28 protein-coding genes and 1 riboswitch (2 of these 29 running past the window's edge) are annotated in these 57,671 nt (G+C 64.2%); of the genes, 8 read left to right on the forward strand and 20 right to left on the reverse strand.

The window, feature by feature from the left end; translation table 11 throughout:
• The 4 genes in view from AAGA68_08115 to AAGA68_08130 are tightly spaced (at most 32 nt apart) and all read right to left on the reverse strand, a layout consistent with a single transcriptional unit that may run on beyond the window.
• A protein-coding gene (locus AAGA68_08115) for an amino acid adenylation domain-containing protein (protein ID MEM9385014.1) crosses the window boundary here: on the reverse strand, positions 1 to 6,379 show its 5' portion. The gene continues 3,137 nt to the left of window position 1, outside the view; only the first 6,379 of its 9,516 coding nucleotides appear in the window; its start codon is at positions 6,377 to 6,379; its stop codon lies off the left edge, out of view.
• Between the two features lie 17 nt (positions 6,380 to 6,396).
• Entirely contained in the window at positions 6,397 to 7,461 is a 1,065-nt protein-coding gene (locus AAGA68_08120; protein ID MEM9385015.1) for a MupA/Atu3671 family FMN-dependent luciferase-like monooxygenase, read from the reverse strand.
• Between the two features lie 21 nt (positions 7,462 to 7,482).
• Positions 7,483 to 12,162, reverse strand: a complete 4,680-nt coding sequence (locus AAGA68_08125) for an SDR family oxidoreductase (GenBank protein MEM9385016.1) — start codon at positions 12,160 to 12,162, stop codon at positions 7,483 to 7,485.
• Positions 12,163 to 12,194: 32 nt separating this feature from the next.
• The gene (locus AAGA68_08130) at positions 12,195 to 13,028 is read right to left on the reverse strand and encodes an alpha/beta fold hydrolase (protein ID MEM9385017.1); all 834 of its coding nucleotides are present in this window, start codon (positions 13,026 to 13,028) and stop codon (positions 12,195 to 12,197) included.
• Between the two features lie 467 nt (positions 13,029 to 13,495).
• On the opposite strand from AAGA68_08130, the gene AAGA68_08135 reads away from it, so the two are divergent.
• Both AAGA68_08135 and AAGA68_08140 read left to right on the forward strand, forming a co-directional pair.
• Positions 13,496 to 17,764, forward strand: a complete 4,269-nt coding sequence (locus tag AAGA68_08135) for a putative Ig domain-containing protein (GenBank protein ID MEM9385018.1) — start codon at positions 13,496 to 13,498, stop codon at positions 17,762 to 17,764.
• Between the two features lie 23 nt (positions 17,765 to 17,787).
• Entirely contained in the window at positions 17,788 to 20,172 is a 2,385-nt protein-coding gene (locus AAGA68_08140) for a TonB-dependent receptor (GenBank protein ID MEM9385019.1), read from the forward strand.
• A gap of 899 nt (positions 20,173 to 21,071) precedes the next feature.
• Here the strand turns inward: AAGA68_08140 and AAGA68_08145 are convergent.
• Positions 21,072 to 27,608 (reverse strand): FG-GAP-like repeat-containing protein, encoded by a 6,537-nt coding sequence (locus tag AAGA68_08145; protein MEM9385020.1) that lies wholly within the window; start codon positions 27,606 to 27,608, stop codon positions 21,072 to 21,074.
• 1,590 nt (positions 27,609 to 29,198) lie between these two features.
• Here AAGA68_08145 and AAGA68_08150 point away from each other — a divergent pair.
• Complete coding sequence (locus AAGA68_08150) at positions 29,199 to 30,656, forward strand: NHL repeat-containing protein (GenBank protein ID MEM9385021.1); 1,458 nt, start codon at positions 29,199 to 29,201, stop codon at positions 30,654 to 30,656.
• A 49-nt stretch (positions 30,657 to 30,705) separates the two neighbouring features.
• On the opposite strand, the gene AAGA68_08155 is transcribed toward AAGA68_08150, so the two are convergent.
• From AAGA68_08155 to AAGA68_08210, 12 genes are all read right to left on the reverse strand, one after another.
• A complete protein-coding gene (locus AAGA68_08155; protein MEM9385022.1) occupies positions 30,706 to 31,260 on the reverse strand; it encodes a GNAT family N-acetyltransferase in 555 nt (184 codons plus the stop codon).
• A 91-nt stretch (positions 31,261 to 31,351) separates the two neighbouring features.
• The gene (thrS, locus tag AAGA68_08160) at positions 31,352 to 33,271 is read right to left on the reverse strand and encodes a threonine--tRNA ligase (GenBank protein MEM9385023.1); all 1,920 of its coding nucleotides are present in this window, start codon (positions 33,269 to 33,271) and stop codon (positions 31,352 to 31,354) included.
• Positions 33,272 to 33,715: 444 nt separating this feature from the next.
• Positions 33,716 to 34,126 carry a thioesterase family protein gene (locus AAGA68_08165; GenBank protein MEM9385024.1) on the reverse strand — a complete coding sequence of 137 codons (411 nt, stop codon included), beginning with the start codon at positions 34,124 to 34,126 and terminating at the stop codon, positions 33,716 to 33,718.
• Positions 34,123 to 35,040, reverse strand: a complete 918-nt coding sequence (locus AAGA68_08170) for a 3-keto-5-aminohexanoate cleavage protein (GenBank protein MEM9385025.1) — start codon at positions 35,038 to 35,040, stop codon at positions 34,123 to 34,125. Before AAGA68_08170 ends, AAGA68_08165 begins: the two co-directional genes overlap by 4 nt.
• 343 nt (positions 35,041 to 35,383) lie before the next feature.
• The gene (locus AAGA68_08175) at positions 35,384 to 35,833 is read right to left on the reverse strand and encodes a DUF126 domain-containing protein (GenBank protein MEM9385026.1); all 450 of its coding nucleotides are present in this window, start codon (positions 35,831 to 35,833) and stop codon (positions 35,384 to 35,386) included.
• Positions 35,811 to 37,106, reverse strand: coding sequence for an aconitase X (locus AAGA68_08180; GenBank protein MEM9385027.1), 1,296 nt, complete (start codon positions 37,104 to 37,106; stop codon positions 35,811 to 35,813). Before AAGA68_08180 ends, AAGA68_08175 begins: the two co-directional genes overlap by 23 nt.
• Positions 37,078 to 38,604, reverse strand: a complete 1,527-nt coding sequence (locus AAGA68_08185; protein MEM9385028.1) for a BCCT family transporter — start codon at positions 38,602 to 38,604, stop codon at positions 37,078 to 37,080. Before AAGA68_08185 ends, AAGA68_08180 begins: the two co-directional genes overlap by 29 nt.
• 9 nt (positions 38,605 to 38,613) lie before the next feature.
• The gene (locus AAGA68_08190) at positions 38,614 to 40,176 is read right to left on the reverse strand and encodes a carboxylesterase family protein (protein ID MEM9385029.1); all 1,563 of its coding nucleotides are present in this window, start codon (positions 40,174 to 40,176) and stop codon (positions 38,614 to 38,616) included.
• Between the two features lie 19 nt (positions 40,177 to 40,195).
• Entirely contained in the window at positions 40,196 to 41,182 is a 987-nt protein-coding gene (locus AAGA68_08195; GenBank protein MEM9385030.1) for an NADPH:quinone reductase, read from the reverse strand.
• 25 nt (positions 41,183 to 41,207) lie between these two features.
• Positions 41,208 to 41,987, reverse strand: coding sequence for an SDR family oxidoreductase (locus tag AAGA68_08200; GenBank protein ID MEM9385031.1), 780 nt, complete (start codon positions 41,985 to 41,987; stop codon positions 41,208 to 41,210).
• A gap of 12 nt (positions 41,988 to 41,999) precedes the next feature.
• Positions 42,000 to 44,408, reverse strand: coding sequence for a TonB-dependent receptor (locus tag AAGA68_08205; protein ID MEM9385032.1), 2,409 nt, complete (start codon positions 44,406 to 44,408; stop codon positions 42,000 to 42,002).
• 119 nt (positions 44,409 to 44,527) lie between these two features.
• Positions 44,528 to 46,531, reverse strand: a complete 2,004-nt coding sequence (locus AAGA68_08210; protein ID MEM9385033.1) for a sulfotransferase — start codon at positions 46,529 to 46,531, stop codon at positions 44,528 to 44,530.
• Between the two features lie 80 nt (positions 46,532 to 46,611).
• Here AAGA68_08210 and AAGA68_08215 point away from each other — a divergent pair, with 80 nt between their 5' ends.
• On the forward strand, positions 46,612 to 47,550 hold the full coding sequence (locus tag AAGA68_08215) for a LysR substrate-binding domain-containing protein (GenBank protein MEM9385034.1): 939 nt from the start codon (positions 46,612 to 46,614) through the stop codon (positions 47,548 to 47,550).
• A gap of 60 nt (positions 47,551 to 47,610) precedes the next feature.
• On the opposite strand, the gene AAGA68_08220 is transcribed toward AAGA68_08215, so the two are convergent.
• Positions 47,611 to 48,678 carry a hypothetical protein gene (locus AAGA68_08220; GenBank protein ID MEM9385035.1) on the reverse strand — a complete coding sequence of 356 codons (1,068 nt, stop codon included), beginning with the start codon at positions 48,676 to 48,678 and terminating at the stop codon, positions 47,611 to 47,613.
• Between the two features lie 386 nt (positions 48,679 to 49,064).
• Between AAGA68_08220 and AAGA68_08225 the strand changes: the two genes are divergently transcribed.
• Positions 49,065 to 50,861, forward strand: coding sequence for a hypothetical protein (locus AAGA68_08225; protein ID MEM9385036.1), 1,797 nt, complete (start codon positions 49,065 to 49,067; stop codon positions 50,859 to 50,861).
• 105 nt (positions 50,862 to 50,966) lie between these two features.
• A complete protein-coding gene (locus tag AAGA68_08230) occupies positions 50,967 to 51,518 on the forward strand; it encodes a hypothetical protein (GenBank protein MEM9385037.1) in 552 nt (183 codons plus the stop codon).
• Positions 51,519 to 52,353: 835 nt separating this feature from the next.
• Here the strand turns inward: AAGA68_08230 and AAGA68_08235 are convergent.
• Positions 52,354 to 53,007 (reverse strand): magnesium chelatase, encoded by a 654-nt coding sequence (locus tag AAGA68_08235; protein ID MEM9385038.1) that lies wholly within the window; start codon positions 53,005 to 53,007, stop codon positions 52,354 to 52,356.
• Positions 53,008 to 53,030: 23 nt separating this feature from the next.
• Positions 53,031 to 54,332 (reverse strand): AAA family ATPase, encoded by a 1,302-nt coding sequence (locus AAGA68_08240; GenBank protein ID MEM9385039.1) that lies wholly within the window; start codon positions 54,330 to 54,332, stop codon positions 53,031 to 53,033.
• Positions 54,333 to 54,873: 541 nt separating this feature from the next.
• A riboswitch (cobalamin riboswitch) is annotated at positions 54,874 to 55,074 on the forward strand.
• Between the two features lie 146 nt (positions 55,075 to 55,220).
• On the opposite strand from AAGA68_08240, the gene AAGA68_08245 reads away from it, so the two are divergent.
• Positions 55,221 to 57,098, forward strand: coding sequence for a TonB-dependent receptor (locus AAGA68_08245; protein ID MEM9385040.1), 1,878 nt, complete (start codon positions 55,221 to 55,223; stop codon positions 57,096 to 57,098).
• A 53-nt stretch (positions 57,099 to 57,151) separates the two neighbouring features.
• Positions 57,152 to 57,671: the 5' portion of an ABC transporter substrate-binding protein gene (locus tag AAGA68_08250; protein MEM9385041.1), read on the forward strand. 356 nt of this gene lie beyond the right edge of the window; 520 of the gene's 876 nt are visible here — the first part of the coding sequence; it begins with the start codon at positions 57,152 to 57,154; the stop codon falls past the right edge of the window.

The raw sequence follows: 57,671 nt of genomic DNA on the forward strand, positions 1-57,671 counted from the left end.
TGATCACCAGCTGCGGCACCCCGTCGCGCTCGACCACCGCGGATCGCATCGCGTCGCTGGCCCTGACCAGCGCCCCCAGCGCGCGTTCGAAGCGCGCCTCGTCGAGCACTTGCTCCACGTCGACGGTGATCGCCAGCAGATACAACGGACGGGTGGGATCGAGGCGCTGCCCGGTCCACACGAGCAGCTGGTTGTCGCTGAGGTTCGATGCCTCACGGTCCGCGCCCAGCACGGGCGACTGGGGTGCCGCAGGGTAAGGGGCGATCGCCCCCGTGGGCAGCGCCAGACAAGCGCCCAGCGCCGCGACGGTCTGCGTGGGGTCCGCGGTCGCCGCCGCCACCGTCTCCTCGAAGGCACGCGCGATCGCCTGCGCAGTGCGGCGTTCGAACAGATCGCTGGAAAACTCCAGCATGCCGGTCATGCCGGCGCGCCCTTGCTCACCTAACACTGACGATGGGTCGTCCAAAAGCAATGAGAGGTCGGTCTTCGCGGTGCCCGTGTCCAGCGGCTCGACGGCGATCTCCAGGTCTTCGACCTGCAGCACGCCGCCCGGCGTGTTCTGCAGAGCGAAGGCCACCTGGGCGAAGGGCGCGGCCTGCAGGTCGCGATCGCGACGGGCTGCGTCCACGATGACCTCGAAGGGCAGCTCCGCGTTCTCGAAGGCCGCCAGACTGGTGGTGCGGGTGGCGGCGAGCAGTGCCTCGAAGGTGGCGTCCTCGCTCACCTGCGTTCGCAAGGGGATGGAGTTCACAAAGAACCCGACCAGGCCGTGGGTCTCGGCCCGCCGCCGCCCCGCCAGGGGGGAGACGATCACGAGATCCTGCTCACCGCACAGCCGCTGCAGCACCACCTGCCAGGCTGCCAAGGCCACCATGAAGCGCGTCGCGCGGCAGCGGCGCGCCAGGGCGTCGAGCGCGCTGAGCGCGGCTGCATCGAGTGACACGGGCACCCGCTCACCGCGGAAGCTCGGTACCGGCGGGCGCACGTGGTCCGTGGGTAGCGAGAGCCGGGCGGGTGCGCCGGCGAGTGTCTCGCGCCACCAGCTCACATCGGCCTCGTTGTGCGCGTGACGCCGTTGCCACAGAGCGTAATCAGCGTAAGTGATGGGTAACGGTGCGAGCCTCGCCTGAGCGGCGTCGCCGTACGCCTGGGAGTCGGCGTAGGCGATCCCTAGTTCGCGCAGCATGATGCCGACCGACCAGCCGTCAGCAGCGGCGTGGTGCAGCGTGACGATCAATTCGTGGCACTGCTCGCTCAGTCGCAGCAGGAGGGCGCGGGCGAGGGGCGGCGTGGCCAGGTCGAACGGCTGCGCTGCGGCCGCGGCCGCGAGCGCCTGCGCTCGGGCCTTGCGGCCCTGCTCGGGAACGTCCCTCAGGTCGACGAGCTCGAAGGGCATGGCCATCGGCGGGGCCACCACTTGGACGACGTCGAGTGCCGGAGCGCTGCTGGCGGACCCCACCGCATGGCCTTGCGTGGGCGCGGCGTCGCCCTCCTCTCCTGCTGCATCGGCACTGCTGCGCGGCACGAGCCCAGCGCGCAGCGGCGCGTGACGCGCCAAGAGCGCATCGAGCGCTGCGCGCAGGCGTGCCACGTCCAAGTGTCCGCGGAGGATCGCGCGAGCGGGCATGTGGTAGACCGCCGTGCCCGGCAGCAGCTGCTCCATCAGCCACAGGCGCCGTTGCCCGTAGGAAGCAGGTACCGGCGCGTCACCAAGGTCGTGGCGCGGGATCGGTAGCACGCGCGGCGCGTTGGCGCCATCGGCACTCGCTTCGGGAAACGCCGGGCCAACATCACTCGCAGACTCACCTAGCACCTTCGCCAGGTCCGCCACGGTCGTCGCCTGAAACAGCGTGCGCAGTTCGATCGTAAACCCGAGCTTCTCCTCCAGGTCGGCGATCACGCGGGTGGCAAGCAGGGAGTGGCCACCCAGGTCGAAGAAGTCGTCGGCAATCCCCACCCGGTCGACGGACAGCACTTGGGCGAAGGACGCGGCGACGAGCGCCTCTAGGGCGTTGCGGGGGGCCACGTAGTGCGTCTCGCGGCTGCCACGCCCTGGATCGAGCGCGAGCAGGCGACGGCGATCGAGCTTGCCGCGCGATGTCGTCGGCATCGTGGTGACGGCCACGAAGCGCTCCGGCACCATGTAGCGTGGCAGGCGAGCCTCCAGGTAATCCCGCAGCGCGCCCGCCAGCTCACCGGCCGACGTGTCCTCAGCCGGTGCGCGTCCGTACACCGCCAGGTCCACATCGGCCGCCACGGCACTCGAGGGCGCAGCGCCCGTGGCGCCGAGATGCAACTCCAGGCAGCCGTCGCCCGTCGCACTCAGGCGCACGTCGACGGTCGCGCAGTAGCGTTCGCCCAGCGACCACAGGTCGTCGGGATCGATCGCCGGGCCGACGGTGGCCGCCATCCGCCGGGCGAGCGACGCGGCATCCGCCGGCCGGCCATCGCTGGCGATCGGCGCGAACAGCTCCTCGCCCGCCAGCGCGGCAGCGGCAACGCGGGCATTAGGTATCGCCTCGATCACGACCGCCTGCGCACCCCGCCCCGCGGTAAGCCAGGTCTCTAGCGCCTGGAGATCGGCGAACTCCTCGAAGCGCCGGCGCTGAGGGGCTTGCGCGGACCCTGGGCACGGCTCGTCGAGTTCGAGGACGACGTCATAGCGGAACTGTGCGAGTTCATTCGCTGCCGCGAAGCGCTTCGGCCGTACGCGCACCCCGCGGATGCGCGGCTGGCGCGCGGCGAGAGCGTGGAAGAACGCGGGCGCGACCAGCAACTCGTCTTCGCGCGCCGCCGCCTCTTCGGCGCGCAAGGCCACCTGGGTGACCGACTCATCCTCGCCGGCGCGCGCCAGAGCGACGTTGGCGTAGAAGGCGCGGTCGAGATCGGCAGAGCGCAGGTCACCGACGAAGATGCGACCGCCGGGCGCGACGCGAGTGACGGCCGCCTCGAGGACCGTCTCCAGGTAGGCGACGCTCGGGAAGTACTGCGCGACGGAGTTGACCACCACCGTGTCCACGGAGCCCTCGTCGACGAGCGTCGCCGCCCGGTCCGCGCTCGCCACGTGCACCTGCACGCCCTCGATGTGACCGCCGGGCCGTGCCAGCTCTGCGCGCACGCCGTTCACGGCCTGCTCTGAGAAGTCCAAGCCAACGTAGCGCGCCACCTCGGGCGCCAGGCGATACAGGATAAGTCCGGTGCCGATGCCGATCTCGAGCACCTGGCGCGGTGCGAGCGCGCGGATGCGGCCCACGGTCTCCTCCACCCACGCGCGCATCTCCTCGCGGGCGATGGGCTCGCCGTCGTAGCTGCTGTGCCAGCCGACGAGATCGAAGCGTGCGTCTTGAGCGTCTTCGGCGTCGCGCTGGCCGCCGTAGGCCGTGTCGTAGAGGCGTCGCCAGTCGTCCACGTGGGTCGCCTCGCGGCGCTCGCGGTCGCTCGTCGTGCGCGCGCGCTCGGGCACGAAGAAGGCGACCAGGGCCCGCTGACCGTCGCGGTCCACGGGCAGCACGCTCGTCTCGCGCACCTCCTCGTGGGTCAGCAAGGTCGCTTCGATCTCCCCGGGCTCGAGGCGCGCGCCGCGGATCTTCACCTGGTAGTCGGTGCGGCCGAGGAATTCGAGCTGACCGTCGGCGAGGTAGCGCACCCGATCCCCCGTGCGGTAGAGGCGCTCGCCAGGCGTGGCGGCCAGCGGGTCGGGCACGAAGCGCAAGGCGGTCAGGGCCGCACGGCCACGGTAGCCGCGGGCGAGGCCACGGCCTCCCAGACACAGTTCCCCCGGTGCACCCACCGGCACCGGGCGTAAAGACGCGTCGAGAACGCGGGCGACCACGCCAGGCAGGGGGTGCCCTATCGGCGGCGCCTCGGCGACGTCCTGCGTCTGCGGCGACACCTGTTGGCTGGTGGACACCACCGCGTTTTCGGCCGGTCCATAGCAGTTCACATAGGCGAAGGGCAACGATGGGTGGGGTCGGCGCGTGAGCTTATCGCCGCCCACGAGCAGCGCGCGCAGCGCCTGCGAGCCCTGCAGCGCCGGCTCGCCCAGCAGTCGCTCCGCCACCGGTGTAGGGGCGAAGAGCACGTTGATCTGCTGTCGGGCCAACCATTGAGCGAGCGCCGGTGGGTCCAAGCGCAACTCGTCCGCCGGCAGCACCAGCGTGCCGCCCGTGGCGAGGGTCATCCACAGCTCCCACACGATGGCATCGAAGGCAAGCCCCGCGAGCGACGTGCCACGATCGCCAGGTCCGATCCGCCAGGCTGCTTCCTGCCACGCCACCAGGTGCGTCAGCGCCGCGTGCGACACGCCGACGCCCTTCGGCACGCCGGTGGAGCCGGACGTGTACACGACGTAGGCCAACTGCTCCGCGCACACCTCGACGGGCGGCGTCTCGGGGGCATGCGTCGATGCGGGCGGGTCGCAATAGGCATCCACGTCGACGACGGCCACGGGATCTCGCTCGGCGCTCAGGCCGGCAAAATCCGCCAGGTGTCGGCCGACGGTCAGCACCACGTGGGCACCGGCATCGAGCACGGTGGCGCGGCGGCGACGCACGGGATCGGCAGGATCCAACGGCAGGTAGGCAGCGCCCGCCATGAGCACCGCGAGCGGAGCCAGTGCGATCGCGGTCCCTCGCGGCACGCAAACGGCGACCACATCCTCAGCGCCCACGCCGGTAGCGCCCAAGGCCGCCGCCAACGCCTGGGCCTGTGTGACGAGCTGCGCGAAGCTCCAGGTCACGCCGTCAGCGTCGACCACGGCGGGCGCTTGCGGTCGAGCCTCAGCGTGGTCGAACACGCGCTGATGCACCGGCGCGCTGAGCGGTGTCTGCTCCGCTGCGCGCAGCGACTGGCAGGCGAGCGTGTCCGCCCGATCGAGGTCGTCACCGTCGAGCCAGGCGAGCGCGGGCAGCGGCGCCTGTGGCCGCGCCATGGCGTCTTCCAACAGGGTGGTGAACTGGCGCATCAAGCCCTCGATGCGCGGCCCGTCCCACAGCGCGGTGGAGTACTCGACCAGCACCCCGAGGCCTTCGTCGATCTCGCCCATGTTGACGCTCAGATCGAACAGCGCCGTGCCCGTGTCGACCGCGAGTCGCTCGATGGTGAGGCCCGGAAAGTCGTGCTGGGGCGTGAGGGAATTCTGTCGACCGTAGCTGCCGTCCTGGTACTGGAAGGTGACCTGGAAGAGCGGATTGCGGCCGAGTACGCGATCCGGGCGCAGACGCTCGACCACGCGCTCGAAGGGTACGTTGCGGTGCTCGAAGGCGCCGAGGGTCGTCTGTCGAATACGGTGCAAGAGGTAGCTGAAAGACGGCTCACCGGCGAGATCCGTCCGCATCACGAGGGAGTTGACGAAAAAGCCCACCAGCGGCTCCGTGGCGGGCCAGTTGCGGTTCGCCGTCGGCACCCCCACGACCACGTCGTCCTCGCCGCACAGGCGCTGCAGCAGCACCTTGAACACGGCTAACAGGGTCATGAACGGCGTCACCCGCGCTTGGGCGGAGAATTGCTTGACCCGCTCGAGCAGCTCGGGCCGGTGCACGAGCAGCAGCTTGGCGCCCTGGTGCACGGTATCGGGTCGGCGCGGGCGGTCCGTGGGCAGGCGCAGCTCGCGCACGCCCGCCAGGCGCTCCTCCCAGAAGCGCATCTCACGCTCGAAGCGCTCCCCGCTGAGCCACTGGCGCTGCCAGACGGCGAAGTCACCGTACTGGATCTCGAGCGCCGGCAGGGGCGACGGCCGGCCGGCGACAAACGCGCCGTAGAGCTGCTCCAGCTCGCCCATGATCACCCCACGCGACCAGCCATCGCCCACGATGTGGTGGATCGACAGCAGCAGACCGTGATCATCGTCAGCGAAGCGCACGATCGTGAGCCGCACGAGGGGCCCGGCGGCGAGGTCGAAGGAGCGACTGGCGTGCTCGCGCGTGACCTCGTCCATGCGCTGCGCCCGCTGCTCCGATGCCACGTGGGCGTCGTCGATCAGTTCGAAGGCGGGGACGAGTGCGTCGTGCACCACCTGGCGGGGCACACCGCCCTCGGCGCTGAAGGTGGTGCGCAGCGCTTCGTGGCGCTCAACGATCTCACCCACGGCGCGACGCATGGCCTCGACATCGAGGCGACCCCGCAGGCGCAGGGCCATGGGGATGTTGTAGAAGGCGCTGTCGCGCTCGAGGTGGTTCAGGAACCACAGGCGTTCCTGGGCGTGCGACAGGGGCAGCACCGCGTTCGCGGCGCGGCACGGGATCTCCGTCTCGCCAGTGTCTTCGGCCGCTTCGGGGCGATCACCGTCGAGGTCTACCTCACGGCCCCGTTCGGCGAGGCGTCGGCGCAGCAGTTCGCGCTGCTGCGGCGATAGGGCGGCGAGTCTGTCGGCCAGGGACATGGGCGGGCGCCTCGGCGTCAGGCCGACACGCGAGCGGTGAGGCCGAAGCACTCGTCCTTCAGCGCGCTCAAGTGCTCGAGACTTCCCATGACCTCGTCGTAGCCCGGGTGGAAGTCGATCAGGCAGGCCAGCTCGTCGATGCCCGCACGCGCGAACGCCTCGATGTGCTGACGCAGGTCGCTCACGCCGCCGATCAGGGAGCGGCCGTCGAGGAAACCCTCGAAGCCGAAGCGCAGGAGCGTCTCCAGGTCGGCGCTGGTGAGGTCGTCCATGCCCACGCCAAGCCCGAGGCTCTGCGCGAGCCCGTCGAGCAGGTGGTAGTGCGACTTCAGGTACTCGTGGAACGGCGCCTCGATCTGCTCGCGAACGGTGGCGAGGTCCGGCCCCACGAAGGTGTGCACCATCATCGCCACGCGGCGGCTGGCGGGATCGAAGCCGTGTTCGGCGAGCGCCTCGCGATAGCGAGCCACGTTCGCGGCCACCGCCTCCACGGTGGTGTTCAGGAGCGAGGTCAGCACGGGGGCGCCGATCGAGGCGGCGCGCAGGAAACCGGGCTCGGAAGACGCGGTGATCCAGAGCGGCAGCTCGCGCTGCAAGGGGCGCGGCAAGGTGCTGATGCTGACCGGCTCACCGCCGTCGCCGGGCAACTCCACGGTCTCGCCGGCCCACAGGCGGCGTACCACGTCCACCCGATTCCACAGCGCGTCGTAGCGCGCCGCATGGCCCTCGGGTGAGAGCAGGAACTCGGTCACCGTCCATCCCGGCGCGAAGGCCATGGCGACCCGACCACCGGAGAGGTTGTCGACGACGGCCCAGTCCTCCGCCAGACGTACGGGATGGTGAAGCGGCGCCACCACGCTCCCGGCACGGATCTGCACCCGCTGGGTTACCGAGGCGAGGGCTGCGCTGGTGACGACGGGGTTGGGATAGAGACCGCCAAAGGCATGGAAGTGACGCTCGGGCGTCCAGACCGCCGTGTAGCCGTGCTCGTCCGCATAACGCGCGGAATCGAGCAACAAGCGGTACTGGTTGGGCCGGCGCACGGCGCCGTCGCCGTCGAAGTAAAACAGTCCGAAGTCCATTTCAGGGCCGTCTCGTTGCGGTTAATTTATGTCTTTGGTGACGATGGCGGCTTGCGCCTCGTCGTCGCTCAGTTGCTCGACGGCGGAAAGAAGCGCCTCGAGCTCGGGATCCGCGGCGACGTCCGCCGACGCGAGCGACTCCACGGAGTCACCGTGGGTGGCGTGCCTTGTGCCATCCGATGCGGCCGCGTCGCGCGTGGCCAGCTGCTGGCGAACCCCCTCCGCCACCGTCGCCACCGTGGGCTCGCTGCCGAGCAACGCCTCTAGCGGCAGGTCGACGGCAAACTCCGTCTTGATCTGCGTCATGATCCGCACGGCGGCCAGCGAGGTGCCACCGAGGGCGAAGAAGTCGTCGTCGACGCCGATCGCCCCGCCGGGCAAGAACTCCTCCCAGATAGCGATGATCGCGCGCTCGACGTCGTCGCGCGCCGCCCGTATCGGGCGCTCTAACGCGTCGGCCGTGATCGTGCCACTGGGCCGTGGCGCCGGAGCAAACGCACGGGCGATGCGCTCCGGCGCTGGGGTCGGCATCACGAGCATCGATCGTTCGCCCTGCGGCACCACCGTGTCCGCGCCATCCACGGGAATCAGGCGGCTGAAGGCAGCCTGCAACTCCTCCTCCGTCAGCGCGGACTGGCGCAGCAGCTCGCCCTCCTCAAGGCGCGCTACCTCGTCGCCCAGCTCGTCCGCCAAGGCCTCGAAGCCGACGCTGAACCAGGGAGCACCGGTGTTAGCCGCATGCTGGCGCACGTAACTCTCGGCATAGGCGTTGGCGGCCGCATAGTCTGCAAAGCCCACGCCACCGACGTGGGCGGACAGGGACGTGATGACCAGCACGTACGCGGGTGAACGCCCCTCCAGGGCGTGGGCCAGCGCCGGCATGCCGTCGATCCGTTCGCGCAGCACCCGATGGGTCGCGACCTGGGGTGCCTGCATCAGCAGCCGAGCGATCTCCGGGCGACCGGTGGCGCCGGCGTGGATCACCGCCTGCAGCCGACCGTGAGCATGCTCGGCCGCGTCGATTGCTTGGCGCAGCTGAGTGCGGTCGCCAACATCGGCGCTCAAGCTAACGATGCGGTCAGGGTCACCGGCGAGTTGGCGAAGCCGTTCGACCGCCTGCGCTTGGCCATCGTTGACCGCTCGCGCGTCGGCTTCGTTGGCGGATCCGGAAGCCTCACTCGAAGGGCCGATCAGGACCACGCGTTGCACACCGCAAACCACCAGGAAGCGGGCGATCCGCTCGCCTAGGCCGGTGGTCAAGGCCCCGACCACAGCCACCGCCCTCGCGGGGGCGGCCGCAACGGGCGGCGCACCCGAGGCGCCGTCAGCCTGCAGCCAGCGCCCATCGAGGGGCGCTGGCACGTGCGTCAAGGCCCACCGGTGGGGTCCGCGGAAGGCCACCGCCCGTGGTGCCTCGCTCCCCGCATCCTCGGCCGCGATGGGCCGCAGCGCGTACGCCAGCGGCTGCGCCTGCGGCACGACGCCCGCATCGAGGTCAACAATCCTGATCGGTATGTCGAACTCTTGGCCCAGCACGGCCGCGGCAGCCGCCGCCGCGGCGGCGGTCGGGTCCAGGCGCTCGAGGCCAGTCACCTCGTAGGCGCCCGCCGTCAGCAGCGTGAGCGTCACGGCCCGCGGCGACCCGGCGAGGACTTGCGCCACCTGCGCCGCCCACTGCCGGTCATCGTCGGCGGGAGGCGCGACCACCAGGTGCGTCGTGCCCGTGCCCTCTTCCGCTGCCAGCAACGCTTCGAGCGACGCGAACGTGCAACGCTTGGCTGGCTGTTTCGCTAGGTCCAGAAGCTCGAGCACGGACTCTGTCCGTTCGCCCTCGAGCACGAGGAGCAGATCACTCGATGGCGTCATCCAGGGTGCGGGGGGCAAGCGGCGGAACGACGGCGTCCACCCCCACTCGGTCACGGGGGGCCGCGACGACTCGCGGTCAGGGCCGGTCGTCGCAGGCGCTGCCTGAGCGGCCGGTACGGGCTCCGGCCAGAACCGCGTTCGCTGCAGGGGCGTCCGCGGGGCGTCCGCGCTACGGGGGCCCTCGCCTAACCAGGGTGACAGGTCGCGGTCGGCGCGGCGTACGCTGAGCGCAGCCACCGCATCCAGCACGCTCACGGCCTCGCCGCGGCGCTTGGACGCCGCGGACACAGCGAGCACCTGGGCATCGTCGCTCAAGATCTCGCCGACCAGCCCCGTCAGGGCGGAGCCGGGCCCGATCTCCACAAACTCCTGGGTGCCCGCCATCCAAAGCGCGTCCACCGCGTCGGTGAAGCGCACCGGCTCCAGCAGCTGGCGCACCCAGTGTTCGGGTTGCCCCACTTCCGATCCGGCCAACTGTCCCGTGCGACTGGACACGAGCGGCGTGCGCGGTGGACGGAACTTGATCGAGGCCACGGCCTCCCGCAGCGCGTCGGCGGCAGGCGCCATGAGGGGGCTGTGGAAGGCGTGGGAGACGGCGAGCGTGCGCGTATCCTCGCACCCGAGCACGGCGAGCACGCGGTCCACGTCATCGTCGGCGCCGGAGATCACCACCTGGCGGGGCCCGTTGTACACGGCCACGGCCACCGTGCCGCCCACCTGGCGCACCGCCGCTTCCACCGCGCGCGGGTCCTGCACGACCGCTACCATCTTGCCGCCCGCCGGCAACGCCGACAGCTGATCGGCCCGCACGAGGACCAGGCGCGCTGCATCCTCCAGGTCTAGTACATCCGCGGCCCAGGCGGCCGTCAGCTCCCCCACGCTGTGGCCGAGGACGAAGTCCGGCACCACCCCGCGCGAGCGGAACAATTCGGTCATCGCCACTTGGAACGCGAACAGCGCTGGTTGCAGGGCGCCCGTGTCGATCGGCGTGTCTTCGCCGATGGCGCTCGGATCGAGCACCGCACGGCGGCCCAACACCGCCTCGCATCGCGCCAGGGCGTCTCGAAACGCCGGTTCGTGTTCGCGCAGGTGAAGGCCCATGCCCGCCCAAGCCGTGCCTTGACCGGGGTACAAGAAAGCCAGCTTGCCCGCGCCGGTGCCCGTGCGCACGCGGCCGCGCCAGGCGCCGCTGGTGCGCGTCCCCGCGACGGCGGCACGCAGCGCTGCGGCCAGTTCGGCACCATCGTGGGCCGTCGCAGCGATCCGCTCTACGCCGCGGTCGCGACCCGTCCAGGCCGTGCGTGCCAGCGTGGCGAGTTGATCGGGCCTCGCGCCTTCGAAGGCATCCGCCCATCTCGACGCCAGCGCATCGACGCGGCCCTTGTCACGGCCGCCGAGCACCACGAGCGCAGGGCCCTCCCCGCGCGTCTCGACCGGCTGCAGGTCGGGCGCCGCCTCGAGCACGACGTGGGCGTTGGTGCCGCTGAAGCCGAAGGAACTCACGGCCGCGAGCCAGCGGCCGTCCCGCGCTTGCAGCGGCGCCGGCTCACGCGCCACCTCTAGGCCGGAATCGTCCCAGTCAATGTGCTTGCTCGGTGAGTTGAAGTTGAGCTGGGTGAACACCTCGCGGTGTCGCAAAGTGAGCACGGCCCGTATCAGGCCCGCGACGCCGGCGGCACTCTCCAGGTGGCCGACGTTGGCTTTGACCGTGCCCAAGCGTAGGCGTTGGCCCGCCCCTTGAGCCCTGCCGTACACCTCGGCCAGGGCGCCGAGCTCGATCGGGTCGCCCAAGGCCGTGCCGGTACCGTGACCTTCCACGTAGGCGAGCTGTCGCGCTTCCACGCCCGCTGCTTCCAAGGCGGCGCGCAACACGGCGCGCTGGGCCGTGCCGTTCGGCGCCGTCAGTCCACTCGACGGCCCGTCCTGGTTGACGGCGGAGCCGCGCAGCACGGCCCACACGTCGTCACCGTCGGCGATCGCATCTGATAGGCGCTTGAGTGCTACCACGCCGCAGCCCTCGCCGCGCACGAAGCCGTCTGCCGCGGCATCGTAGGCTTTCACGCGCCCGTCGGGCGCGAGCATGCGCGCTTTCGCAAAGTCGATGGTGGACTCAGGCCTCAACAGCAGGTTCACGCCGCCGGCCAGCGCCATCCGGCACTCGCGCAGCTGCAGGCTCTGCATCGCGAGGTGCACGGCCACCAGCGAAGACGAACAGGCCGTGTCGACCGCCAGGCTCGGGCCCTTCAGGCCCAGGGCGTAGGAGATGCGCCCGGCGGCCACGCTGAAGGCATTGCCGGTCGACACGTAGCCGTTGATGTCGCTCAGGGCGGTGCGATCGCGCAGCAGCGCCGCGTAGTCGGCGCTACTCACCCCCACGAACACACCCACCGCCTCCTCGTACAGCGATTCGGGGGCGATGGCGGCGTGTTCCAGGGCGTGCAGGGACACCTCGAGCAGGAGTCGCTGCTGGGGGTCCATAGTCTGCGCCTCGGCGCGGGAGATACCGAACTGGGCCGCGTCGAAGCCGGTCACGTCGTCGAGGTAACCCCCGCGGGTGACGTAGGTCTTGCCGGGCGCCTCGGGATCGGCATCGAAGTGCTGCGCCTTCGACCAGCGCGACGGCGGCAACTCGCCGATCGCCTCTCGCCCCTCACGAAGCAAGGCGAGAAACGCCTCGGGCCCGTCGGCGCCGGGAAAGCGGCAGCCGATGCCGACGATGGCGACGGGCTCGCAGCGCACCCACGGGACCGCCGAGGGCACGCGTTCCCGGCAGGCGAGCGCCAGGCGGGCGGCCGACAGCGTGTGGCGTGCCGTTTGTTGCGTCGTGTCAGTCATGCGGTGGATCTAACTGAGAATGAGTATCGTTGTCAATTAGAAATCGGTGCCACCGAGGGCGGCGCAGGTGCGGCCTGCTGGCGATGCAGGTCATGGTCGATCGCGGCGAGGACAGCACTCGCGTGGTCTCGCACGAAGAAGTGGTCACCGGGCAACTCGTGGAAGACAAAATTTCGCCGCGTAGCATCCGCCCACTCCCGCATCTGGGGCGGGGGTGCCAGCGTGTCCCGGGTGCCGGCGAAGGCGACGATTGGCACGTCGACTCGGTCCGCCGCCAGGTCGTGCCAGGCCTCGGATAGGCGGATGTCGGCCCGTAAGGCGGGTTCGATCAAGGCCAGGAAGGCCGGCTCTTCGAGCGCCTCCGGCGGCATGCCGCCGAGTTCGCCGAGCCGGCTGAAGAAGGCTGGCTTCGGCATCTCGCCCAAGCCCGGCTGGAAGAATCCGCGGTGGCGCGGTGAGCATCCGGATAACGCCAAGAGCTGTAGCTGGCTGTTGGGCATTCCTTGAACGTGCTCAGCGAGCTGGAACGCCAGGCGCGCGCCAAAGCTGTGGCCGTAGAGGGCGAACGGTCGATCGAGGGACGGCGCGAGGGCGGATGCGACGCGCTCGACCAGCTCGTCCCAATCCTCGATCGCAACCTCGCCAAAGCGGCTGTCGCGCGCAGGCAGGCGCACTCCCATGAATTCGACGTCCGGCGCCAGGAATCGGTCCCACCCCTGGAACACGCGAGGGCCGCCGCCAGCGAACGGGAAGCAGATCAGGCGGAATCGCGCGTCTTGGCGGGGACGGGGACGCCAGAGCCATCGGCTGGCATCGTACGGCGCGCGCGAGGCATGACGAATCGGATCCCCGTTCGGGACTGACACTGCGTTTCTTCCCTGTGGTGCCGTTGCTTGTTATCAGCGGCCCGCGGGGCTCCGTGCTGGCCGCGATCCGACGTTATGCGCCTAAGCGTAAACGAATCTCGTTCAGAGTTTCGCGCTGAGGCCCACGAAAGTTGCCGACCCGCTCCGCCTAGACTGCTCCCAGTCGACGACCGCCGGCGATCGGCTGCCGACAAGTCGTTGAAGCCAAACCGGTCACCCGCAACGCACCCGCCTGAGATAGCCAACGCGAATAACTTTCACTACTATTCACGCCGCCTGGATGCCGGGCAGATACATCTCGAATCGGCGCCCGGCTCGCGCGCTTCAAGAGAACATGTGCCACATGCGTCCCGCGGTTGGACGCACCACTTATGACAAGCGGTCACTCAGCGCTGCTCAGCGCGCTCTCCGTGGTGACACGAAACATAGAACGGACATCTCCCGTCGGGACCGTTCAAGGTAGGGCATTGAACACCTTCAGGTGCCTCGTACTCAGACTCGCCTTCGTCCTCGGGATCGCCGCCGGGCTCTCCGCCTGCAGCGACGGCGTGGGCGGACTGCAGGGCCTGGTGCCCGCGCGGGAGACCGTGGTGGATGAGCCACCGGCGAACGCAGCACCGGAGATCGCTGGCAATCCCACTGCCGAGGTCATCGCCGGAGATCCCTATCTATTCGAGCCCGTCGCGTCCGACCCCGATGGCGACGCCCTCAGCTTCACCGTCGATGGCCTGCCGATCTGGGCGAGCTTCGACACCTTCTCCGGCACCCTATCCGGCACGCCGAGCGACGCGGATGCGGGCGAGTACCTAGGTATCGTCATCGCCGTCAGCGACGGGGAACTCGCCGAGTCCTTGGGGCCGTTCTCGATTACCGTCGAGGTGGCGCCCGAGCAAGAGCCGCCGCCGCCAACGAACGGACCACCGATGATCGCCAATAGTCCGCCCATGCAGGTGATCGCCGGCGACCTCTACCTGTTCGAACCGCTGGCGACCGATCCTGACGGTGACCGGCTCAGCTTCAGCATCGACGCCCTTCCCCCATGGGCAGCTTTCAACACGAACAACGGTATCCTGTCGGGCACGCCGAGCGACGCAGACCAAGGGGAGTACCCGGGCATTGTTATCACCGCGAGCGACGGCCAGCTCAGCGATACACTCGGGCCGTTCTCCATCACGGTCGAGCCACGTCCCGTCGAAGAGCCCCCGCCTCCGGAACCACCGCCGAACGAGCCGCCGATGATCGATGGGACACCTCGCGCGGAGGTCTTCTCGGGAGATCTCTACGCGTTCACGCCTACCGCGTCCGATCCCAACGGCGATCTGCTGACCTTCAGCATCGTCAACCCGCCACCCTGGGCGGCCTTCGACAGCGCCACGGGTACGCTATCGGGGGCCCCAAGCGCAGCGGATCAGGGCGTTTTTTCCAACATCCTCATCATCGTTAGCGACGGCGAGTTTACCGACTCACTGGGACCGTTCTCTGTCACCGTCGAGGCACTACCGAACGACCCACCGGAGATTTCGGGGGATCCACCGGCGCGGGTGGTCGCCGGTGAGCTGTATCGGTTCGAACCTGAAGCGATCGATCCGGACGGCGACGACCTCAATTTCAGCGTGACCAACCGGCCTGCATGGGCAAGTTTCGACACCGCTTCCGGTGCGCTCGCTGGCACGCCGAGCGAGGCGGACCAGGGCGCTTTTCCCGGCATATTGATCACCGTTAGCGACGGCGAGGCGACTGCCTCCCTCGGGCCCTTCTCCATCACCGTCGAGGCGCCACCGAACGCACCGCCAAGTATCGCTGGAACTCCAGACTCCCAGGTCATTGCAGGCGAGTCATACGTGTTCGAACCGTCAGCGTCCGACCCCGATGGCGACGAGCTAACCTTCAGCATCACCAACCGGCCCAACTGGGCGGATTTCGATGCGGTCACCGGTGTGCTCGCTGGCGCACCGAGCGAAGCCGACCAGGGCCCCTTTCCCGCCATCGTAATCACGGTCAGTGACGGGGAGCTTGCTGACTCCCTAGGTCCGTTCACCATTACCGTCGAGGCGCCGCCGAACGAGCCTCCGCAGATCAGCGGAACGCCGCCTTCCCAGGTGGTCGTCGCAGAGCCCTATCGATTCGAGCCGACGGCGTCCGACCCCGATGGCGACGAGCTGACCTTCACGATCGCCAGCCCGCCGTCGTGGGCCACCTTCGACACCGCCACTGGCGTGCTCTCAGGCACGCCGAGCGAGACGGACCAGGGCGTGGACGCCGGCATCGTCATCATCGTCAGCGACGGCGAGCTCACCGACACCTTGGGACCGTTCTCGATCACCGTCGAGCCAACGGAAGAGGATGAGGAGGAGCCGCCGCCGAACGAGCCGCCAGAGATCGCCGGACACCCGCCCCTTCAGGTCATCGCCGGTGAGCGCTATCTGTTCGAACCGACGGCGACCGACCCTGATGGCGACGAGCTGACTTTCAGCATCGTCAACCGGCCCGACTGGGCCGTGTTCGACACGGTCACGGGCAATCTCTCCGGCACGCCCAGCGAGGCCGACCAGGGTGTGGACAGCGGCATCGTTATCAGCGTCAGTGACGGCGAGCTGAGCGCATCGCTTTCCGCCTTCTCCATTACCGTCGCGCAACAGCCCAACGAACCCCCGCAGATCAGCGGCAGTCCGCAGACGCGAGTGGTCGCCAACGAGCCCTACCGGTTCGAACCGATGGCCTCGGATCCCGACGGCGATAACCTCACCTTCAGTGTCGTCAACCGTCCCCTCTGGGCATCCTTCGATGTCGATGCCGGGACGCTGTCGGGCATGCCGACTGAAGCGGATGAGGGGATCTACTCCGGCATTGACATCATCGTCAGCGATGGAGAACTGACCGATTCGTTGGGTGCCTTCTCCATCACCGTGGAGCCGCCGCCAAACGACCCGCCGCAAATCATGGGGACGCCGCCCTTGCGAGTCGTGGTCGGCGAGCTGTACCGGTTCGCGCCCGACGCCTTGGACCCAAACGGGGACGACCTGACCTTTAGCATCGTCAACCCGCCATCCTGGGCGGCTTTCGACACGGAAACCGGCATGCTGTCGGGCACGCCGAGCGACGCGGACGAGGGCGAGTTCACCGGCATCGACATCATCGTCAGCGACGGCGACTTGGTCGATGCGCTGGGCGCATTTTCCATTACCGTCGAACCTCCCCCGAACGATCCGCCGCAGATCACCGGGGATCCGCCGTTGCAGGTCATCGCCGGTGAGCAGTACCGGTTCCAGCCAGAGGCAACTGACCCTGACGACGACGAGCTGAGTTTCAGCATCACCAACCCGCCGTCCTGGGCGACCTTCGATACCGACTCCGGGGAGCTCTCTGGGACCCCGAGCGAGGCGGACACGGGCCCCTATCCCGCGATCGTCATTACCGTGAGCGACGGCGACCTGACCGACTCGCTCGGTCCGTTCACCATCACCGTCGAGCCGCCGCCGAACCAGGCGCCCGAGATAAGCGGTGATCCGGACTTGCAGGTGGTGGCGGGCGACGTCTACCTGTTCGAGCCCGCGGCCTCTGATCCCGATGGCGATGAGCTGACCTTCAGCATCGAGAATCGCCCCGCTTGGGCAAGCTTCGACCCGAACACGGGCGCCCTCTCGGGCACCCCCGACGAGGCGGACGAGGGCGCCTACCCTGACATTGTCATCACCGTCAGCGACGGCGACCTGACTGACGCACTCGCCCCCTTCTCGATCACCGTCGAGCCGCCGCCGAATCGACCGCCCGAGATCAGCGGCACGCCGCCTGCCGATGTCGTCGCCGGTGAGGCCTACCTGTTCGAACCGGTCGCGACGGACCCCGACGGGGACCCGCTGACCTTCACCATCGAGGCACAGCCCGCCTGGGCGAGCTTCGATACCGATACAGGCGCACTGTCCGGCACGCCGAGCTCGGCGGACGAAGGCGAGTACACGGGCATCGTCATCACGGCCAGCGACGGCGACCTGACCGACGCCTTGGGGTCCTTCTCGATTACCGTCGAACTACCGCCTACCCGAATCGATGACCTCACGCTGGAAATCGAGGCGGCCGAAAGCAGCGTAGACTTGATGTTAGCCGCGGTGTTTGGCGCCGACGTCATCTCGACTTTCGGGACGGGAACTTTCCCCCTCAGCGGCACCCTAGAGGTACAGGTCGAGTCGGCCGGCGAGGAGGTGCTTTCGGTGAGCTTCGAATCCCTGACCTTGGACTACGTGGTCGATCCGGATAACCCGACGTCGATCTTTATCGATGTGGATGACAACGGCATGCTCGTCACCGTGGAAGCTCGCTTCCCGTACGACGAATCGATCAACCCCGGTAATCCGGTCGACGCGTTCGATCCTCAGCTGTGGGTGCGTGCGGACGGCGGCGGCGACAGCGACATCGGCACGCAGACCGGCACCGGCGGTCAGCTCACTCTCGAAGCGCCGAGGTACGCGTTCGTAGGCACCGCCAACACCTTCAATAGCCCGGCCGCCCCAGATGGTTTCCCCCTACAACTCAACCCCTATAACCGCTTCTCCCGCGACTCCTTCGACGGCGCGCCTACCGACCCCCGGTTCCTGGATGGCCTGGTGACCGTCGAGGGCTGCCGGGTGCTCTTCCACGGATCGTTCCTCGGCTACGCGGTGGCCGGTGTAGGGCTGGTGCAGTCCGCACTGATCCATTCCGGCTTCTTCCGGGCAGGCGCTGACCTGCCGGATTGCTGATGAGGGGACCAGGCGTCGGCGTGATGCACCAGGCAACGGATCCGCTCAAGCTTCTCCTCAGGAGCGCCTGCCTCACGCTTCTCACGATGGGCGTGCTGCCCGTCGCGGTGGTGCTCACCTCGCCCGTGGCCATCGCTCAGGAATCCGCACGCTCGACATCGCCAAGCGACATCGACCCTGATGGCGAGGTCACCGCGGCTGACGAGCGTAGCGAAGAAACACGAGCGAACGACGAGGTCACCGAAGAGCTCGTGGTCACGGGCTTCCGACGGGACTATCGCAGCGACGCCGCCAATAGCGCCATCGGCCTGGCCTTCTCCCTGAAGGAGACGCCGGCGGCGATCAGCGTGGTGACGCAGGACATCCTCCAGGACCAACAGGTCAACGACGTCGACGACGCCCTGCGCAACGTGGCCGGCGTGACGAAGTTCAAGACGGGCAACGGCGGCGAGGAGCGCTTCGCCATCCGCGGCTTCGATGCCTCGCAGTCCATTTACAAGGACGGCGCACGCATCAACAACGCTTTCAACGCCTCCAACATCCCCTCGACGGAAACGGCCAACCTGGAGCGGATCGACGTGCTCAAGGGCCCCTCGGCCCTCCTTTACGGCCAGGGCGAGCCCGGGGGCATCATCAACTACATCGTCAAGAAGCCGCAGGCCGAGTACCACACGGAGCTCGAGATCCTAGGGGGCAGCAACGACTTCAAGCGCCTGGAGTTCGACACCACCGGCGCCCTCGCCGGCAGAGAGTCGTTCGCCTATCGCCTGGTGGGCGCATACGAGGATTCGGATAGCTTTCGCGACGAGGTGTTTCGCAAGCGCCTGCTGGTCAACCCCTCCCTATCTTGGCGCAACGACCGCGTCGAGCTGCTCGTCGGCTACGAGTTCATCGAAGATAAGTTCACTCAGGATCGCGGTCAGGTGCTCGATGGCAACAGCGTCGATGGCTTCTCCTACAGCTCGCGCCTCTCCCCCGCGCAGTTCTTCGGCATCCCGAACTTCAACCGCAACTCGGAGGCGGAGTCGGAACGCATCTACGCACTGGCTGGCTTCGACATTCTCGACAGCTGGACCCTCGACCTGCAGTACAACAACACCAAGACCGAGAAGTTGACCTTCGATTCCTCACCGCAGCTAGGCTTCGACGGCGCGTTCTTCGTGGTCGGTCCGCCCGGCTCAGCGCGCGAGGGCTGGGTGACCGTGCAACCCCGCCAGTCCCTGGGAACCGGCACCGCCGAGCAGTTCTGGCTCAAGAACACCTTTGACTTCGCGCTGGGCGGCACGCGCCACAACGTCTTGCTGTCCCTCACGCAAGAGGAGTTCGCCTCGGATCGGATCTCCTTCATCGCCGATCGCAACGTCATCTTCGATGTGGGGACCGGCGAGTACTTCAACGATCCCCTCGACGCGGCCCGCCCCCCCGGCGCCATTCAGGCGACCCCGAACGTGAGCTTCAGCTTTAACGAGGACGACGCCGTCGTCCAAGATCTAGGCCTGACCCGGGAGCGCGGCGTCAACCTGGTGGATCTGGTCGAGCTGAACGACCGCTGGAAGTTGCTGCTGGGCGCGAGGTACAGCGCCTTCGAGAACATCAGCAACGACATCGACGATGAGAACCTGAGCGTACGCGGCGGCCTCGTGCGCAACATCGGCGATAGCGCTTCCACCTACCTCAGCTACTCGGAGGGCTACACATCGGCCGCCAACCTCCTGGGGCGAGACGGCATGCCCGTCGATCCGGAAGTCTCCAACGCCTGGGAGATCGGCGCCAAGTACATTCCCTCGGACGGGCGCTTCCTCGTCACCGCCACCCTGTTCCAAGTCGATCTGCAGGACGTGCCGTTCCTGGTGGAGGACGAGACGACGGGCCTCGACTTCTGGGACAACATCGGCGGTGTGCGCAGCCGAGGCTTCGAGCTTGAGCTCGTGGGCAACCTCAACGACCAGTGGCGCATCACCGCAGGCTACAGCTACATCGACAACACGCTCAGCGAGGACGGCCAGGGGGAGTTCGCCGAGTTCGAGGCCGGCAACCGCCTGCCCGGGATAGGTGAGCACAACATCAATCTGTTCACCTTCTATGAAGTCCCCGTCGGTCCTGGCGTCGTGGGCCTCGGCGGCGGTCTGTTCTACCAGAGCGAGGCGTTTCAGTCCTTCGAGAACAGGGGCACCTTCGAGGACTGGACGCAGATCGATGCGGCGGCGTACTACACGTGGGGATCATGGAAACTGCAGTTCAATGTCCGTAACCTGACGGACGAAAACTATCTGCTTGCCCAATCGTTCGCACCGGCGGACGAGGTGACCGCGATACGCGTCGACACGGCGGCGCCTCGCACCTTCACCTTGTCGCTGGCCTACGAGTTCTCGCGCAGTCCTCTAGACGTGTTCCGAAAGCGCAGGTAGCGGTGAGCCAAGCTGCGCCGGCCGACCCTCGCGGCGACAGAGGTCACATCGACGTACGGAAGGCGCCACGCGCAAGCCCGCCGCCAGCTCGGCGCCTGCGGGGCGCTCGACCTCGAAAACTCATTGTTGACTTCGAAGGCGCGCAGGCGCCGGGACGCGGGTCGACTGGTCGACTCCTCGTAGCAATCCGCCTAAGCAATGACCGGCCGCACCGACGCACCAGCGGCGCTGTGTCGCGTTGTTCGCTGGCGACCCCGACTGAGTACCGAGTACCTGGCGGACACTGTTATGCAGGAACCTAACCGCGGGCACCACGGTGCGGGAGCGCTAGCGCTTCAGCGCTTCGGTGCCAGCAGCGAGAAACGTAAGCACTTTATCTTCGGCGTACTTCCCATCGTAGCCTAGCTGCTTCGGGCCGTACGGTGAGCTGACCGCGACGAAGTTGCTCCGGCCCTTGCGTTCGCGCCCTGGCGACTGCTCGAGCAAACCACGCTTGCGGAGGACTCGCTTCGAAGCCTCCGGAGTAACCCACCTACTGAAACGCTTGCACTGTCACCCCCGAGTCCGCACTTGCTTGCCTTCAAGACTCACGTTTATCGCAGGGCTTTCGATACCCTCAGTTTCACTGAATCGCAACGACACGATGGGTCCCCGGTCAGCGTTTACGAATAGGTTGCAATGGACCCAGCTTGGGCCTTTCGATAGCGCCGCGAGCACCCAGTCTGCTGCCGCACTTGTGGTGAATACGCTCTCTCCTGGAATGACACAAGTGTCGACGAAGTACTCAACACTGTCATCTAAGGCAAACGCGAGCTCGTCAAGCGAAATGCGCTGCTCCTCCTTCATCTCCAAAAGCCCGTTTAAGCGGGCCTCCATTTGGGCAAGAAACTCTCGATACTTCACTTGATAATCCCCTTGTTGAAGATCTCGATCGCTTCATCGGTTCGCAATACAATTTCAGTGCTGTCGAATCTGTCTGGGAAGAAACCCGGGAATGCTCGCTCTGTAGGCTCAAGAACACGAACGAAGTCCGACCGTGGAATTCGGGACTCAATGATCCCCGAGTCTGTCACCTGCTCAACACGGTTTGGCCCCACGGCGCTCTCCGCAGCTCGGCGATCCCTGGTCACGAAAGTCGGCTTGCGCGCGGGATCAAGGCCCTGATTCCTGATCTTGGTGGCGTCATTAATGCTTCCATGGAACACCGAGACCGTATCATCGGGCACATCAGGCGCCCCCTTGCCAGGAATGCGGTCCTCAATCTTGTCGAGTAGTCGGATTGGTTTGATGAAGCCGCCTCCTACGGCCCAAGCCACCTCGCCGATCTCTCCATCGCGGTAAGCTTGTGCCGCCTCTTCCGCCGGCACGATGAAGAACTCTTGCAGGACTCTCCCCGCGAAAAACGCGAAGAAGCCGGCAGGTGTGTCTTGCGTAAAGTCATCAATTCGTGCTCGAAGGTCAGCAAGATCTGCAGCTCGTGCACCCGCCGCTTGTTGGCTGCCTGCCGAGAACCCACGAATCCCCCCCAATTCCGTGGTGTCAAGGTTCGCAAGATACGCCGCTGTTGCACTTGCAGGCCTGACTTGAGGAACCTCGGGGCCCTGAACGAAACCGATGGATCGAAACGGTAGAGAACGAAAACTGAAGCCGGTCGTAAAGACGAATGGAAATCGAAACACATCGTCGTAGTCATCTCGGTTGGTTAGCGTTCCCGTAGGATCGGTATAGGTTAGCGGGCTATTCTCCACGTAGGAGTAGCCGTTCCGTGAGCGACTATCAAACACGTCTCGCACCGCCGGATCCACGCTCATGAAACGAGCGGTGATCGGGTCATACATGCGGGCTTTCATGTGCGTGAGCCCCACTAGATCCCGCTGTTGGTGCCCGGTATATCCAGGGTGATAGTCGTCAGCATCGTAGAGCCACGTGTCATCATGATCTGGGAAGCCATCCAGATTGCGCCGCTTCCCGAAAGCGTCGTACCGAACTTCTCGGAATACGCCCTCGGACGCGCTAGTCGTGTACGTGACTACGCTCCCCAAAGTGTCTCGATGGTAGTAGCTCTTGATGTTCGACAGGGTTTGCTTGGCTCCAATCACCTGCCCTTCCACCTTTATGTAGTAGGCGGCGTCAGGGAGTGGAAGACTTTGCCCCACCGCGAGTCCGTTCGGGTGATACCAAAACGAATGAGTTTCCCCCTCCGCTGTCTCTGAAATTACCTCCAACGGCTCTCGGCTCGAGTTATACGAATACGTAACGCGATCCCCGTCACGCTCGATCTCACTCGGCCGATCGAAGCTCGTCCACTCAAAGTTCGTGGTTCGGGTGACGGGGTCGAATATTGTGCTTTCGGTCTTCTGCCAGACGTTCCCATTCGCCGTGTATGCGTAAGTGATGTCTCTGATGCCACCAGAGATCGTTGTGACCTGATCCGGCTGAGAGCCTTCGAATAGGTAGTTCCCAACGTACGACTTGTAGGTGATGTTCCCGCGCGCATCGTAGTCGAAGTATTCCGTTCCTTGCGACACTCCGTTTAGCTTGGTGCTCACAGATGACACTCGTCCCATAAAGTCATATGTCGCCGTATCGCGGACGTTGGTGGTGTCATTATCCTGAGAGTCTTTGCGCTCCAGGATGTTGAGGTTGTTATCCCACGAAACAGCCTTATCACGGTGGAGTAGCGTGCCATCCGCAGCAGTAGATCTGGATACCCGCTGTATACCGGATGCCGCGTCGTAACCGTGGCTTACGGCGATGCCATTACCTAAGGTGAAGTTGTTCAGAGCTCCGGTTAGGCTGTAGGGGTATGACGACGCTGCTTGAAACACACGATCACCGTCAGAATCGTCAACCGTGCTTACCCGCCCTCGGGAGTCGTATCCGTAGGTAACTTCGTAGGGTGTCGGCCCCGCGAGATGTGGATAAGTCACGGTCTTGAGGCGCGACAACTCATCGTAGCTGTAGGTAAAGCTCGCCCCTTGCTGAAGGTTGCTTGCGTGCTTGTGTTGCCTTCCTAGCTGATCGTAAGAAAACGTCTCGGTCTCTACCGCCCCCCCCGTACGTGTTTCGTACAGAATCTGCAGCAACTTACCTTTTGCCGTCCCAGCGGCAACGTAAGCCCAGGCTGTCCAGTTGTCAGGGCCTTGTCGGAAGCCAAGGCGGCCTGCGCCATCGTAGAGGTACGTAGTCGTGTCGTTGTTAGGTGTGGTGTGGCTAGTGACTTCGTCGAAAACGTTGTAGTCAAAGACCCATAGGCCTGAGTTGGGGTCATCGATACTAGTGATGCGGCCGAGGCCATCAAATGTACGCACAGTCGAGTGACCGGCGGGGCCGATAACCCGTTCGAGCTCATCAAATGGTGTATACCGATAGTGCGTGGGACTTGTCGTAGCAGCCCCGGTAATTGGATCAGGATCGATGGTTGCAACCGTGCGACCTAGAGCATCCTGCGAGACCTTTCTTTTGGCGCCAATCGGGTTAGTTATCACCGCTTCATTGAGCAGGTACTCGACAGCAGTGGTAGCGACCCGCCCGTCCTCAGCAACGGGGCTACGTACTTCCTCGACACGACCGAGAAAGTCGTACTCGTAGGTGGTCCAGTACGTGGGTGCCAAGTTGCTACGAGTCGGGCTAGATCGCGCCACGACATTTCCACGGTCATCATAACGGTAGGACACGCCAGGATAGTGATGAATCGCTCCTGCCTGGTTCGAGTAGTGCCCGACGCGGCGTCCGAGGACATCGACAACAGCGGTGTGTTCCGCTTCTCCCAGCCCAACGGGGTACGGGCCGGAGTGTCGGGTCGTGGTTGCCACCGCAACGCCACCTTGCGTGCAAGCATATGGGTCGTTGTGAGCACACCAATCAAGAACTGACTCAACGTAGGTACCATCCGGGGATATCATCGCTGTGAGGCGCCCGAAGGTGTCGTAGATGGCCTGTGTCTGCAGCCCTCCAAAGTCCGTTACCGTGTGCGCTTTACCTAGGTTGTAGTTCCAACTGAAAGCCTGCTGAAGATTCGCGCCGCCAGGGCTAACGGAATCGATTTTGGTCGCGATCGGAAACTGACCGTACGCATCGTAGTCAACTTGCGTGGTTCGCGTCGGGCCGATGGAGTTGACACCGCCATCACCTCCCCACACCTCGTGCTGAACGACATTACCGAAGGCATCACGAAGCATCTTTGTCTTACGGATACTGTAGTCTGGAGCATGATCGACGTTCTCATGGAACTCGACGACGGTGCAGGTCGTGGAGTCGAACGTGACCGACTCCACCGTCCGCGTGTCGATGGACTGAGGTGATGATCTCGTGACTGCAACGCGTTTCGGCATTACACACGGGTCTGGACCTTGCGTCTCGTACGTGGCGTGGACATCGGTAACGAAAGTGTCTCCTCCGACCCACCCAGGGGTGACGGTAACGGTACGTTGAAGAACTTCTCCGTAACCACCTGGGGCGGTGTTTATCCCACCTAGGGGAATGTCTGTGCGTGTGGTCGAGATCCTCTGTCCGTCGTAGGGCCCACCGACCTCGTATCGCTCGGTGGACTCCGTCTTGGCCCAAATGAGCTGTGTCGTGCCTTCCGAGTGACTCAGGCTCTTGCTTTCGTACGCGATCGTAGTGCTCTCGACGATTCCACCGATGACCTTTTCATGCTGGACGAGCTCGGGAAGCCCGATAAACGGAAAATCCTGACGGTACTCATGAAAGACCCTCGGGACGTCTCGAGTATCTGTTATCGATCTGACTCGAAACCCGAGAAATCCTCGCCCTTGGTTATTGATCTTGCCATCGAGATAGGTGTGGGTCTGACTATACTGGCCACCTACGCCGTCGTTTCGCGTCACGTCAGTAACGACGCGAACAGGTCCGCAGTAGTTGCGCTGAACCGGGAATTCTGCGCCATTCGCCTGATAGCCAGCGACATCGGGTAGGGATGCATAAGAAATCAGGATCTCATTGCCACCGCCAGTACCAGGTGCAGCGAAACCATCAGTAATGCGGGTGAGCAAATCTGCCGGTTCGGAGTTGTGCGCATGCAGCTTCCATCCCGACACACCGGGATCGTACAGAGCGATGTCGCGGTAACCATCACCGTTGCCATCCAGGACGCGTACGCGACCAGGATCTCCGTAGCTCTCAGCATCGCCCACGGACACCTGTAGCTCAGCGGTAGATGAGATCAAACCTTCGCCGTCTGATCGCAGAACAACGAATTCGATACTTCCCCCTACTTGCTGGTAGAAGACGACATCCTGTCTACCATCTCGATTGACGTCAGCTACGAAAGCGCTGCCAGCCCCCGTGCTCGCGAACCCGGAGTCGACTTCCTCCTGAAAGCTCACACCGTTACTTAGGCGCGTACGCCAAGTGCCATCTCGGGTATACGCAAGATCGGTGAGTGCGTCACCGTTGAGATCAATGGGAAGGGGATTAGCCACGTCCGACAGCGTGGCGATACCTTCGAACTGGCCTCCCGATGGCCCCTCATCAAACCTCAGCAACGTCCAGTTGCCATCGATAGGGTCTTGAGGTCCAAAAGCTGCTGCGTGAGATCTCGGAGCTTCAGGGATGCCACCGCAACCGCCCACCTCCGTGTCCACGGCCAGAGGAGCACTCCAGTCACTTACAGCGTCACCGGTCCTCGCGCGAACCTGATAGTTGAACCCACCAACACCCGGCTCATCTACATAGCTCGTCGAAGGGTGAGCATCCAGAATTGTACTCCAGGTACCCGCAGGTCGCTGCCGTTGCACGTCCCAGCTAGTGCCCGAGGCGGATGTCCAGTCGAGCTCTACCGTGCAGTCGTACACGCCCGGTGCGCTATTCCACTGAGGGACACCGGGGTTGGTGCGGACGATGAGGTCGTTGCGCCCGTCTCCATCGAAGTCCACGAGCCGTGAATCACGAAGATGCGAGTAGTACGCGGTGGTACCATCGACAAAGAACCGGGCACCAACGGCTTCAGAGGCTGTGAAAGAAGCTGCCCCAGTTGAATCCCGGCGCCTAAGATAGATGCCATCCTCGAGACCGTACAAGAGATCGTCTAGTCCGTCACCGTCGAAGTCTGCGATACGCACACCGTAGGTCAGACCTTCGACCGGGACTAGCGTATCGATGGAACCACTGGATAGATTTCCGCTATTGTCGCCGACGTGAACCTTCCACGTTCCGTCGGGCACCAAAATGTCGCTAGCACCATCGCCGTTGTAGTCGATAACATAGGTGTCATCTGCAGCCGCGGCACTGACGGGTGTACTGATCTCCTGAAAGTTGTCAACCCCCGCGACAAGCACACTCCATGTTGGGTTCTCGCCAACGCCCGCGACAAGAATGTCTTGCCGCCCATCGTTGTTGACATCACCTACTCTGGTCGTTTCGGTCCTGTTGGAGGTGGAGGCGGATATTGAGCCGACAGTATCCCAACCATAGCTCCCGCGTTGCCACTCCAAGCGGGTCAACGGAAGACAGACACCACCAAAGTCGTTGCATTCCTGAATCGACTCCAGACGACTGCGCCCCGAGTCTCCTCCAACCGCGGCCTCGTAATTTAACTTGTAGATACGTATAAACTGATGGTTTCCGTTGTTGATGTATTGGCTACGAATCGACCGCAACCGCTTGGATAGGGTGTGCTTCGCGCCAGCACGGTAGCTGACCCAAGTGTCTGATGACGGGCGGTCCTCCCAGACGAAATGAAGTCGATAGCGAAACCCGGGCGTAGGCGACGCACTTGCGTTCTCGCCCCATTCGATCTTTGCAGGAGTTACTTCGCCAGACGCATTGTCCTCGGAGTACCGATATCGTATTTGATTGCCGAATTGATCTATAAGCCTATCTATCAACCAGCTTCTCACCGGGCCAGATGCACCGGCACCTTGCACCTCGATGCGCGAGGACGCGGTTTCGCCATAGAGCACACGACTCCCGTTTGCATACCTCAACTCAAAGTAGGCAGGAGCTTGAGCACCAACTTGGTGAGCCGTTATGCGAAGAGCTTGATCGATCTCCGTTCGATAAGTTGAGCCGTCCTCTCCGTAGGCACCGGATTCAAGAACGAGACGAACTCCGTCCAGGCAGAATCTGTCGTTCACGGAATTTTCGACGGCGGTGACGTTCTGATCTTGCGCTACCGTTTGAGCGCATCTCTCGATCGACGAGAAGCCAGAGAGCCCCCAGCCCTCGCCAGCCCAGCCACGCGTCGCTCCACTCGAATAGGTTAGCGCCACATCAGGTCGGACCCCACCTGATGCAGGTACTACGTGAATGGGAATACTGTAGGTGGCGCTACCGATTGCATCAACGGAAAAGTCTCCACTTATAGCTCCGACTCGGTCAGCGGCGTTTGCCACACTGCAAAAGAGAGCTGCCAGCACAAAGACCACCACACCCGGGAAAGGTGCTCTTGTTGACATGTCGACGTTGCGCATCATTGCCTTCTCACCCAATTAGGCCACTTAAATCATCCTCGCACCGATATCGATCGCCCGAAAGAAGAGAGCTCTGCGGATTGTACGTATTTATGTTGGGTGTTGCGTTGTGCTCCCGATGTGGGTCGTCGGTGCCGACTTCCGTCCGACGAGTAATTCCCATCGCCGAGCGGGATGGAGAACGCCCATCCCGCGGGCACAAACCTCAGACCTATGTCCGATACTCTGGGTAAGCACGTCGAGCCATAGATGTATCCGCGTACCCGCGGACCAAGAATCGATCGTTGCATCCTCGGGATCCGAGTGTACATTGGCGTAATCACGAATAACGAGAACCGACGGCTGGCAAGAGAGGAGCGATCAGCTTATTCAAAACCTTGATTGCGGACTCCATTGATCAGCCACCGTGTATCATCCCATCCGACAAAACTCACCTATCCACGGCGACTTGTCGGGGCTGGCGCGGGGACCATCCAGCACCGTCAGGCCGCGGCCTCATGAGTTCGTTCCGAGGGTCTTGAGTAGCGCGCTGAGCTGCTGAGGATCGAGGGGTCGGTGGCACTGTAGGTCAGCGGCATGGGCGAGCCTGACCGTTAACGCGACGCTAGGCGCTGGGGTCGGCTGCGAGGGTGAGGTGACCGCGACGAACCTGCTCCGGCCTTTGCGCTTGGCTCCGGGCAACTGCTTGAGTAGACAACATTCGCCGAGGACACGCTTCCAGTCGTAGAGCTGGCGGACGTTCAGTCGCTCAGCCTCGGCGTAGGCGGCCAGAGTGGCGCCTTGGGTCTCGGCGCTCTGCAGTGCAGTAGCCAGTAGCATTCTCGCTCGGCCGTGGTGCTCGGGTAGGCTGGCTTGCGTCTTGGCATCTTCGCGGCTCCTGGCGGTGGGGGTGCCAGGAGGCTGAAGCCTTTAGCCTACGATGGGAAGTACGCCAAAGACGAAGCGCGTGCGTTGTTGCAAAATCGAGACGTCTTCTCACCAACCACCTCCGAATCGTGATCGCGGTGGAGTGCGGTATTTCGCTTCAGCTCATGCTCCTACACCCGGAGCCAAGAGCTCGGGTGCAGCGGCGTTTCGCCGCACGCGCACGCCATGAGCATCGTTTCAGTCAATCGAGAATCCCGGCACATTAACTGTTGGACGCAAATCGATGCGGCGGCCCAGGTCACCTGGGGGAGTCCCCCCCAACCGAGTGTCCGCAACGTACGGGACGACACCTAAGTGCTCGCCTCAAGCTCGCAACGCGGCCGAGGTGACCACGATATGCGTAGACGCTTCGCCGTCCCGCACCTTCAGCTGTCGCTCGCGTACGAATTCTCGGCGCCTCAAGGCCCACCCGCAGTTCCTTGGGGGTGTTGCGTAACTAGCGCAAGTGGTGAGAGCGCGGCATCCGGGCTGCCTACGCCTGCAGATCGGCCTGCCTGAGCGCGCGGTGGCCAGGCTCGGCGGACTTTTTCGGGTGCTTCCAGCGCGAAACTGATTGATGTGCAACGCGAGCCCAGGGCGGCGTTTGTAAACGCGAATGCAGTGCATTATCGTCCGGGGCCCTTGGATCCCTTCAACGCTGGCAAGCATGCCAAACAGAGGACCGACATGAGCAATACAGGACGTATGTTTGAGCGATCACTCGCTTCGCTGCTGACCGTGGGCGCGCTCACGCTGGCCGCGTCGGCGAATGGGCAGACCATCACCGAGGTGATCGATGCGAGCGGCGACGGCGCAGGCAACGGCCTCGATCGTCCGCGCGTCATCGCGGTCGACGGCGACGGCAACGTGTACGTGCCCGGCCAAAACTCCGACAACGCCTTCCGCGTCACGCCGGCCGGCGTCATCAGCGAGCTGATCGACGCGAGCGGTGACGGCACCAACGCCTTCGAGGCACCGGAAGCCGTGGCCGTCGACGGTGAGGGCAACGTCTACGCCGCCGGGCGCGACACCAACAACGTGTTCCGGATCACCCCGGGCGGCGTGATCACGCAGATCATCGATGGCAACGGCGACGGCCTGGGCAACCCGCTCACCACCCCGCGTGGCATCGCCGCGGACGCTGACGGCAACGTGTACGTGTCCGGCCAAACCAGCAACAACGTGTTCGAGATCGCCACCGACGGCACGATCACGGAGATCATCGACGAGAGCGGCGACGGTACGAACGACTTCCTCGGCGCAGACGGCGTGGCCGTCGGCCCCTCGGGCAACGTCTACGCGGTGGGTAGCGGCAGCAACAACGTGTTCGAGATCACGCCCGCCGGCGTCGTCACCGAGATCATCGACGACAGCGGTGACGGTGCCGGCAACGGCCTCACGAGCCCGCGTGCCGTGGCCGTGAGCGCTTCAGGCAACGTGTACGTGGTCGGCTTCTCCGACAATGCGTTCGAGATCACCCCGGCCGGCGCGATCACCGAGATCATCGACGGCAGCGGCGATGGCGCCGGCAATACCCTGCGAGACACGCAGGGCGTGGCCGTCAGTGCCGATGGCAACGTGTACGTAACCGGCTTCGCCAGCGACAACGCCTTCGAGATCACCCCGGCCGGCGTGATCACGGAGATCATCGACGCCTCGGGCGACGGCCAGGGCAACGATCTGGAAACGGGCTACGGCGTGGGTGTGGCAGACGACGGCACCGTGTTCGTCGCGGGCCGCAACACCAACAACGTCTTTAGCATCGATCTCGCACCGCCTGCGGAGGTGCTCTCCACTTCCGTCGAGGGTGCCTTCGTGTTCCGCGCGATCTGCATCAACCAGACGGACCCGCAGCAGGTGTCGATCGCCTCGCCGGGCAACCTCGTCGACTGTGAGGGCGCTGGCTTGCAGGTCGAGTCTGGACAGCAGGTCCGGATCATCGTCATCGGCCGCATCAACGGCGCCGTGTTTGCGGGCGACGCCGACCGAGTGCTCGGCGGATCGCTGTCCTGCCGTAACTTGACCACGGGCGGCACCGCGGTCGGCGCCCTCGGCTTGGACGGTGCTTGGGATTGCGCAGCGGCGGGCCTCGCGATCGCACCGGGCAACCTCGCGCTGGCGATCCTGACCGTTCAGGTGGAGTGATCCGCTAGGCCGCACAACGTAGCGGGCGCACAACACGTTGTTGCGTCCGCTACGTGTTCGAGCGGGTGGTCCCGGGCGCTTCCAGCTCGACCGCTAGCACCAGGTCTCGCTGCAGGTCGCTGCCGATGAGAAACGTCTTCTCTCCCACCGCATCGAAGCCGCACTTGCGATAGAACGCGATAGCCCTCGGGTTGTGCTCCCATACGCCGAGCCAGAGCACCCTGGCACCTGCGTCGGCGGCACGCGCCAACACGTCGGCCATGAGCACGTTCGCGACGCCGCGGCCATGGTGCTCTTTGCGCAGGTAGAACCGGCTGAGTTCCGCTAGGGCGTCGCCAGCGACGCAGTGGATGGAAGAACGCGTCTTGATCTGGGCGTAGCCCGCCAGCCGGTTCGACCGCTCCGCCAGCACGGTGATGGACTCGGGATCGCAGATCTCACTCAGTTGCTGCTGTTCGCCGAACGCGTCGGCGCAGTAGCGGTCCAGGTCCTCCCGCGTATTCTGCTCGGCGAAGGCGTCGCGGAAGGTCTCCTCCGCCATACGCGCGAGTGACTGCGCGTCCTGCGCGGTGGCGGTTCTCGTGGACAGGTGCGAAGTGGTCATCGCGTTAGGCACTCAGCGCCGTCTATCCCGCAATGCTGATCGAGGGGGTGACGGCTGGCATGGCTGCAGCAGGAGACTCCGGATTGCCAGCCTAGGACAGTGGTCGCTTGGCCACGACCTCCTCCTTCGCAAGCCCTATGAACTCATCGACGGACATGGAGCCGAGGTCTTTGCCCTTGAGCGTACGCACGGCCACGGTGCCCTCCTCCACTTCGCGCTTCCCGGCCACCAGCTGGTAGGGGATGCGTTGGAGCGTATGCTCTCGTACTTTGAAGCCGACTTTCTCGTTCCTCAGATCGGAAATCGCGCGCATGCCCGCCGCGCGTAGCTCCCCTTCGATACGCTGCACGTACTCTTCCTGGTCCGCGGTGATGTTCAGCGCCACGGCCTGCACGGGCGCCAACCACATGGGCAATTTGCCCTCGTAGTTCTCGATCAGGATGCCGACGAAGCGCTCGATGGAGCCCAAGATGGCGCGGTGGATCATGACCGGGGTTTGGCGGGAGCCGTCTTCGGCCACGTACTCCGCATCGAGCCGGCCCGGCATGGAAAAGTCGAGCTGCACCGTGCCGCACTGCCAGCCGCGGCCTAAGCAATCGCGTAGGGTGAACTCGATCTTCGGCCCGTAAAACGCGCCCTCGCCCGGCTGCAGTACGAACTCCAGCCCCTTCTCTTTCAGCGCTGTTTCCAGTGCTGCCTCGGCCGCATCCCACGTCGCCTCATCGCCCACGCGCTTTTCGGGGCGTGTCGAGAGCGCTATCTCGACGTCTTCGAAGCCGAAGTCCGAGTACACCTTGTAAACAAGGTCGATGAAGGTGATGACCTCGCTTTGAATCTGCGACTCGGTACAGAAGATATGCGCATCATCCTGCACGAAGTTCCGCACGCGCATGATGCCGTGTAAGGTCCCCGACGGTTCGTTGCGGTGGCATGAGCCGAACTCTGCCATGCGCAAGGGCAGGTCCCGATAGCTGCGCAGACCGTGGTTGAAGATCTGCACGTGACAGGGGCAGTTCATCGGCTTGACCGCGTAGTCACGGTTCTCCGAGGCGGTGCTGAAGATCATGTCGCCGAACTTGTCCCAGTGACCTGACTTCTCCCACAGCACCCTGTCGACCAGCTGCGGCGTGTTGACCTCTTGGTAGTCGTTGGCCCTCAGCAGCGCACGGATGTAATCCTTGATGATGTTGTAGATGGTCCAGCCCTTGTCGTGCCAGAACACCATGCCAGGCGCTTCGGGCTGGGTGTGAAAGAGGTCCAGGGCCTTGCCGATCTTGCGATGATCGCGCTTTACCGCTTCCTCCAGGAAGTTAAGGTATTTCTTGAGCTGCTTCTTGTCGGGCCATGCGGTGCCGTAGATACGCTGGAGCATCTTGTTGTCGGAGTTTCCGCGCCAGTAGGCGCCCGACAAGCGCATGAGCTTGAAATGCTCGCAGAATCGCATGTTGGGCACGTGCGGCCCGCGACACATGTCGATGTACTCTTCGTGATGGTAGAGCCCCGGCCGCGCGTCCTTGGGGACATCGCGATCGAGGATCTCCATCTTGTAGCTTTCGCCACGCGCCTCAAAGGTGTCGTAGGCCTTCTGCCAGCTCACCTTCTCCTTCACCACGTCGTAATGCGTCTTCGCAAGCTCGCGCATACGCTGTTCGATCTTCTCGAGGTCCTCCTCGCGAAGCTGCTCATCGAGATCGATGTCGTAGTAGAAGCCGTTCTCGACCGTCGGGCCGATGGCCATCTTGGCCTCGGGGTAGAGCTGCTTGAGGGCGTGCCCGAGCAGGTGGGCGCAGGAGTGGCGGATGATCTCGACGCCGTCGTCATCCTTCGGCGTGTAGATCACCAGGTCCGTATCGTGCTCGATGAGGTCGTGGGCATCGTGGCGCTCGCCGTCGAAGTGGCCCCCGAGGGTCACCTTGGCGAGACCGGGGCCGATGTCGGCCGCGACATCGAGGACGGAGACCGGATCGTCGTAAGCGCGCTGACTGCCGTCGGGCAGCGTGATGGTGGGCACAGGCGTTTCCTCGTCAGTGGCGATCCCTACGAAAGACCGCGTGAATGCTCGATCTACCTCAGCCACCCGCCGGGCGGCGGCGTAGTATGCCACATGGGCCATGGTCGCCTAGTGTGCGTGTTCCGGGCTTGCGCTTGATCGCGCGTCGCACGGGTTCCGCGCCGAGCAGGGGCGCAGCCCTGCGCGAATGCTGCCCACGCGCCTACGCAAGATCAGCGACGCGGACCTTGATCTCACGTCGCTGGACGCACAGGGCTGGCGGCCAGACTTAAGCAGAGCTTCCCTAGTGTCCTGAGTTAGAAGTTCGTTGATGAATTCGCGGCACCTCTTCGCCCCTGAACACGTTGCTCCTCCTCCCGTGGAACCTGCCACGCTCGTCCTCGCGCCGCGCTCAGGCACAAAAACTCGCCTGCGAATTCATCAACGAACTTCCAACTCAGGACACTAGTTGGCGGCACCTAGAAACCGAGATGCACGCTCCCTCAACTGATCCGGCACCCTGACCGCTCTGCGCGCCTTGAGATCGAAGTAGACCGAGGTGCTCTCCAACGTGGCGGCCAGGCTCTTTCGACTCAGGTTGTGCATCGTATAGGACACGGTGATCGACTTGCCGCCAATCCTCTCGAGCCGACCGCGAACCTCGAGTAGATCGCCGCTTCCCACTTCGTCCTGGTACTCGATGATGTGTTTAACGTCTGCCCAGCCCAGCTGCTCATCGCCCGCAGTCCAGCCAAACACCTCGTGCAGCAAGTGGTAGGAGGCGTCATCGAACATCGCCACGTAGTAGCGTGTCGTCATGTGGCCCATGACATCGCATTGCCATGGATGCGCGACGCCTTTGTGCGCGATGATCACCCTGGTCGCCTCATCGATGCGGGCACCTCCTGCTTTTGCACTTGCAGGGTTTCGCGCGCTTCGGCAGGCGTCTGCAACACGGCCCCCATGCTCTCCAGTATCGTCCTGGCTCGTTCAACCAGTTGCGCGTTGGAGGCTAGTTTGCCGCGTTCCAGATAGAGATTGTCCTCGAGCCCCACGCGCACATGACCGCCGAGTAAAGCCGCTTGGGCCACCATCGGCATCTCCAACGCCCCCAGCGCAAACCCCGCCCAATTCGCCTCTTCCGGCAAGTTGTCTACCATGGTCATGAAGTTTCGCGGCGTCGCCTGCGCAGCCCAGCGCACGCCCATGCACACTTGGAACAGCGGTGGGTCATCCAGCAATCCCTCGCGCATCATCTGTGTGGCGAAAGAGATGTGCCCTAGATCGAAAACTTCAAGCTCAGGCTTCACACCGATCGCCTGCAGGCGCCTGGCGCCGAGCCGCAGCATGTCGGGTGATGAGATGTACACGTAGTTGCCGCCTGGATAGTTGAACGATCCACAGTCCAAGGAACAGATCTCTGGTAAGAGCGCCTCCACATGCTCCATCCGCTCGATCTGACCGACCATATCGGTCTGCTCGGCGAGCGCAAGCGGATCCTCATCCGGCCCTAGATACAGATCGCCCCCCATCCCGGTGGTCAGGTTGATCACGACATCCTGGCTCGAGTCTCTGATGCGCTCAACGACTTCACGATAAAGCGCGGGATCTCGGCTCGGCGCCCCCGTCTGTGGATCACGTACATGGATGTGGACGACCGCGGCGCCGGCTCGCGCGGCCTCGATCGAAGCGTCGGCAATTTGCTGCGGAGTAATGGGGACCAGGTGCGACTTATCTGCAGTATCGCCGGACCCGGTCACGGCGCACGTAATGATGATGCTTCGGTTCATAGGCTACGTCTTTCAGGTCTCGGAGACTCCTCTTCGCGTTACTCATTCGGCTGCCGCTACCCATCCCGATCAGCGATCAGCTGTTGGCGGGCGTGCCAGCCAGGGCTTCCAACGGCTCTAAGACGTAAGCATACGCGTCGCAGGGGCACTCTCGAGGCTCATTTAGCTGCGGCCGATAACATGATGGCGTGCGGAGGGTGGCTCAAGGGGCAGATTCGGTCGACGTCCTCACGAATGTCGTCGCTCGGAGCTCACACGTGGGGGAGTCAGCCGGCGGCTAGATGAGCAGATCGAGCACGTCGAACCGATGAGCTCGACCCCAGGTGCGACGCACAGTTGTGGCTCAGGCCGTATCCACGGGGCGTATTCGATCGCCGCAAGTCGTCTCGAGGATAAATACGCGCTGGGGATCTTCCGCGGACCACTGGCGAAGGGCCGCTCGAGTCTCTTGACCAATGACCGCGACCGCCAGCGGGGTTAGGTCCAGAAATTGCGCCGCCATCGATGCGGCGACCGGCACGGGGTCTGGTTCCGACAGCAGTACCGCCGCGGGCGCACAGCCCCTGGCGATGAGTTCGAGCAGCGCACCCGGCCCCGCCGTACTGCCCTTGGTTCTCCCGGTGACCAGCAAAACGCCGGCCAGGCAACACCCCTTTTGCGGGTGGGTAACGTCCGTCACCACGCCAGTCGCCGGATCGACACCACCCCACCAGCTGACGGGCGCATCGAGCACCAGCACGGGGCCCTCGGCGACACCTCCTAGCAGAAGTTCAATGCCGTGAGAAAGTGGCATTCCAGTAGGCTCTATCCACCGTGTAGCTGGCACGCAGCGCGGCATCCACACACTCCCCCAGGGTCGCAATGACTGGGGTGCAACGCATTCCCGCTGCGGCGTAGGCGGCCCACTTCACCGAGTTGGTGAGCACATGCCCCGTGGTACCGCCGAAAAGCGGTCCGTAGTACGTGCACGTGTCTCTGACCAATGTGACACCGCCGGACCTGAGCCGCTCGAAGACGGCGTGCAAACGGGCGTCCGCGTACAGACCGCGCCCCACGGACACGACAAACGGGAGCCGAACGGAATCCGCGTGCCGCTCGAGCGTCGACGCAATCTCGGTTAACTCCTCAATGCCTGCGTGCGGCGCACCTACACACACTGCCACTGGGCGAATGTCTTGCGACGGGCGCCACTGCTTGGCGATGGTCACCAGGTCCTGGTCATCGAGGCGCACGATGTCGCAACGATCTAAGGTCGCCTCCGGAACGCCGGCCTCGGGCGTGCTGCCCTCTACATGCAGCATGGCCATGGAGCCCGACACACCCGCGGCCGCGCACAGCGCTTGCAGGGCAGTCCAATCGAGACCCCGAGGTAATCCCCTCAGGAAGCTGATACGCGTGTCCGCTGCCGCTCCCGTGGCAAAGCCCACGAACTGGAAGCCGACTCTGTCATCGAACCAACGCGCAGACAGGTGCTCAACGTCGACGATAAGCGCGGGCTGTCGACCCTTGTCCATCATGACCTCGGCGTAGGGTGTTCGACCGCTCAACGCGCAGGCAAGGTCCAAGTACTGCGAGCACTTCAGGCTACGTGCTCCGATGACGGAGTTGGCAAACAACACGGCGTTCGACTCCGCCCAGGCGATGTTCTCGCCGAACCTCGGCGCACCGCTCAACAAATACGGAGCACAGGTCAGCGTTGCCCGACAGCCCATCTTCGACAGCGAATCGACGACCGCTCGGGCCTGATCGCGATCCCTGCCGGCATAGCAGGGCAAGGCGCCGCTTGTCAGGTCCGCCGAGCTTGAGTTGAGAGTGGTGGGCACGCGCACCCGCGCACCCTGTGACACGAGCTTGCACAGGAACGCTAGATTCGCTGGCCCCGAGTGATAGGCACCGACCAAGTGGGCCTGGCCGATCGAAACTAACCGCGGTGCACCAAGCGATTGGGCAACCTTGAGGACCAGCTTCATCGCCCATTGCGCTGCTGCTCCCCGCGATCCATCGAGGTCTGCCCGATCGTCATCCGAGAGGATAACGCTAGGGTGCGTGGCGGGTGGGCGTGTCATCGGCCCCGAGTGATCTGGCAAGGTTCACACACATCAGCACCGCCACGACGAGCAGTGGCAACGAGGCGACCAGTACCGCCGACATCACCACCCGCACGCCCCCCTCGACGGCCATCAGCGCAACGGGCAGCAAGCCGAGTACGAGCGCCCAAAACAAGCGATGCCAGCGCGCTGGGTCCTCCCCAACCTCGAGCTGCTGCGACGCGGCGGAGGCGAGTGCGTAGGCCGCTGAGTTGTAGGTGGTGGCAATGAAGATGATGCTGATCACGGCAAACACGGTCTGCGCCAGTGCACCAAAGGGGAGCGCACCGATAACGCTGGCAATCGCCTGCGCGGGATCCACGGCCGCCATGATGTCGCGCACCGCGACGATACCCTCCAAGTCGAGATACAGCGCGTAGTTCCCGGCGACGATGTAAAACACCCAAGCGCCTAGGCTCCCGAACACAGCCATCGAGAGTATTAGCTGCTTCAAGGTGCGACCGCGGGAGATTCTCGTCACGAATATGCCGACGAAGGGACCAAACGCTATCCACCAGGCCCAGTAGAAAATGGTCCAATCCTCGACGAACCCCGTGCGCGCCACCGGGTCAGTCCAGGTCAGCATGCTGATCATGTGCTGGAGCATGAACCCGATACTCTGCGTGCCCATCCTGAGGATGAACAGGGTGGGGCCGACCAGCAGAATAAACGCGAGGAACAACAGCGCCGCGATCACGTTGAGGTCAGCCAGGCGCTGAATCCCCCTCTCCAAGCCGACGTATACGGTGAACGCGAACAGGGCGACACAGACGGCGACAACGGCGACGTCCAGTGCAAACGAGCGCTCGAGCTGGAACGCCTCCGCCAGACTCGCCGAGATCATCGGCACCGCAAGCCCCATCGACGTGCCCGCGCCCGCGATCAGCGCCAGCATGAAGATGCCGTCGAGCAGCCGCGCGAGGAGGGAGGACTCCCCTGCCTCGCCCAGAAAGCAATGGCAACTCGTGCTCAGGCGCAGGTACGGCACCTTCTTGACGTAGTACGCATGGGAGATCGCCACGGTGGGCAAGGCGTAGATCGTCCACGCGATCAGCCCCCAATGGAACAAGCCGTAGGACGTTGCCCAGTTCCTGGCATCACTGCTGCCGGGTTGCGCACCGAAGGGCGGATTGTCCAGGTAGAAGGCCCACTCGATGGTTGCCCAGTAGACGAGGCCAGCACCGACGCCGGCGCAGAACAGCATGGACACCCACCCGAAGGTGGAGAACTGCGGTCGCTCACCGGGATCGCCCAAGCGGATCTCTCCGTGACGACCGAAGGCAACCCACGCCAGAAAGCCGACGATGCCGATCACCACCCACTGGTACACCAAACCGAACTGCTCGGCGATCCAGTCGTACAAGCCGCTGATGCGAACGCCCGCGGCTTCGGGCCAGATCAGGATCGGCACACACACGAACATGACGACCAGAAACGCGGTCAGGAAGATAATCGGATCGATTTTCGCTGTCTTCATAGGCGCCCTCTACTGAGAACCCTCGATGAGATCACACAGTTCCGTCCACTCCCCGCTCGCCAGGCCGATGTTATCTCCTAGCTCGAGAATGCGGCGGGTGTCGTGCTCGTAGGGTAGCCACGTTGGCAGCGATGCCGAATTCGGATCACCGCGCATCGCGAAGTTGACCCAATACGTCTGCATGGCGGCGGTCAGCTCGTCGTCAATGGGGGTAGCGGGCAACCAGGCGTCGGCCGTATCGAACACGTAGGGGATCTCGGCACCGTGGTAGGCGAGCAAGGCATCGGCGCCTGGCCTCACGCGGGTGAAGAGATAGACGTAGGCCGCTTGCTCGAGGGACTCGACACGATTGGCGAGCGCGAGCGCCGGGCACCAGAATTCGGCCGCGCTGATCAACCGGTTCGCGCGCATTTCCACGCTCTCGTACCGGTGTACAAAGGCCTGGGCGACGGTGTCTCGGCTCCGTGCCACGTACTGATCGAGGGCGTCATCGAACGATGACTGCACATCGTCGTCGGGCAGGTACATCAACCATTCGTCGTGATTCGCACCGATCATCAAGGGCATCGGAGTGATCTCGGCGCCGGGGGGCAAGTAGAACCCATCCGCAATCGGCCCGAAGTAGTAGTGCTCCAATGCTGATGGGCGCTCGTCGACGAGCGTTTGCCAATCGAGGGCGCGCATCTCCTCCACCGTCGTCGCACCAAGGCTGGCGAGCAATCGCTCACCCGCTTGCTCAGCCGCCTCGTAATCGATGCTGTCGTAAGGTGCTAGGGCGCCGCTCTGAATGACAGCCCGGTGGAATAGGCCCCGTGCCGAGGGCATACGCATCAAGGCGGAGATGTTGCCGCCACCCGCTGACTCGCCGAAGACGGTGACGTTCTGAGGGTCGCCTCCAAATGACGCGATGTGATCCCGCACCCAGCGAAGTGCTGCGACCTGATCGGCGAGTCCGTAGTAGCCAGAGACGTCCTGAGGGTCTTCCGCCGCCAGGGCTGGGTGTGCAAGGAACCCGAAGGGGCCTAGTCGATAGTTGAGGCTGACTACGACGATGCCGTGGGCGGCAACGAGCGCACCGCCGCGGTAGTTCGGCTCGTGTGCGAAACCGTTGACGTTGGAACCACCGTGTATCCACACCATCACGGGTCGCGGTGTGTCGACGGGTTCGTCCAGTGCCCAGACATTGAGGTAGAGGCAGTCTTCGGAGATCTCCCTCAGCGCGGGAATGATGCCGCCGTCCGCGCCAACGCTCGCTGCCACATCCCGATACCAGTCCGGATTTCCCTGGTCCTGCGGACACGCGGGGCCGAAGCTTGTGCTGTCCTGAACCCCTTTGCGCGCGACGTGCGGCTGCGGTGGCTTCCAGCGTAGGGGCCCGAGGGGAGGTGCTGCGTAGGGCACACCCCGGAAAGCACGTACGCCCGACGGCAGGCGGGCGCCAAGAAGTCGCTCACTGCCCGCCAGCACGCGCAGGCCTTCTGCTGCAGGCGACAGCGCAAGGTCTTGCGTGCAAGCAGTGCCGAGACTCAGCGCCGCGACCATCAGCGCAAGGAGAGGGTTGGCTATCCGCATCCCCCAGCGCACACCGCAACTAGTCCAGGGAGACGACAACGCAACCTCGAAAGCCGCCATCCTCGATCAAGCGGTGGCTTCTCGCGATGGCATCGAGCGGCAGTTCGTGGGCGACTCTGTGCACGAGCTGGCCCTCCTCGAGCGCCGCCGTGATGTCGGTGATCGCATGCCGCTTAGCGGCCTCCGGCATCGCGTAGACAATCACGATCTGGATATCCAAATCCATGTAGAGCATGCGAAAGAAGGGCAGCTTGGGCTCGGCGACCTGCATGGAGGAGTAGGTCGCGATGACGCCGCTGGTGCGTATGCAGTTCAATACCTGCTCGAGGTTGGCGCCGAACTCGACGTCGACGACGCGATCGACCGGTATGCCGTCGTTGGCGGCCAGCACGGCGTTTGCCCAATCCGCCTCTCGATGGTTGACCACCGCATCGGCACCTACTTCTCGGCAACTTGCCTCGTCTCGCGCCGCGCTGGCGGTGGCAATGACTCGCGCGCCGCCGAGCTTGGCCCACTGGATAGCGTAGTGGCCGACGCGTCCGGCACCACCGGTCACGAGGATCGTGGACCCGTCGACGTCTCCATCGGCGTACACGCAGCGATGCGCGGTCATGCAGGGAATCCCCATGCAGGCCCCCACCGCAAAGGAGGCCGTGTCCGGCAGCGTGACGGCGCGCGATTGATCCAGCGCCACATACTCCGCGGCGGTGCCGAAGCGGCGAGCGAACTGGGCCTGATACACCCACACCCGCTCGCCGACTCGCGCCTCGGAGACGTCCTCGCCAACGGCTTCGATGATGCCCGCGCCGTCGCTGTGGGGAATCACCAGCCCACCGTCGAGCAGGTTCGCAAAGGACCCTGCCCGCTTTTTCACGTCGGACGGGTTGACGCCGCTGGCGCTCAACCTCACCAACACTTCGCCGGTGCCCGCGACGGGGACCGGCTGCTCGCCCACCACAAGCGCGTCTTCCGCGGCCCCGAAGCGTTCGAACCATGCCGCTCTCATCGCCTGCCTCCGATCATGTCTCACGTTACTCCAACCCGTTGGAAAGCGATTCGGTATGCCCGTCGACGCCAATCGCCTGGCCGGAGATCTTCGCCCCGAGGGGCGAGGTCAGAAAGTACACCATCTCCGCCACGTCCTTGGCCTCGACGAAGCAGCGCAGCGACGACTGACGCTCATAGGCTTTTCGAATAGCCTCAGGGGCCACCCCTCGGGCGCCCGCATCGCGCTCGATCACGCCATCGATGCGAGGGCCAGCAACACTCCCTGGGCAGATGGCATTGACGCGAATCCCCTCGGGGCCAAGCTCCATCGCCAGTGTCTTGGTCATCCCGATCAATGCCCATTTCGATGCGGCGTAGGGCAGACGTAAGGGAAAGCCGAACAGCCCTGCGTTCGACGAGATGTTCACGATCGACCCGTATTCGCTTGCGCGCAGCATGGGAATCGCCCGGCGCAGGCAATAGAACTGGCCGCTCAAGCTCACCGAAATCGCCCGATCCCAGTCCTCCGTACCAATCGCTTCCGCCGGCGCCGTAGGGCCCGCGATACCTGCGTTGTTCACCAGCACGTCCAGGCCGCCGTACGTCTGCTCGAGCTCCGCGAACACGCGCTCCACGTCTGCCACCGACGACACGTCCCCCACGGACCCCGTGATGCCACTGCCATCGTTCGAAAGCTGTGCCACCGCCTCCTGGTTAACATCGCACACATGCACGCGGTGCCCACTGTCGATGAATCGCTGAGCGGTGACCCGACCAATGCCGTCGGCGCCGCCGGTGATCAAGACTGTGAGTGCGTTAGTCATCGAAACTATTGCTTACTCGAACCGCATACTGAACCTCATGCCCACCGACAAGGGGCGATTGGCGACCACCCGATCATCCCCGCCCCTTGAAAATAGCGTTAGCTGGGCATTCTCGTCCGTCACATTGTTGACGTAGACATCGAGATTAGTATTGCCGAACCTGACCCCACCCGAGAGATTTAGCAGCCCGTAGCTGTCCTGCTCCAAACGGCCATCGACGAACAGATCATTTTGCGAACTGTCCGTCCAGTTCCACGCCGCCTGGAAATAGGCGTCGCGACCGGCGACGTTAAAGGTGTGTCGTGAGATCAGCGTGTACTTCAGGTCTGGCGTAAATGGAAGATCGGTGCCCTCCGGCGCCGCCGGCGTCGTGTCCGTCGTACCGACAAAGAAATCCTCAGAGAGCTCCGCATCGTTGTAGGAGAACCCACCGGAGAGGGTCCATCCCTCGGTGACCAGCACTTCGAAATCGCCCTCGATACCGATGATATCGGCTCCCCCCGTATTCGCTGTGAGGCCGAGGAACGACCCGAAGCTCTCTACGTCAAACCGGGTGAGCTGCAGGTCCTCCCAGTCCATGACGTACGCAGCCCCGTTGAACCGTGCTCTACCGTTTGCAAAGGTGGTCTTCCAGCCCACCTCATAGTTCTTGAGGAAATCGGGCTGGTAGATCTGCGGTATCACGGGACTCGGCTCGCGGTTGACGCCACCCGGTCTAAAGCCCTCCGAGTAGGTGGCGTAGACCAGCACATCGTCACTGAACTGGTAACTCGCATTGACCTTGGTGGTGAAGTCATCGATCTTGGCCCCTAGCCCCCCGCCACAGTCGGCACTGGTTGAGGTGCCATTGCCGATCCGGTTCCCGTCCGCGGGATCGAAGCAGCTGAAGCGCGAGCCGACGAAACCCGTCAGGTCATCGTCGGTTTCGAACCAGCGCAAGCCCACAGTAGCCGATAGCTTCTCCGTCAGATCGAGCGTCACCTCACCAAACACAGCGATTTCGGAGAAGTCGCGCTGCTGATTAGTCGCAAAGTAGAGATCCTCGCGGCCGTTGATGTTGCGATTCAGGGGAATATCGTTGCCGTCTGGGATGGTCGGAATGACCCACTGATTGAAGTAGTCGTGCTCATCGTTGTTGTAGAACAGCCCTGCCACCCAGCGCAGCCTGCGATCCGCCTTCGACTGCAGGCGAACCTCGATGGACGAGCGCTTGAACGCGCTGTCGTTCTCGTACTGGATGCGGGGGTCGGTGCAGTTATTGAAGTCGTAATTCACGCAGGTGTAGTAGTACTCGATGTACGCCGAGTACTCTGAATACTGGGAGTAGTCGATGTCGTACTCGACTTCACGATCCAGGTAGGAACCGGCAAAGGTGATGTCGGCAAAGCCTAGGTCACCGGTGAGCGTCAGCCCCAGCTGCGTCCAAGTGTCCTCGTAGTTGTCCTGAAAGAAGCGCTCTACCCTGCCCTGTCCGGGCCCATTCAGGCCCGGCTGATCCGCAAAGACGCCGTCGGACTGCTGCATCTGCGCAATAACGCTGGCCGTGGCGGTCCAGCTGTCGTTCAGGTCGATGCCCAAGGCCGCTCGCGCACCGGTGTTGGTCAGGGTGTTGTAGTCCTCCTCGACCGTGTTCTGATCCGGATTGGCGTTACCGCTGTTGGACACGGTGATGCCGCTGCGCGATAAGGTCAGCGACGCGGGCACCACATCGATCCAACCACCGTCCTCCACCCGCCAGCCGACCAGGCGAATCGCGGCATTGTCCGAGAGGGGCACGTTAGCGAAGCCTTCGACGGAGTACCCAGCGTCACCGCCCTTTACCGTGTTGCCGCCAACGTCGACGCCAGCGGCAAAGGCGGAAGGATCGGGCTTGTTGGTGATGATACGCAGTGCGCCCGCTTGAGAGTTGGCCCCGTACAAGGTGCCTTGCGGTCCGGCGAGCGTTTCGATACGCGAGATGTCGTAAACGTGAACGTCGAGGTTCCGACCGATCGCGGTGACCGGCTGGTCATCCAGGTACAGCGCCACACTCGGAGTGGTGCCGGAGAAGTTTCCATCGCCTCCATCCGATACGCCGCGCATGTAGATCTGCGCCTGACCGGGCCCGAACTGCTGGGCAGAAACGGTGGGCAAAAACTGGAAGTAGTCGGCGAACCCGGTGATGTTCAGCTCGTCGAGCTTCTGCTCGCCGAGCACGTTCACGCTGACCGGAACGTCCTGAAGGTTCTGGGTGCGCTTCTGCGCCGTGACGACCACCTCCTCCAGCGTCAGTTCCTGCGCCAACGCCGCCCCAGTGCTGGCGAAGAGCACCCCTGTCGCCACCCCCGCCGGGATAGCCCGCCGTCGTAACGCCCGTCGAACGTCCGCAGCCAACATGGCGTGCCGCGTGCAGCGGCCTGATCCGCTGTTGAACCTCTTCATGACTGCCCCCCCGGACCGCAAGAAGTGTCGACGCCGACCGCGCCGATCAACCCGACGACGCTATCTCACCATCGATCTCTCAAGCAAAGGAGATTAACTCACACGCTGTTGAGAAAAACTCACCTCACCAGCGAGCCAAGCTGGTCTCTCAGGGGGGAGAGGAATCCTTCGTAGTGTCGCCATTGCTCGAGGGCACCCGAGTAGATGGGCTGGCGTACCTGTTCCGAACTCGCGGTACGAACCGCCCGCTCGTTGCGGTAGAACTCGACGCAAGAAGGCTCGAATGGGAGGTCACAGTAGTCGAGCATGCGTCTCACTTCGGCTTCCGTGTCCGTGACCATCTGCTCGTAGTTGACGCGGAGCACACGTCCCGGAAGCACCTGATCCCAGTGATCCATCAACCCCACATAGTCGCGGTAGTAGCGACCGATCTCCTCCAGGCTATAGCTGAAATTCTGGCCGCTGGCGAAGAGCTGCTTATAACCACTGAAGCAGCAGGCCATCGCATAGCGCCGCGCATCGATGATCCGAGCGTTGGGTAGGATCAAGTGGATTAGGCCAATGTGCGCGAAGTTATTTGGCATCTTGTCGATGAAACGGGGCGCTGCGCAGCGGTGAATTTGCGTCCGCTGAAGATACTCAGCACCCAGTGCCCCCAACTCATCGGCACTCAATCGCCCGAGCACCGCCGGATACTGCGATTCATCCGAACGCTTCTTCTTTCGGCTTAGGCGACGCGCGATCGAGATGATGTCAGGCAACTCCATCGTTCCCTCGACCCTGCTGTGGCTGGCGAGGATCTGCTCCAGCAGCGTCGACCCCGCACGAGGAAGCCCAACGATGAAGATGGGCGCTTCGGACGGATTCCCGCACGGCTGCTCGCGAGCGAGGAACTCCCGAGTGAAGAAAGCCTTGTGCTGATCGAGGTTGCGGGCGTGCTCGTCTGCATCCCAGCGAACGGTCTTGCGTCGCGCTGCGTTGCCCTGCGCGTAGTAGTGAAAGGACTCCTCGTACTCGCCACGGTCCTCGAGCGCCTTTCCCAACGCGAAAGAGAGATGGTAGCTATCGTCGATCGACGCCGTGCTGTTGGCGATCTCCCGACGCATCCTCACGATCTGTGCATCATCGAATTCGAAGGTCTTTAGATTCGCTAGGCTCCAGTACGCCTCGCCGAGGCCTGGCGCGAGATGCACAGCGCGCCGATAAGCCTCAATCGCTTCCGCCTGGCGACCAACTGTCTTGAGCGCATGCCCCATGCTCATGCGCGTACGCGGCTGATCGGGATAGCGCTCTAGCACTTGCTCGTAGATCGTGATTGCCGACTCGGCTTCCCCGATCCGGGCCAGAATCGAGGCCTTGAGCAGCAGATGCGAGGGCCTGTTGGGCTCGGCGGCAATGACCCTATCGATCTCGACGAGCGCCTCACGGTAGCGAAACATCTTGAATAACAGGTGCGCAAAGTTACTCCGTGCGAAGTGAAAATCAGGCGCCAGCTCCAGGCACCGGTGGAGTAGCTTCGCTGCATCGTCGTGGCGCCCTATCCTGATCGCCACGTCCGCCAGCATTCGAATCGCCGACACGTTGGTCGGGTCCTGCTTCAAGGATTCCCGGCAAAGCCCCTCCGCAAGGCCGAGCTGGCCGGAGAATAGGGCGTTGCCCGCCTTCGCCAACAAGGGGTCTCGCACCGAGCATCGGACATGCTGTTGGTAGGCCTCGTCGCTGCCCGCGTCATCCCCACGCTCGGCGAGCAAGTCGCCCAAGGCCTTCCATGCGCTCGCCAGATCCGGCTGCAAGGACACGGCCGTACGTAGCGCAGCTTCCGCCTCAGGCCAACGGGCCGCTGAGATCAACGCTAGACCGAGTTCTGCCTGGGCGGGGGCAAACGCTGGATGCTCAGTGGCGATTGAAGACAGGGCGTCGATTGCCGCCTCGATCCGCCCCGCGTGGCGATCGGACATGGCGAGCAGCAAGCGCGCGCGCTTCTCCCCTGGTACGACCTTGAGAATCTCGCGAGCCTGCGCGTGCGCGGCTTCGGGATTCTCCTGCAGCAGGGCAAAGGCGTGGCGTAGCGCGGTGGAGACGTCGCCCATCGGGGCGTCCGGCACAGAGGGGGCGTTACTCATGACCGGCGCTAGTTTGACACGGGCAAATTCTGAACCGCAATCTATGGCGGCTTGAAGGAATTGAATTATTCTCACCGCCCATGCGCTCCAGAGTCCCCTCCCTGAACGCTCTTCGCACCTTCGAGGCGGCCGCCCGGAATGGCAGCTTTAAGGCCGCCGCAGGCGAACTGTGCGTTTCACACTCCGCAGTGAGTCACCAAATCAAGCTGCTGGAGCGGGATCTGGGTGTCGAACTCTTCCTACGCAAATCCGGGTCCGTAGAACTCACTCGCCTGGGGCGCACGTACTACCCGATCCTGCGCGACGCTTTCGATCGGATTGCCGACGGTACGGATCTCGTCGTGAACTCCAAGGTCCGTTCGACGCTGACGCTACAGGTCTACTCGACCTTTGCGATTCGCTGGTTGATACCGCGGATTTCGGATCTGAACGCGAAACATCCCGAACTCAAGCTGCGCTTACACACCTCACAATCGGACGTTGACTTCGAACACGAGGATGTCGACCTCTGTGTCATGATAGGCCGCCGTTCGCGGCCCTACCTGCACTACGATTACCTCTTCTCGTCCTGCATCTTCCCGGTATGCAGCGAGGCCATGCTCGAGTCGTTCGCACTCGCCGACGATCCACGCAAGCTGGCGAAAGCCCCGTTGCTGCAAGTCTATCCCTCTAGACGAGACTGGTGGATTTGGCTCGAGGAAAACGGCATCGACGGTGTCGATCCGGACGCGGGCCAGCAGTTCGACAGCTACGATCTGGCCATGAATGCGGCCATGCAAGGCATAGGCGTGGCCTTAGGCATGGAGCCGTTCGTCAATCGAGACCTCAAAGCGAATCTGCTGCGCGAACCCTACCCAGCCATGCGCGTGTACACGCCGAATGACTGGTACCTCGTTTGCCGCGACGAGAAATCCGATCACCCTGACGTGGTGCTCTTTCGCCGCTGGCTCGTCGACCAGGTCGCCCGCGACGACTCGATTCACATCAGGCAACACGGGCGGGCAGAGCCCCAGGGCTGACCAGTTGGTCAAAGGAAGCGACAGGAGGCTCCGCAGCGCTACACGCAGCGCACGGATCACTTATTCGATCGACTGCTGATCGAAGAAGTCCATGACCAATGGCCACGTTTGGTTGAGCCTGTACGTGTGCCCCATACCCAAGCGGCAGTCGAGCACCCGGGGCCAAGCAGCATCCTCCGTGCAGTAGGTACGGCAGTCTGTCTGGGGGCGCCCGTCATCGAACGGCATCGCGTCCGCCGTCACGCTGCAGCCGTGGGCCTGGGCCCAGACCCGAGTGATAGCCGTGGCGCTGGCGTAATAGAAGACGTCACCGTCGGAGGTGATCGTGTAGTAAGGGTTGCGCCAACGACCCGGCGGCACGGTGGTGTCCGCTCTTCCGGTGATGAGGAGCACGGGCAGGTCGCCCGGCTTCCCCGGCCCATCCAGGTAGGCTCTGTGCGGCAGCCCGATGATCGGCGCGATGGCCCGAAAGGTGAGCGCGCTGGCGGGATCCTGACCGAGGGACCACGTAAACATGCCCCCGTTCGAGCCTCCTGCAGCAAACACGTTATCCACATCAATACACAGCTGCTCGCCGATGTGCGCAACCAGTGCCACGGCGAAGGCGATGTCGTCGCTCTGGCAGTGGGTCCAAGCACACGTGGTCATGGCGGTGTCGGAACACGACGGGTAGTTGTAGTCGGGTGTCGCCAAGGGGTTGCAGATAGCAGCGTTGTCGCCCGGCACGTCCCGGTTGCGTCCGTCGCCATCGAGGCCGGTGGTGGAGCCTGGGAATGACCAGGAGTTGAGGCTGCGATCCGGTTCCCCAGACCCGATGCCGCGCGGCGCCACGAGAATGTACCCCCGCGAGTCCGCTTCGGAAATCACGTTGGCGTTGCCGAGGAACTCATTCTCGTTGCCGCCCCAGCCGTGGAAGATGGTGATGAGCTTCGTTGGCTGGTTGGCGTCATAACCCACGGGCACATGGATTCGGATAGTGCGCGTGAGCCCGTCGTGATCAAGGGTGAAGGTCCCACTTGAGAGCCCTTCGGCTCCACAGCCGGCGCTCGGCGTCATGGCGGTGGCGGGGAGAGATGCGAGGCTTAGGAGCGGTGTAAGGAGCACAGCCCGAAGTGCCGAGTGTTTCATGTTGTTCTGGCCAGGCGAAAAAGCGGTGGCCTTAGAGTGTATCGTCGGGCACTCCTGGCGTTCAAACCGTGTTCGGTGACGTGCTCCCATGTGTCTGGAGCAGTAGCACCCGATGTCATAAGCATCGTTGAGGTTGCGGTTACCTGCTGCAGATCGAGTCCAGGAACGCGGGTCTTTCATCACCCGGATCGCGCATTCGCGGCCCGTGCATCTGCCAGCCGAACGACGAGCTAGCCACGACAGTCAACCGAGACACCCGGTTTGCCGCGGTGGTTCGGGCGGGCTACGCTGCGGGACTGAATGCCGTTTACACGGGTGGCGCAGCTTCACGTTTCGCCGCATCAACACAACCAGAACGTCACTCCTCTACGACCCGGAGGTTACTCGTGCGCGTATCGCATCTGCCGGGAGGTCGCGTAGCGGCCGGGCTCGTCCGTTGCCGAGACGTTGGCGCTGTCATCGCCTCGCTCACCCTCGCAGCCACCACGCTAGGCACGTGGCTGTCCCCTGCGTTGGCCTCCTCGCCCCCGGAGATCATGCTGAGCGACCTCCTCCCCGGTAACGGCGGTGACGGCAGCGCCGGCTTCGTCATCCGCGGCCTCTTCGAGGAACAGATCGTGGGCGCATCGGTGGCCTCCGCTGGGGATGTAAACGGCGACGGCATCGACGACATCCTCATCGGCGCACCGGAGACCTTCGTCTTCAACGGCAGCAAGGGCAAGTCGTTCGTCGTCTTCGGACGTCGTGACGGCGTGCCGGCGTTGTTCGATCTCACCCGCCTGCTCCCCGGACAGGGCGACGGCAGCGAGGGGTTCGTGCTGCTCGGGCCCTTCGAGTGGGCCGAATCAGGCATCGACGTAGCCCCCGCCGGCGATGTCAACGGCGACGGGATCGACGACCTGCTGATTGGCACCCTGCACAACGATGTGCTCAGCCCCTACGGTGGCGAGGCCATCGTGGTCTTCGGCCGCACCACAGGGTTTCCTCCCGCCTTCCCCCTCTCTCAGCTGTTCGACGGTCAGGGCGGGGACGGCAGCGAGGGCTTTGTGATCCGCGGCAAGGTGGACGCCGGTGACGATTTCGGGCTGGCGGTGGCGGGCGCCTGCGATGTCAATGCCGATGGCCTAACGGACTTGCTCGTCACGGCCCCTGGCGCGGAGCGAGTGAACCGCGATCGGGTCAGGCCGGGGTTGCTCTTCGTCCTGTTCGGTCGCGCGCAGCCCTTCCCTGCCGAAGTGTGGGCCGAGCGCCTGTTTCCCTATCGAGGTGGTGATGGCAGCGAGGGCTTCGTGCTCGTCGGGCCTTCCGACTTCGATCTGCTCGGCGACGACGCCGCGTGCGCTGGCGACGTCAACGGCGATGGCATCGACGACATCGCGGTGGCCGCCGCGAACTCGAATGTCGACCTGCCGGGCCGGGAAGGTGAAGGCAAGGGATTCGTCGTCTTCGGTCGCGACGAGGGCTTTCCCGCGGTGATCGACGCATTGGATCTGTTCGGCTTTAGAGGCGGTGACGGCTCCGCCGGATTCGTCTTCCACGGTCGCACCAGCGACGGCGAGGCCATCCGGCGCGTGGCACCGGCCGGTGACGCGAACGGGGATGGCGTGGTCGACCTGCTCTTCAGCTCATCCAAAGTGGATTTCGACCTCGGTGAAGCGTACCTGGTGTTCGGCAGCGCCGATGGGCTGCCTGCAGATATCTTTGCTGACCGCCTGCGTCCCGGGGTGGGCGACGGCAGCGTGGGCGTGATCCTCCGGCGAAGAACGGGCGGCCGCGGCGAAGCGCTGCCGCCGTTCCTAGGCTCGGGGATTGCCAGTGGCGACGTTAACGGCGATGGGATCAGCGACGTCATCATCGGCGCGTCGGGCGAGGATCATGGTTCCCTGCGCGACGCTGGGATCACCTTCGTCGCCTACGGCCGCGAGGACTGGCCGGCGCTTGCGCCGTTGGAGGATCTGTTCGAAGCAGAAGGCGGTGACGGCACTGAGGGGTTTGTTCTCCTCGGCAACGACCCTCAGGATTTCAGCGGCACGAGCGTGGGGTTCGGGGACTTCAACGGGGATGGTGCGGGCGATCTGTTGATCGGCGCGCGCGGTGCGCGCCGCGGCGCCGAGGACGCGGCCGGCGAGGTGTACGTCTGGTTCGGCGAGGAAGGCGTAGCCGGGACCGCACCGCGCCCATGAGGACGCCTGATATGTGCGCCGTGATGCGTCAGCAGGAGGAACGCGTGCAATGACGACTCTATTCGTCGACCTGTGCCGGAAGACTCCGCCGCACGACCGTAGGCAATGAGGATCAAGACCATCGCAGACGCGCGCGACTTCGTTCGGGCCACCAAGATCTGCACGATCTTCCCGTCGGACAAGACCGATCTGACTTCGCTGTACGAGCACGTGGACCTGCCGGAGAAACAACCTGGCGAAACCGGTTGGGGACAGCGCATGGAAGCGGTGTGGGCCTGGAAGAACCGCCTACCATCGGATTGCCCGGACGAAGTCTACTACGGCAAGATCAAGGGCGGCTTCGCGGTGCTCATGGATCTGAGTTACCTCTCGGAGAAGCACTTTCCGGCGGCTCATCGCCCCGTCGAATCACTGAGTGCACTGGCGCAACAGGTATTCGAACGCGTCCGCGTCGAGCCATGGAGCACGACCGATCTTCGCAAGGACATCATCGACGAGACGGGGTGTTCGAAGAGCCGCTTCGACACCGCGCTGAAGAGCCTGCAGATCTCACTCAACGTGGTGCGAGAGCCCAACGCCACGCAGGACACCTGGCTAGCCTTCCGAGAGGTCTATCCAGCGATTTGGAGCCGACACGTCAGGGACGAAGAGCTCTAGCCGCGGTGAGCAAGGCGCTACGACTCGACGCCCCAAGCGTTGAGGCTAAGTTGGCGATGGCGCGGCACACGCACGGTGCAGAAGAGGTTCGGGGAAGACATGGTCGGGCCAGCGAGATTCGAACACACGACCCCTTGCACCCCATGTAGGGACAAATCCACGCCGTAACTCATGCATTTAGGAAGACTTTCCTCCAGGCGGGCAGAAGGTCTCGGTTGCTCGCCGCGACCAAGAACCAACTACCTGCACCCTGGTTGAAGCGACTACGCCAACCGTGAGGCCGTCAGTTCGGCAACTCAGCGATCGAACTACGCAACATCGCAGCAATCGTCGCCAGTGGCATTGACCTTGACGAGCACCCGGTTGCGGGATCGCCCACAAAGCAGCGCTTTGTCGGGCCTCGCTCCCATGCGGCCGGAGTTGTAGACGCAGTTCCCACGACAGAGCAGACACGGATTGTCATCAGCTCTGTGAGCCAGCGTTGTTCTCCAGGCTTGAGCACCTGGTCTCACCATGACACTGATCGGCTCTTCAAAAAGTCCCTGACCAGCTACTTCCACGACCGGGCCCAAGGCAGAACAATATATCTATTAGGTTCATCATGGATGCACACTCACATCGAGCCAGAACACGGGCGCGCTTCGCCTAAATCGTTTGGGACATAGATGACTCCGGTGGAAGCAAGCGACAGGTTGCCCCGTTGCTTCGCATTCTAGGTACTCTCGAGCGTCGCTCGCTCGCTGCGATCAATGCCCTGCTTGCAACGTATAGCTGCGAACTCGTCGGATAGTCCTCCGCGTACAAAAGCCGCGCGCGGTAGACCGAAGGGCGACCGCTAGGCTTGCTCCACAAGTTCGCAGGCCGACATGTAGGTTGCGGACCAGCGCGACGCCACTTCCTTCGAGCGCCCCACGGCCAACCCGCCGCTATCGAAGTCCACCACCGCACACCAGTCCGCCCCCGCCGGCGAGGCCGGCAGGACCGCAAAGCGCCCGTCGGTGAGCAGCCAGCATGCGATCCGTGCCGTCGGTGATTGTCGGCGCAGTCGATGCAAGGTCTTCTCGGTAGCTGACAGCGCCGCAACGATGGGTGTGCCGCCGCCACCCTCAATCGTGCGGATCCAGGTAGCGCCAACCGGCGCGGTGCCAGGTGCCTTAAGCAGCTGTGCGCCGCTACCCCCAAAGCCGATCACTACGATCGCCTCGCGCGTGCCGTACAACGCTTCACACCACACGTGCAACATCGCCTTCGCCAGCGCCAACCTGCCACTGCACATCATGGAAGCGGAGCAATCGAGCAAGAAACAGTGCACCGTACCGCCGCTCGGGATCCGCTCGCGATAAAGAAGGTGCCCTGCGCGCAACCGAACAGCACCCTTGGCTGCCAGCGTGCGGGGCCAGTCGAGCGCGGCGCCCGTCGCATCCGTGTCGTTGCGGGGCCCGCGGGCGCCGCGATCGCTCGGCCGTGAGCGCATCCTGACAGCGGGCACTCGGCGTTCGCCTTGCTGCCAGGTTAGGCTTTTTTTCGGGGTACAGGTAGGGGGCGAACGCCCTTCACCGCTGCCGGCGGGGGCGCCCGGGTCGCGCTCAGCGCGCCCCACTCGGAGCTGTCTGAGTCGGACATCCTGCCTGATGCCTTCGATCGGTTCGGTGAAGATAGCTCTGGCCCGCGGATCGGGTCCCCACCTTCAGACGGTCGCGGCGCTTCCGCCTCGCCACTGGCGCGTGGCTCGGCTCCCGATCGCACGCCGCCCTGATGGCCTGTCTTGTCATCGGGAGCGCTCGCGGGAGTCGTTGCGCCACGAGCCTCAGCGCGATCGCCGTCGTGCCTGCCCTCGGACTCGCCACTCGCAATGCCGTCCGGCGTCGACGGCAAGGACCAGCCACCGCCGTCCCGCGCACCAGGAGGCGATGGCCCCGCCGCCTGCAGGCGATTCCCGTCGCCCCGGCGATGGGCAAGCACCCAAGGTGCCACCGTGTTCACGTCCCGCTCAACCATCCGCGAGTTCCCTTCCAGCGCCGCATTTGCGCGCGCCGCGCGTAGCAGCGTGAGGTCGGCGCGTACGCCCTCGACCTGGGCCTCACGGCACAAGTCAGCCACTCGAGCGATATCGCCATCGGTGTAGTCGATCTGGTTCAGCCGCGCTTTCGCCGCCGCGAGTCGCGTGCGTAGAGCCGCCTCGGCTTCCCGATGGCGATCGATGAACGCCATTGGATCCGCATCGAAGGCCAGCCTGGAGCGCACGATGCGCTGGCGTGTCGCACTATCGCTGGGATCAGACAGCTGTACGTAGAGGCCGAAGCGATCCAGTAGCTGTGGACGTAGCGCGCCCTCCTCCGGATTCATGGTGCCGATCAGGACTAGCCGTGCTGCGTGCGAGTGCGATACGCCGTCCCGTTCGACAATGTTCACGCCACTCGCGCTCACGTCAAGGAGCACGTCCACCAGGTGATCGGCTAGCAGGTTCACCTCGTCCACGTACAGCACCCCGCCGTGCGCCCGGGCGAGCAGCCCCGGACGCCATTGCACACCCTGGCCTTTGAGCGCAGCGTCGATGTCGAGCGTGCCCACGACTTGCTCCTCCGTCGCCGCCAGCGGCAGATTGACGAACCTCGCCCCATCGGGAAGCAGCGTAGCGAGGGCTCGGGCGCTAGTGGACTTGGCTGTTCCTCGTGGTCCCTCAATCAGCAGACCGCCGATCATCGGATCCACAGCGCACAGTTGTAGCGCGCGCTGCAGCCCCGGCTGACCTTCCAGCGCCGAGAAGGGGAAGTGAGGGCGCACGATGGACGCGGCGCCCGCGGAACTGTTCATCGCTATCTCCTAGTGGGCGCGCCGACCGAACAAGGCCGATCATGCCGATTGCCTAGTGGGCCGCTTGGTAAATAAGGTAACGCTCAGTTTGCGTAGGGGCAGCGTCAGCAAGGTGCGTCGCGTAGCCAATAGCATCGCTATTGGCAAGCGACGCAACGCCGCGGACGCTGCCCCTGGGCAGACCCGAAGGGCGAGTAGCACTGGCGCCAGGGCAAGCCGGAACACAGAGATCCTCTCCGTGCCCGGCAAACCGGTACGGGCTCGGCTTGTCATAGAGCTTACCCACTTTCGCCAACGCGCCGCGAATTCCCCCGCCCGAGCGACACCGCTCCTCGCCGCCCTTCGCAACCACTCGAGGCGTCCTGGCGCTGAGTGTTCGCCGAGCTGAACGAATACATCAGCGGCCTCCGAGCGCTCGCAAGCGCAAGCCCCGCAGCCCTTTCTTCCAGCTCAGCCGCGTGGCCGGGAGCCCGCTAGCTCGGACCGATCCGCTTCACCCGCGGGGACATGGAATCGTCGATTGACACCCGCCAACCCATGCACCATATTGCGCACAGATGGTGTTCTGAGAAGAACTTGATAGGGAACCCGGTGGGAATCCGGGACTGTGCCCGCAACTGTAAGCGGAGAGCCGGCAGCAACGTGCCACTGGCCCACCGGATCCCCTCCGGCGCTGGGAAGGCTGCTGCCATTAGGCGACGACCCGTGAGTCAGTAGACCTGCCATCGCGTCGCTCGTCCGGGGCCGGGTCCAGCCCTTCAGGACAGGAATAGATCATTCCCACGCAGCGACTTGTGCGCCCCGTTGCCACGCCGGTACGTCCGGCGGCGGGGTCGTTTCGTTGTCGATGTTGATGCGGCGGCAACCGCGCCATCAGGGAAGATCATCATGCCCATCTGTTCAAGTGATCCTTACCGGGTCACTACGACTTGCTTCCTCGCGGTCGCCGCGATGGGGGCGAGTGTCAACGTGCTAGCGCAGTCGCCTGATGACACTGCGCCGGCCGTCATCGGTGCACAGCCGATCGAGAATCTAATCGTGGTGGGCACGCGCTTGCCCACCCCCGCCACGGATGTGTCGTCGAGCGTTACCGTGATCACGGCCGAGGACATCGAGCGCCGCGGTTACGACTTCGCCATCGATGCCATCGCCGCCGTGCCCGGCGTCACCGTCAATCAAAACGGTGCCTTCGGCGGGCTCGCGTCGGTCCGAATCCGTGGTGCCTCGAGCGAGCAAACGCTGGTATTGATCGACGGGGTGCCGGTGACCGATCCGTCGTCGCCAGGGGGTGGATTCAACTTCGCGTCCTTGGACACCGCTGACATCGCCAGGATAGAGGTGCTGCGCGGCCCCCAGTCCGTGCTGTGGGGCTCCGATGCGATCGGTGGTGTCGTGAACATCATCACCCATCGCGGTGCGCTCGCGCCGCCGCTTTCTGGCTTTCTCGAGGGCGGATCCTTCGGCACGCTCCGCAGTGGGGTCGCGGGGGCCGGCAGCTTCGATCGCGGTGAGTTCCGGGTGGCGGTGAGCGGGATCCGCACGGACGGCATCTCCAAGGCTGATGAAGCCGATGGCAACGAGGAGAGCGACGGCTTCGAGTCACTTACCGTGAACGCGACGGGCGCGATCGAATTGCCCGCGAACGGACGCCTTGAGGCGACGATCCGCTACGTCACCGCAGAGAATGATTTCGACAGCTTCGGCTCCCAGACCGGCGTCGTCGACGGCGATGAGGTGGGCGACAGCCGCCAGCTCTCCGCCACGCTCACAGCACGCTTCGAGGGGTTATGGAACGATCACTTGGACCTGATGGGGATGTTCGGTTACGCGGATATCGAGCGTGAGAACTTCACCGACGGCATCTCTAGCTTCACCGCCGATGGTCAGCGCACGGTGTTTCGCGGCCAGGCCACGCTCCGCCCGGCGCAAGCGCACCGCATCGCCCTGGGTGCTGAGCACGAGGGCACCGAGACCGACGAGGACACCTCCATCGCCAGCGTGTTCGCGTTGTGGGAGTACTCGCCCATCGACGCCGTGGCGGTGTCCGCCGGCATACGCCGCGACGATCACGAGCGTTTCGGCGCGGAAACTACAGGGCGCGCGTCGCTGGCGGTGACGCCCCTTGACGGGCTGACCCTACGTTCGGCATGGGGGCAAGGCTTCAAAGCGCCTACGCTCTTCCAAACCACGTTCTTCTGCTGCGGCGCCAGCGAACCCAACTCGGATCTACAGCCGGAGTCGAGCAACTCGTGGGAAGTCGGGTTCGACTGGCGCGTGAACTCTCGGGCGAGCCTGAGCGCGACGTGGTTCGAGCAGGACTTCGAGAATCTGATCGTCTTCGACTTCGGTATCGGAGGCTATGACAACGTTCCGGGTGCCACCAATCGCGGCCTCGAGGTCGCGGGGGCCATACAGCTCACGCCAATTCTGGGGCTGGGACTCACGTATGCCTACATCGAGGCTCGTGACAACACCGGTGCTCGCCTTGTCCGCGTGCCGCAGAACTCGGGTGATGTCGAGCTTTCGCTCACGCCACGCGGACCCTTCTCCGCGTCCCTCGTCGCCCGTTACAACGGGGAAGAGGCCGATAGCCGCGGTGCCGTCGAGCGTTGGTTGCGCCTCGACGTGAGCGCGAGCTACGCAATCGGGGAACGCTATGAGCTATTCGCGCGGCTCGAGAACGCAGCCGACGCGCAGTACCAGCAGATCTTCGGCTACGGCACGCCGGGGATATCCGGCACGATCGGGTTCCGCGGGCACCTGTGATCTCGAAGCGTCAGCCGCTCAGGCCTGGAGCAGTCGCTTTCGCGCTGTCCCTGATGCTGACGGTTGCCGCGTTGTGCGGATTCGGCCGGTGCTCCGCTGTGCTCGCCGCCACCGTTGTCGACGACGGTGAGTCGGCGCCGGCCGCGGAGACAGGCGAACAATCCGAGAGCGCCGCCGCACCGCGGCGTATCATCAGTCTGGACTATTGCGCCGATCAGTATGTCGTAGGGCTTGTAGGACGCGACCGAATACTGCGAGTGTCTCCGGACGCAACCGAGCAGTATTCCTGGGTGCGGGATGCAGCCGGCGGTTTGCCTAGCGTTCGCCCCCGCGCCGAAGACGTGCTTATCCTGCAGCCCGATCTGGTGGTCCGCTACTACGGCGGCGGCCCGAATGCCCGGATGTTCCTAGAGCGTGCCGGCGTGCAGGTGTTACAAGTACCCTACGTGAGCACAATCGCTGATGCCCGCCGCAATCTGGTCGAGCTTTCGGCCGCGTTGGGGGTTGCGCAACGCGGACAGCGGCTGGCATCGCTCATGGACCAGCGGCTAGCGGCCATCGAACCGCCACCAA

Source organism: Pseudomonadota bacterium (assembly GCA_039193195.1).
In the GTDB taxonomy this organism is placed as follows: domain Bacteria; phylum Pseudomonadota; class Gammaproteobacteria; order Steroidobacterales; family JBCBZW01; genus JBCBZW01.

Excerpts from the sequence above, each read along its gene's own strand:
- AAGA68_08120 (MEM9385015.1), bottom strand. The coding sequence starts at position 7,461 with ATGGACTTCGGACTGTTTTACTTCGACGGCGACGGCGCCGTGCGCCGG.
- AAGA68_08125 (MEM9385016.1), bottom strand. The coding sequence starts at position 12,162 with ATGACTGACACGACGCAACAAACGGCACGCCACACGCTGTCGGCCGCC.
- AAGA68_08140 (MEM9385019.1), top strand. The coding sequence starts at position 17,788 with ATGCACCAGGCAACGGATCCGCTCAAGCTTCTCCTCAGGAGCGCCTGC.
- AAGA68_08145 (MEM9385020.1), bottom strand. The coding sequence starts at position 27,608 with ATGATGCGCAACGTCGACATGTCAACAAGAGCACCTTTCCCGGGTGTG.
- AAGA68_08150 (MEM9385021.1), top strand. The coding sequence starts at position 29,199 with ATGAGCAATACAGGACGTATGTTTGAGCGATCACTCGCTTCGCTGCTG.
- AAGA68_08155 (MEM9385022.1), bottom strand. The coding sequence starts at position 31,260 with ATGACCACTTCGCACCTGTCCACGAGAACCGCCACCGCGCAGGACGCG.
- AAGA68_08170 (MEM9385025.1), bottom strand. The coding sequence starts at position 35,040 with ATGAACCGAAGCATCATCATTACGTGCGCCGTGACCGGGTCCGGCGAT.
- AAGA68_08175 (MEM9385026.1), bottom strand. The coding sequence starts at position 35,833 with ATGCCACTTTCTCACGGCATTGAACTTCTGCTAGGAGGTGTCGCCGAG.
- AAGA68_08180 (MEM9385027.1), bottom strand. The coding sequence starts at position 37,106 with ATGACACGCCCACCCGCCACGCACCCTAGCGTTATCCTCTCGGATGAC.
- AAGA68_08185 (MEM9385028.1), bottom strand. The coding sequence starts at position 38,604 with ATGAAGACAGCGAAAATCGATCCGATTATCTTCCTGACCGCGTTTCTG.
- AAGA68_08190 (MEM9385029.1), bottom strand. The coding sequence starts at position 40,176 with ATGCGGATAGCCAACCCTCTCCTTGCGCTGATGGTCGCGGCGCTGAGT.
- AAGA68_08195 (MEM9385030.1), bottom strand. The coding sequence starts at position 41,182 with ATGAGAGCGGCATGGTTCGAACGCTTCGGGGCCGCGGAAGACGCGCTT.
- AAGA68_08200 (MEM9385031.1), bottom strand. The coding sequence starts at position 41,987 with ATGACTAACGCACTCACAGTCTTGATCACCGGCGGCGCCGACGGCATT.
- AAGA68_08205 (MEM9385032.1), bottom strand. The coding sequence starts at position 44,408 with ATGAAGAGGTTCAACAGCGGATCAGGCCGCTGCACGCGGCACGCCATG.
- AAGA68_08210 (MEM9385033.1), bottom strand. The coding sequence starts at position 46,531 with ATGAGTAACGCCCCCTCTGTGCCGGACGCCCCGATGGGCGACGTCTCC.
- AAGA68_08215 (MEM9385034.1), top strand. The coding sequence starts at position 46,612 with ATGCGCTCCAGAGTCCCCTCCCTGAACGCTCTTCGCACCTTCGAGGCG.
- AAGA68_08220 (MEM9385035.1), bottom strand. The coding sequence starts at position 48,678 with ATGAAACACTCGGCACTTCGGGCTGTGCTCCTTACACCGCTCCTAAGC.
- AAGA68_08230 (MEM9385037.1), top strand. The coding sequence starts at position 50,967 with ATGAGGATCAAGACCATCGCAGACGCGCGCGACTTCGTTCGGGCCACC.
- AAGA68_08240 (MEM9385039.1), bottom strand. The coding sequence starts at position 54,332 with ATGAACAGTTCCGCGGGCGCCGCGTCCATCGTGCGCCCTCACTTCCCC.
- AAGA68_08245 (MEM9385040.1), top strand. The coding sequence starts at position 55,221 with ATGCCCATCTGTTCAAGTGATCCTTACCGGGTCACTACGACTTGCTTC.